Raw genomic sequence first — 57,671 nt, forward strand, 5'->3', positions numbered from 1 at the left:
GTGTTCCTCCAGATGGGTTGAATGGGCTGTCGCACAGTCGATGTTTCTATAACCTGTCTGACAGAAGCGGTTAAGGTCCGGCTTGCGCGAAAAATGTCATCAACATGCCTATTTTTTAGGCATTCAAGGGACAGGCAAAAGCGCGCCAAACTGACGCAATGGCCACTAAACGCAATTAAAATCCAGTAAAATCACAGCTTTTGATATTTTATTACGGAAGCTGCTGAGAAAAATTGCGTTTCCATCTTGTGAGGCAATTTGAATTCTGTCATACGTAATTAGGACAGCAATACTGTCCAATTAAACGCTGATGCAGACGGAAGCGACACAACGCTCTCCGAAAAGTTTCAGAAAGAGGCGCCGTACTGGCAGGCACATAGCCTGGCGGTAACAGGCGCCCCGACCGCGACAGGAGGAATTCTAGTACGCCATTTTCTGGTGGGCTGAGTGTCGTCTGTCCAAGCCTGATGAGAATAAGGCGCTAAACATCGTTCCTCGCACCGGCTTTGCCGCTCGCCCGGGACCTCGTCCAACGCCTTGTCGATAAGGCTTCCTTTATACGTAAAGCAACGGCGGGATGGTTGTCACACCATCTCGGTATATACTGATCGCGCACCTCATGATGAGGGCCAAACGGAGGGAATGACGATGACGCATTTGACGCCATCTGTATCGAATGTGGTTTCTCACAACGTACAGAACGGAACGGTCAAAGCTGCGACGACCGCTCCCAACCGAACGACGCGAAAAACAACAGCGGCGGGTTTGCCCGCAGCGCAAGGACTTTACGATCCGCGCAACGAACATGATGCGTGCGGCGTTGGCTTTATTGCGCATATGAAGGGCAAGAAGTCGCATCAGGTCGTTGAAAACGGCCTCAAGATGCTGGAAAACCTCACCCATCGTGGTGCGGTTGGTGCCGACCCGCTGATGGGCGATGGCGCCGGCATTCTCGTGCAGATTCCGGATCGCTTCTTCCGCGAGGAAATGGCGCGCCAGGGCATCGATCTGCCGCAGCCCGGTCATTACGGCGTCGGCTATCTGTTCATGCCGCGCGATCCAGAATTGCGTGCCCATATTGAAGAGATCGTCAAGGAAGTCATCGCTGCCGAAGGCCAGACCTTTATCGGCCTGCGCGAAGTGCCTGTCGACAATTCGTCCCTTTCCAAGGCGCCGGATATTGCCGCAACCGAACCGTTTCACGTTCAGGTCTTCATCGGACGCAATCCGATGCTGGAGACGGATGACGATTTCGAGCGCCGTCTGTTCGTTCTGCGCAAGGTCATTTCCAACCGTATCTATCAGGAAAATGACGGCGACGATAAGGGCTTCTATGTCGTGTCCATGTCGGCGCGTACGGTCGTCTACAAGGGCATGTTCCTCGCTTATCAGGTCGGTGCCTATTATCAGGATCTGAAAGACCCGCGTTTCGAAAGCGCGGTGGCGCTGGTGCATCAGCGCTTCTCCACCAACACCTTCCCGTCCTGGCGTCTGGCGCACCCATACCGCATGGTTGCGCATAACGGCGAAATCAACACGCTGCGCGGTAACGTCAACTGGATGGCTGCACGTCAGGCTTCGGTGGACTCGGAACTGTTCGGCAACGACATTTCCAAGCTCTGGCCGATTTCCTACGAAGGCCAGTCGGACACGGCTTGCTTCGACAATGCGCTCGAATTCCTGCACCAGGGCGGCTACAGCCTTGCCCATGCGATGATGATGCTGATCCCGGAAGCATGGTCAGGCAACAAGCTGATGTCGGATGAACGCCGCGCGTTCTATGAATATCATGCAGCACTGATGGAACCATGGGACGGTCCGGCAGCGGTGGCTTTCACGGACGGTCGCCAGATTGGCGCGACGCTCGACCGCAACGGCCTGCGTCCGGCGCGCTATATCGTGACGGACGATGATTTCGTCATTCTGGCTTCGGAAGCCGGTGTTTTGCCGGTCGAGGAAAAGAAAGTCGTCAAGAAGTGGCGTCTCCAGCCAGGCCGCATGCTGCTGATCGATATGGAAGAGGGCCGCATCGTTTCGGACGAGGAAATCAAGTCCCAGATCGCGCAAAAGCACCCTTACAAGCAGTGGCTCGCCAACACACAGCTCATTCTGGAAGACCTCAATCCGGTCGAACCACGTGCGCTGCGCAAGGATGTGAGCCTTCTCGACCGGCAGCAGAGCTTCGGCTACACGCAGGAAGATACCAAGCTGTTGATGTCGCCCATGGCCACGACCGGTCAGGAAGCCATCGGTTCGATGGGTACGGATACGCCGATTTCGGCCATGTCCGACAAGTCGAAGATGCTGTTCACCTATTTCAAGCAGAACTTCGCGCAGGTCACCAACCCGCCGATCGATCCGATCCGCGAAGAACTGGTGATGAGCCTTGTCTCGTTCATCGGCCCGCGTCCGAATATTTTCGACCTTGTCGGCACGTCACGCCGCAAGCGTCTGGAAGTGCGCCAGCCGATCCTGACCAATGGCGATCTGGAAAAGATTCGTTCCATCGGCCACACGGAAGACCGCTTCGACACCAAGACGCTCGACATCACCTACAATACGGGTGAAGGGGCAGCCGGTATGCACGGCGCCATCGAACGCCTTTGTGACCGTGCCGAGGCGGCTGTTCACGGTGGCTACAACATCGTCATCCTGTCGGATCGTCAGGTTGGTCCGGATCGCATTCCGATCCCGGCTCTTCTGGCGACGGCAGCCGTGCACCATCACCTGATCCGCAAGGGCCTGCGCACTTCGGTAGGTCTGGTGGTGGAATCGGGCGAGCCGCGCGAAATACATCATTTCTGCTGCCTCGCTGGCTACGGTGCCGAGGCGATTAATCCTTATCTCGCCTTCGACACGCTGCTCGACATGCATCGCCGTCGCGAGTTCCCGCCGGAAGTGGACGAGGATGAAGTGGTCAAGCGCTACATCAAGTCCATCGGCAAGGGCATGCTCAAGGTCATGTCCAAGATGGGCATCTCGACCTATCAGTCCTATTGCGGCGCGCAAATTTTCGATGCCGTCGGTTTGCAGACGGGCTTTGTCGACAAGTTCTTCTTCGGCACGGCAACGAGTATTGAAGGCGTTGGTCTCGATGAAATCGCGGAAGAAACCGTACGTCGCCACACCGACGCTTTCGGCAGCGATCCGGTTCTCCTGACCTCGCTGGAAGTTGGCGGTGAATATGCCTACCGTATGCGCGGCGAGGCCCACCTGTGGTCGCCGGATGCAGTCGCCAGACTGCAGCATGCAGTGCGCACCTCCAACCCGGAGACCTTCACTGAATATACACGCATGCTCGACTCCAAGTCGGCGCAGGCAAAGACCATTCGCGGCCTGTTCAATATTCGTTTCGCCGAAGAGCGCGGCCTGAAGCCGGTTTCCATCGATGAGGTCGAACCGGCGACGGAAATCGTCAAGCGTTTCTCGACAGGGGCAATGTCGTTCGGCTCAATCTCCAGAGAAGCCCACACAACGCTGGCCCGCGCCATGAACGCGATTGGCGGCAAATCGAACACCGGCGAGGGTGGTGAGGAGCCGGATCGCTTCTATCCACTGCCGGATGGCAAGCCGAACCCGGAACGCTCTGCCATCAAGCAGGTGGCTTCTGGCCGTTTCGGTGTGACGACGGAATATCTGGTCAACTCCGATCTGATCCAGATCAAGGTTGCGCAGGGTGCAAAGCCGGGTGAAGGCGGTCAGCTGCCGGGACACAAGGTCGATGCGACCATCGCCAAGACCCGTCACTCAACGCCGGGAGTCGGCCTCATTTCGCCGCCGCCGCACCATGACATCTACTCGATCGAAGATCTGGCGCAGCTGATCTACGACCTGAAGAACGTCAATCCTGCTGCCGATATCTCGGTCAAGCTGGTGTCGGAAGTGGGTGTGGGCACGGTTGCTGCCGGTGTTGCCAAGGCGCGTGCCGACCATATCACCGTGTCGGGTTATGATGGCGGTACGGGCGCTTCGCCGCTTACCTCGCTGAAACATGCCGGAAGTCCCTGGGAAATTGGCCTTGCCGAAACCCACCAGACGCTGGTGCTGAACGGGCTTCGCTCCCGCGTGGCATTGCAGGTCGATGGCGGCTTGCGCACCGGTCGCGACGTCATTATTGGCGCGCTGCTCGGTGCGGATGAGTTCGGTTTCTCGACCGCTCCGCTGATTGCTGCCGGTTGCATCATGATGCGCAAGTGTCATCTGAACACCTGCCCGGTGGGCGTGGCAACGCAGGACCCGGTTCTGCGCAAGCGCTTCAAGGGGACGCCGGAACACGTCATCAATTTCTTCTTCTATCTGGCGGAAGAGGTGCGTGCCTTGCTTGCCGAGATGGGCTTCACCAAGCTGGAACAGATTATCGGCGAGACCGAGTTTCTGGAAAAGCAGGCCATGATCGACCATTGGAAAGCCAAGGGTCTCGATTTCAGCCGCATCTTCTACAAGCCTGAAGCCGAGAAGCACGAAATCTACTGGACCGAGCGTCAGCATCACCCGATTGAGGATGTCCTTGATCGCAAGCTGATTGCCGAGGCTATGCCCGCACTGGAAGACCGCCAGCCGGTCAAGATCGACATCGATATCAAGAATGTCGACCGTTCTGCCGGTGCGATGCTTTCCGGCGAAGTTGCCAAGCGCTTCCGCCACAAGGGTCTGCCGGAAGACACCATCGCCGTTACGCTCCGCGGTACGGCTGGCCAGTCTTTCGGTGCGTTCCTGGCGCGCGGCGTCTCGTTCGAGCTGATCGGCGATGGCAACGACTATGTCGGCAAGGGCCTTTCGGGTGGCCGCATCGTCATCCGTCCACCGGAAGACACGCGTATCGTTGCCGAGGACTCCATCATCGTCGGCAATACCGTGCTCTACGGTGCGCTTGAAGGCGAGTGCTACTTCCGCGGCGTTGCAGGCGAACGTTTCGCCGTCCGCAACTCCGGCGCGGTTACGGTTGTCGAAGGCGTGGGCGACCACGGCTGCGAATACATGACCGGCGGTGTCGTCGTGGTTATCGGTCAGACGGGTCGCAACTTTGCGGCCGGTATGTCGGGCGGCGTCGCCTACGTGCTTGACGAGGAAGGCGATTTCGCCCAGCGCTGCAACATGGCGATGGTCGAACTGGAACCGGTTCCGGAAGAAGACGACATCCTCGAAAAGCTGCATCACCATGGCGGCGACCTCATGCACAAGGGCCGTGTGGACGTTTCGGCCAACATGACCCATCATGACGAGGAACGTCTGGTGCAGCTGATCGCCAATCATCTGCATTACACCGGCTCGACGCGGGCGAAAGATATTCTCGACAATTGGGAGAGCTATCGTCCCAAATTCGTGAAAGTCATGCCGGTCGAATACCGCCGTGCTCTGGAAGACATGGAGCGTATGCGGATCGGTGTCGCGGCTGAATAGGACATGATCCTGAAAAGTGGAACCCGGCCTTTGGGTCGGGTGCCCTTAGCCACATGAGAGATAACAACGCCCTTGCATGCCAGCGCATTGGAAGATGATGCGGCAGACAGGGCAACTTCCGGCAAAGCCGACCACGCGCTGGTCGCAGGCCGAGGGGAGTAAGAGAATGGGTAAGGTAACTGGTTTTCTTGAAATTGACCGGCAGGTAGCGAAGTACCAGCCAGCGTCGGATCGTATCCGTCACTTCCGGGAATTCACCATTCCGATGACGGATGGCGAAGTGCAGAAGCAGGCGGCGCGCTGCATGGATTGCGGCATTCCGTTCTGCCATGGCCCGACGGGCTGTCCGGTGCATAACCAGATCCCGGACTGGAACGATCTCGTCTATAACAACAATTGGGATCAGGCGATCCGCAACCTGCATCTGACCAACAATTTCCCGGAATTCACGGGTCGCGTTTGCCCGGCCCCTTGCGAGGAAGCCTGCACGCTGAACCTCGAGGATACGCCGGTTGCGATCAAGACGGTCGAGCAGGCATTGGGCGACAAGGCCTATGAGCTCGGCCATATCGTGCCGCAGCCAGCCGCCAACAAGACGGGCAAGTCGGTTGCCATCATCGGCTCTGGCCCGGCTGGCCTTGCCGCTGCGCAGCAGCTGGCCCGTGCTGGTCACATGGTTGATGTTTATGAGCGCGAAAGCCGCCCCGGCGGTCTGTTGCGTTACGGCATTCCTGATTTCAAGATGGAAAAGCACCTCATCGACCGCCGCGTCGCGCAGATGGAAGGCGAGGGCGTTCGCTTCCTGTGCGGTGTGAACATCGGCGTCGACAAGCCGCTGCGCGGTCTCCTCGATACCTATGATGCCGTGCTTTACAGCGGTGGCTCGGAAACGCCGCGCCCGGCGGGTATTCCGGGTGCAGATTTTGAAGGCGTGCATGATGCCATGCCTTATCTGGTTCAGCAGAACCGCCGCGTCGGGCGCGAAAATATCGAATCCGTTGCCTGGACTTCGGCTCCGATCCTGGCAGGCGGCAAGCATGTCGTTGTGGTCGGCGGTGGCGATACCGCCTCGGACTGCGTGGGCACGGCGTTCCGTCAGGGCGCGGTCAATGTCACTCAGCTTGATATTCGTCCGCAGCCGCCGGAAAAGGAAGACAAGCTCAGCGTCTGGCCTTATTGGGCGACCAAGATGCGTACCTCTTCCAGCCAGGCGGAAGGTGCTTCCCGCGAGTTTCAGGTGGCAACGCTGGAGTTCATCGGCGAAGACGGCCGCCTCACCCATGTGAAGTGCTGTCAGGTTGATGAAAAGCGCAAGCCGATTGCCGGAACGGAATTCTTCATCAAGGCCGATCTGGCCTTCATCGCAATCGGTTTTGCCGGACCGGCTGAAGACAGCGTGGTCAAGGAACTGGGCGAAAAGCTCGACATCGTGACCGACCGTCGCGGCTCCAAGTCGGTCAAGGCCAATGAGCGTGACTACCGCACCAATGTCGACAAGCTCTATGCAGCCGGTGATGTGCGCCGCGGCCAGTCGCTGGTTGTCTGGGCAATCCGCGAAGGCCGTCAGGCAGCGCACGCCATCGATGCTGATTTGATGGGTAGTTCCGTTCTACCGCGCTAAGAGAGACCCAAAGAAATGAAAAGCCCGCCAGATTGGCGGGCTTTTTGTTTTTAGCCTTGGCTGCGTCGCGACTTCATCACCAGATACGCGACGGCGAGAAGCACGAACCAGAGCGGCGTGACTTTCAGCGCGGCTGCAGTGTCCGGCTCTTGCGCCAGCGCCCAGAGAATGAAGGCGAAGAAAGCGAAGACCATCACGACGGCTGCGCGTCCGCCGGGCATCTTGAATGTGGACTTTTCATGCAGGTCCGGGCGCTTGCGGCGATATTGCAGGTAAGACGCCAGAATGATCGACCAGATGAAGATGAAGAGCAGCGCCGAAATCGTCGTGACGATGGTGAAGGCTTCGATGATGCTTTGGCCAGCATAAAGCAGAACCACGCCTGCGAGCAGGAAAACGCACGAGAAGAACAGCGAATTGACCGGTACTTGCCGCTTGTTGAGTTTGGCGAGCGCTTTCGGCGCGAGTTTGGAAGTGGCAAGGCCGTAGATCATGCGCGAGGTCGAGTAGATGCCGGAATTTGCGCTCGACGTTGCTGAAGTCAGCACGACGAAATTCACGACATGGGCTGCGATGCCGAGACTGGCGAGCGAGAACATGGCGACGAACGGGCTCGAATTCGGGTCGACCTGATCCCACGGAATGACGGTGATGATGACGAACAGCGCACCGAGATAGAACAGTACCACGCGGATCGGGATGGAATTGATTGCCTTGGGCAGATTGCGCTCCGGGTCCTTGGTTTCAGCGGCGGCGGTGCCAACGAGCTCGATGCCAACGAAGGCGAAAACCGCGATCTGGAAACCGGCAACGAAGCCGAGGAAGCCATTAGGGAAGAACCCGCCATGGTTCCACAGATGGGCGACCGATGCCTGACTTCCATTCGGAAGCGTAAAGCCGGTCGAGAGCATATACACGCCCGCGATGATCAGCCCGACAATGGCGACGATCTTGATGAGGGCAAACCAGAATTCGATTTCACCGAAATTGCGCACGGTCGGCAGATTGAGCGCCAGAAGCGTGAAGATCAGTCCGAGCGCCGGTATCCAGAGCGCCAGTTCCGGGAACCAGAACGAGACGTAGCCCGAAACGGCAACCACGTCGGCCACACCGGTCACAATCCAGCAAAGCCAATAGGTCCAGCCGGTGAAGAACTGTGCCCACGGCCCTAGGTAATCGCCTGCGAAATCCGCAAAGGAGCGATATTCGAGATTGGACAGCAGGATTTCGCCCAATGCGCGCATGACGAAGAACAGCATGAAGCCGATCACGGCATAAACCAGCAGGATCGAAGGGCCTGCCAGCGAAATGGTCTTGCCCGAACCCATGAAAAGGCCGGTGCCGATGGCGCCGCCAATGGCGATCAGCTGCAGGTGTCGGTTGGACAGATTGCGTGCAAGATGGGGTTCCTCCTCCCGATGTGGATCGACAGAAGGCTTTGATGCGATATTCATTCAAACGCCTCTTGTTTCTGGCGGACGCTGGAAACTACTCCCGCTCGCGCGAGGAAAAGCGCCCTTCCTGTCCAGCCTTTTCAGGCAGACGGCGCCTTCTGATAGACGATGCGAACGCTCCTGTGAACAGCGCAGAATGTAGCAATTAGAATCATATCGGATAGAGAAAGGCGCGGACTATCAATCAGCTGATAGCTCAATCCTATTGAGGAGCGGCAATAATTTAGGGATTTGAGCTCTTTTGTGGCCAGGAAAAGTCGTCCGCTCGTCCGGGTGAAGGTTTGCTCTCAGTCCGGGCTGGCCGTGTGGCTTGCGGACGCGCTGTGATGTTGCCACCAAGCAAAACGCCGCTTTCGTCCTTATCAACGTCCCGAATGCTGACCGGTGCCACGCGATCAACCGGCTTGGACGGGTCATGCGTGCCTGCCGCGGGCAGGGGCTGGTCCTCTTCCTTTGCACCGCCGAGATAGGCGCGAAGCGGCTTTTCCGCATAGAAGGCGAGCTTGCGCTTGCCTGCCGAAGTTATGTTGATGCCGTCATTGCCGCGCAGACGCGCGGTCTGACCGTTAATATCGAAGCCGGTCTGGGTGAAATTACCATCCTCATCGACAAAACCATCCCAGACATCGGCAAATTTTCCGCCCGCCTTCTCGGTGGCGGTGCGATAGATTTCATTGAGCGCCAGCATATCTTGCGACATGCCTTTCGGGCGAAAGGGTGGCTGCCCTATCCACACCAGAGGAAAATGCTTGTCGTTGATCACCTTGATGAAGGCGGCGACGCGCTTTTGATATTCTTCATTCCATTCCGGGGATCGGGCTGGCAGACTTAAGCCTTTCTCGGTGATTGCCTGTCTGTCGTTGGAACCGATCATCACGACGACAGCAGCCGGTTTCTCCTCGTCCAGTATCTTGCCGATATTGTCGGGCCAGTCGAAATGATCGTTGCGCACAAAGCCGGAGGAGCCATTTATCCGGGTTACAACCTGAAGATCGGGGTCCGACGCGAAAGCAACATCAAGGCCTTCGGCCAGACCGTTGCCGATGAAATCACCGACAACAAGAACCTTTTTGGCATCTGGCTTTTTCTCGACGAACTCGACTGCCGGGGTCGCAGCCGGTGGTGGCGTCGGTCGTGAAGCGGGAGAGGTGGTCTTGGGCCGCTTCGCCTTTGGCCGGGCGCGTTGTGGAGCGGGCTGCTGATATTGGCGCTGTGGCTGTGCCTGCCGCGAGCCGAACAAGAGATCGAAAAGCGTGCGCGGACGTTCCTGTGCAGAAGCCGTGACGATGCCTGAGAACAGCAGAGCTGCGACTGCCAGCAGGACGCCAGCAGCGTTCACCATTCGTCTCCCAATCCGATTTTCGCGCATCAGTCTTGCCTTCATGGCCTGTATATTAGCTTGGCTGTTTGGAAAAACAAAATGGGGCGCACTTGATCAGAAGCGCGCCCCATTTGATAATTTAACCCGACAGTCTAGCGACGGCGCAGGACCGACAGAACTTCCTTGCTCGGATGACCGTCCGGCTGAAGTCCGTTGCGCTGCTGGAAGGCTTCGATTGCCGCCCGCGAAGTGGAGCCGATCTTGCCATCGATATTGCCGTCATAATAGCCGAGCGCTTTCAGATGCGTTTGCAATTCCTGCCTCTCGTCCATGGTGATCGGCGTGAATGGGCGATTCCAGTCCTGACGAAGTCCCTGATAGCCGCCGATGCGGTCGGCAAGCAGGCCGACAGCAAGTGCGTATTTGTCGGCGTTGTTATAGCGCTTCAAGACGAAGAAATTCTTTGTCATCAGGAAGGCGGGCCCCTTACGGCCATCCGGCACTTTCAGCGTTGCTTTTTCGCTCGGATCGGGGAAGGCGCGTCCGTTGGCACGAACGAGACCGATCTTCTGCCATTCGGCAATCGAGAGTGAGCCGGAAGGGAACTTGCGTCCTTGTGGCAAGGCTACTTCGTAACCCCAGCTACGGCCTGGCTGCCAGCCATTGCGATGCAGGAGGTTGGCCGCTGTGCCCAGCGCATCTGGGATCGAATTCCAGATGTCACGCTTGCCATTGCCATCCATATCGACGGCATAAGCCTGATAGCTCGTCGGGATGAACTGTGTGTGGCCGAGCGCACCGGCCCAGGAACCGGAAAGATGGCCGCGGTCAATATCGCCGGTCTGGAGAATCTTCATTGCAGCAATCAGCTGTGTGCGGCCATATTTGGCGCGACGCTGGTCTGCATAGGCAAGCGTTGCCAGCGAACGGACGGCATCGCGCATGACGTCATCACGCTTGAGAATTTCGCCGTAATTGCTCTCCATCGACCAGATGGCGAGCAGGATATTGCGATCGACCGAGAAACGCTGTTCGATGCGCTGGAGCCACGGACCCCATTTGCGCGCCATGTTCTGGCCGACCGAAACGGAATGTTCGTTCACGCGGTTATCGACGTAGTTCCAGACCGGTTCGGTGAATTCGGGCTGATAGCGGGCCTTCTGCAGCACGACCGGGTCCGGCGCATCCACGCCGCGAAATGCGCGGTCGAACGTGGAAGGCGAAACACCTGCATTTATGGCGACAGGGCGAAAACTGGCGACCCATTGGCGAAATTTCGCATCAGCCAGTGCGGAACCGGTCGTCAGCGTTGAGGCGAGCACAGCTATCGCAACCGTTGCAGCTGCTTTCAGCTTCATCGTCTGGCCCACCGTGAATGGAAATCGCAGCATTCTGTGTTTCCCTTCTGCAATCAAATTTAGCCGATACCGGCGCGTTTCCCTTCGACCTGGATTCTGCCCGCTCCGGATTGCATTATTCAATTAATACCATCCTGTGTTGAATTTGAGCCAGCAGAAAATTCCGGATCGAACCGTTGAACGTTCAATTTAGAACCTGTCGGTTAGCAATTGGTTTACCATCGCGGCCTTGCTTTAAAATTCGCTAAAGTTTCGAAAAATTTTTGAATCAAGCAACATTAAGGTCGGGTCATTGAATGTGATGGGATGGGTCACGCAATTTCGTCGTTCTTTAATGAAAAGGCCTTATTTGAAATTCAGTCGTTTCAATGCTTTGATAGTAAATCTGAAATAGTGAAATCGAGGAGAGGAATGAGTTCGATCCGAAAAATTCGCAAGGCCGTGTTCCCTGTTGCAGGTCTTGGCACCCGCTTCCTGCCCGCCACCAAATCCATCCCCAAAGAAATGCTGACGGTCGTCGACAAGCCCGTCATTCAGTATGTGGTCGATGAGGCGCGCGAAGCTGGTATCGAACATCTGATTTTCGTCACCGGGCGCAACAAGGCGGTCATCGAAGACTATTTCGATGCGCAGGTTGAGCTTTATTCCACGCTCGCAGAGCGCGGCAAGAAGGCGGAACTGGAGCATCTTCAGGATATCCAGCCGCAGCCGGGAACGACAAGCTTCACCCGCCAGCAGGTGCCGCTCGGTCTTGGCCATGCAGTCTGGTGCGCTCGTGAGCTCGTCGGTGATGAACCCTTCGCTCTCCTGCTGCCAGATATGGTCATGCAGTCGAAGAAGGGCTGCCTGAAGGAGATGGTCGAGCTTTACGAAAAGACCGGCGGCAACGTCATCGCCGTGCAGGAATGCGACCCGGAAGAAGCGCATAAATACGGTATCGTCGGCAAGGGCGAAGCCATCGGCAGCGGTTTCGAAATCACGCAGATGGTTGAAAAACCTGCCAAGGGCACGGCGCCTTCCAATCTTTACATCAATGGTCGCTATATCCTGCAGCCGGAAATCTTCGAACTTCTGAGCAAGCAGGAAAAGGGCGCTGGCAACGAAATCCAGTTGACGGATGCCATGCTGAAGCTTGCCGACGCACAGAAATTCTTCGGCTTCGATTATCAGGGCCTGACATTCGACTGCGGCTCCAAGGCTGGTTTCATTGAAGCCAACGTTGCCTTTGCGTTGTGGCGCAACGACATTCGGCCTTCCGTCGAAAGCTCGATCGGCAATCTGCTGAACACCATCAAACCAGCCTGATATAACCAGTCAAATCTCTGGTCACGCCCCCTGCAAAAGGGGGCGTTTTTTTATGGTCGCGGGTATTATTTCCGTGAAACTTGCTTTTTTTGACAATGACAATAGGCTTTTGGCCTAGTACGTACCCAAAAAAGTGTGAAACATCTTTTGGGTGCAATCGGTCAAACAGGTTCCTCCCCCTCATAAGGAATAAAGCATGCAGGAATTCCAGCAGACGATGGGTGCAGGCGCGCTCATCTCGATCGCGGTGGGCGCTGTTCTATTATTGCTTTTGCTCATCATCCGGTTTCGTGTCCATGCCTTCGTAGCGCTTATAATCGTCAGCCTCTTGACGGCGCTCGCGACCGGCATCCCGGCAGGCAATATTCTGACGACAATCACTTCCGCCTTCGGGTCAACCCTTGGCGGGGTGGCACTTCTGGTCGGTCTTGGCGCAATGCTGGGCCGGTTGCTTGAAATATCCGGTGGCGCACAGGCACTGGCCGACGATCTCATCCGACGGTTCGGCGAAAAGCGCGCGCCTATGGCGCTTGGCATCGCGTCGCTCATCTTCGGCTTCCCTATCTTTTTCGATGCGGGATTGGTCGTGATGCTTCCCGTGGTCTTCACCGTCGCACGGCGCCTTAAAGGAAGCTTGCTTCTCTACGGTATTCCGGTCGCAGCGGCCTTTTCGGTGATGCACGTTTTCGTGCCGCCGCATCCGGGCCCGGTGGCCGCATCCGAGCTTCTGGGTGCAGATGTGGGGCTTCTCATCCTCGTCGGGATCGTGGTCGTCATACCTGTCTGGTTCATCGCCGGGCACCTTTTTGGTGCATGGATCGGCAAGAAGATCGTACTTCCGATCCCCGATAGTTTTGATGCCGGGAAAAACGGAGAAGAAGCTGTCAATCCTCCGAGTTCCGGCTTGGTCATGTTGCTGCTTCTGCTGCCGCTGGTTCTGATCTTCATCAATACGGGGCTCGATTTTGCCCGCGCGCAAGGCTGGGTCAGTGCCGATGCAAACTGGTATCAGCTGGCGCGAATGATCGGATCGACGCCGGTTGCTCTCCTGATTTCAGTGCTGGTGGCATCCTATGTGCTCGGGCCACGGCGCGGCAGAGATGCAGCCAGCGTCGAACGCATTCTCGATTCGGCGCTCGGTCCGGTGTGTTCCATCATCCTGATTACGGGCGCAGGCGGCATGTTTGGCGGTGTTCTGCGTGCTTCCGGCATTGGCGACGCCTTGTCAAATGCGTTCGCCGATACAGGACTGCCTGTCATCGTGGCAGGCTTCCTGATCGCAACGATTTTGCGCGTAGCACAGGGGTCGGCAACGGTAGCACTGATAACGGCTGCCGGGCTTATCCAGCCTGCCGTTCAGGCTGCCGGATATCACGGGCTTGAGACCGCCGCAGTGGTGATTGCCCTTGCTGCAGGGTCGGTCATGCTCTCCCACGTCAACGATTCCGGTTTCTGGCTCGTCGGTCGTTTCTTCAATATGGACGTCAAGACAACGCTGAAAACCTGGACGGTTCTGGAAACCCTTATCGGGCTTCTGGGCTTCGGCATGGCGTGTATTCTGTTCTGGCTCGCTTAAACTCACGATAATACGGCATCCCGAAAGGGGTGCCGTCCTATCTCCACACTAGAGCATTTCCTGCTTTGATTGAATTATTGGAAATGCTCTATCTATTTGTTTTTAATCATGTCTTTATCCCGAAACCGGTTTCCCCTTTCGGGAGACATGCTCTAACGCTGCACCTTCACGCCGAGATAGACACTGTCGGCGGTATATTCGCGATCGGAAATCTTGCTTGTCAGGAATTCGTGACGCAGGCGCGCATCCAGCCCGACAAACCGGTTGATCCAGTAGGTTGCCCCGATCTGCGCACCGATCGTGTAGTCGGTTCCGGTGCCATCCTTGTTCTGCCGGATATTCGCGTCGAGCCTGCCATTGAGGCTCAGGTCTGAACGTATGCGGTGCGTCACATCGAGGCTGGCAAAATGCAGGAGCGACCCTGCAATGCCGGGTGTGGTCGAAGTATCGACCATTGTCTGCGCATAGAGGCTCACATCGGTTCCGCGTAGCGGTGACCAGTTGAGCGCTGCATTGATCGACGGTCCGCTGATGTCGCCAAGACGAGAATCATCGCTGTTGGCGCGCATGTAACCGGCGGCGAATTCACCGTTCAGCTTTTCGCCCATATCCAGCATCATACCGCCACGCAGGGCAAATTGTGATCCGCTGCGTTCATAGCCGTTGCTGTCTACCTTCTCGTCGAAGATGCGCTTGCCCAGCTCAACTTCAGTGAAGGGCTTGATTGCCGGGGACAGGCTGAAACCGCCGCGCAGCGTAATGCTGGCATAGGTGTTGTCGCGATCCTTCTGGCTGACTGTGCCGCCGGAGGACAATTCCGCATCGCCATAAATATTGTGCTCGACCCGTCCGGTTGCGCTGCCGAAGATCAGGCCCATGTCTCGTTCGACGCCGAGGCTTCCATTGAGTGTGTGAACCAGAGGCCGTTGCAATGCGCTGACGACCCCGTTCGGGCTTGACGCGCTTTCGCGGCGCAGCCGATAGCCTGCGCCAGTGTTGACGGTCGTCTGGTCACCGAGATCGAAACGCAGTTTGCCCTGAATATCGACCTGCGGTTCGGAAACGTCTTCGCCCGAAATGGACTTGGCCCATGTGCCCGAAGCATCGAGTGTTGCCTGATGGCGCGCCCAGTCCGACTGTGCATTGAGCCGCAACGTGGTTTCGTTGAGAACGGCGCTGGAACCGCTTGCGCTGTTGTCGCCGTTGGTCGTGACACGGATACCCTGTTCCAGCGACGGTCGCAGGATAAACGAACCGGTGCGAATGCCGACCGGCGCGAACGGGTCGGTTTCCTGCGTGGAGCTTCGGCCCTGCTCGGGCGATTGCCGGAGATTTTCGCGCTGTGCCCGGCCCGTTTCGTCGCTTGCGTCGGTATCGACCGAGCCAACACGAATATTGTCGGGTCGAAGCGGCTGACGGTCCTGCGGCACGGGAACGGTCGGAGCGGTTTGTGTTGTGGCGGCCGGGTCTGCCGCTGTCGTGTTTTCAGGTGGGGTATAACTGTCGTCGGTCGTCTCGCTGGCGCCGTCATCATATCCGGGGGCGGCAAGCCCACGATTTGCGAGCGTTTCCGGCGAGGAGGCTGAAAGCACGTCCTCGGCAACGCTTCCGCGCAGATAGGCTTCCTGAGCAAATGCAGAACCATGACAGATTGCTATCGCCACGCCCGACAAAAACAGGCATTGCAGCCTGCGGGCAATGGGCGTCGAACCGCCAGAAGGGGTCTTGGCAAATAGCATGTCGTGTTTTCAAACCGTCGCAACGTGGTAGATGAACGGTAAAGGCACATGGTTAATTCTTGGTTGCTGCGGCTGAATTCATGGCGATGCTCGCTGCACAAATGTTTGGACAACTGACTGTGAAAAAGTTAACCCTTGCCGCCATGGAAAAGCTCGATCAGATCATCCCTCCGGCAGATGCGGAAGCGACTATTGCTTCGGCGCTGCGCACCATAAAGACCGAAAATGCGGGCCTCGCAGCGCTTGAAGAAGCGCTGAACGACGGCCTTTCCGGCCCCTTTGTCGAAGCGGTGAAGCGTATCGTCACCTCGCGCGGACGTCTGGTCGTTACGGGCGTCGGCAAGAGCGGCCATATCGGCTCCAAGCTCGCTGCTACTTTTGCCTCGACCGGTACTTCGGCATTCTTCGTTCATTCGGCGGAAGCCAATCACGGCGATCTCGGCATGATCGACCGCGACGATGTTATTTTGGCCATCTCATGGTCGGGTGAAACGGCAGAATTGAAGGGGATCGTCAATTATTCGCAGCGCTTCCGCATTCCATTGATCGCGATTACCTCACGTGAGGATTCTGCGCTTGGTCGTGCTGCGGATGTCGTGCTGCTCTTGCCGAAAACTGCCGAGGCCTGCCCGCATGGTCTGGCACCCACGACCTCAACCATGATGCAGCTTGCCATCGGTGATGCGCTGGCAATAGCACTTCTGGAAGCGCGCGGCTTCACCCCGAGTGACTTCAAGACATTTCATCCCGGTGGTTCGTTGGGGGCAAGTCTTATCCATATCCGCGATATCATGCATCGCGGCGAACGCCTCCCGCTGGTGGAAGTGGGCACCTCTCTGCCGGACGCGATGAAGGTTCTGGCGCAGAAGAGTTTTGGTTGTGTTGTGGTTGTCGACGGTGGTGGTGATCTGGCAGGCATCGTCACAGACGGCGATATATCGCGCAATCTGAGCCGAAACCTTGCGGCTTTGGCGGTTGACGACGTCATGACACGCAAGCCCAAGACGGTTGACCAGAACATGCTGGCGACGGCAGCACTCAACACCATCAATGAAAATCACATCGGCGCACTGATCGTCACCGAGGCCGGACGCCCGATCGGGCTTGTGCATTTCCACGACCTGCTGCGGATCGGCGCTGCTTGATAGAGTATTGAGGCATTATATTTTGTAGGGCAGACATATTGCCCTACTGCCTTATTCTGCCACTTCAATCTCCAGCGAGACCGGATCAAAAGCCACAACGCGGACTTCTGTTCCGGTTGGCAGATCAGGGCCCTTCACGCGCCACATCGTATCGTTGATACGGATACGCCCGCGACCATTGATGATCGGTTCGGTCAATGTCGCGCGCTGGCCGACCAGCTGTTCACCGCGGCGATTGAGTAAGGGCTCGTCTGCATCGGTGCTGCGTGAGCCAAAAAAGCGACGCCCCACCAGCACGAAAATGACGGCCAGAACCAGAAACACAACCGTCTGAAACTGCCAGCCAAACCCTGTCGTCGAAGACAAGAGAAAGGCGAGCGCACCGGTTACAAGTGCTGCAAGCCCGAACCAGATGAAGAAGAAGCCGGGCGCCGAGATTTCCAGAATGAGCAGGATCAGCCCGAAAACGAGCCAGTTCCATATGCCAAGGCCGGACAGAAATTCGATAATCATGGCGCCCTCTCTTCTTTTTTGAGCAGCTTTAGCGCCCTGCGGAGGGAACGCTGCGCGGGCGGGAAGGGGTCGGCGGCTGCGGTGCCGGGTCTACCGGCCTGCTGCCATCACCAAAGACTTCCTTGGCAATTGCACCAATGCCGCCGAGCGAGCCGATAAGGGCACTCGCCTCAAGCGGCATCAGCACGACCTTTTGGTTCTTGGCGCTGGCAATATTGCTGAGAGCTTCCGTATATTTCTGTGCAACGAAGTAGTTAAGCGCCTGTACATTGCCGTTGGCAACGGCATCGGAAACCATGGTGGTGGCTTTCGCTTCGGCTTCCGCGAGGCGCTCGCGTGCCTCTGCCTCGCGCTTGGCCGCTTCCAGCTTGCCTTCAGCTTCGAGAATCTGTGACTGCTTCTGACCCTCGGCGCGCAAAATCTGCGCGTTGCGGTCGCCTTCGGCTTCAAGAACCTGCGCGCGCTTGTCGCGCTCTGCCTTCATCTGGCGCGCCATCGAGGTGACGATATCTTCCGGCGGATTGATATCCTTGATTTCCACGCGGGTCATTTTGAGGCCCCACGGATGGGCAGCTTCGTCGACGACCCGTAACAGACGATCATTGATGGCATCGCGGTTCGACAGCAGCTCGTCGAGATCCATCGAACCCATGACGGTACGGATGTTGGTCATCGTAAGATTGAGGATCGCATATTGCAGGTTCGCGACCTGATAGGCTGCCTGTGCTGCGTTCAGCACCTGATAGAAAGCCACGCCGTCAACGCCGACAATGGCGTTGTCACGGGTGATGACCTCCTGCGTCGGCACATCAAGCACCTGTTCCATCATGTTGAGGCGCGCGCCGATGCGGTCAAAAAATGGCACGATCAGATTGAGGCCGGGATTGAGGGTGCGCGTATAGCGTCCGAACCGCTCGACTGTGTAGTTGAACCCCTGCGGCACGGTCTTGATACCGGCAAACAGCGTTGCCAGAACCAGTGCGGCCAGAATGAGCAGCGTGATATCGAAACCGGTCATTGATTGTTTCCCTTTTAAGGCATTAAGGCAGTAGGGTAATATGACAATAGATGCTTTAGCGCGGCAAACATACTGCCCTAATCGCCTATTGCCTTACACCCATCCCTGCAATTCGCGGCGCACCAGTGTCTCGATGACCTTCATGCCGTCTTCGCTGTCGTTGAGACAAGGAATATGGCTGAAATTCTCGCCGCCGTTTTCCATAAATTCTTCAGCAGCCTCATTGCCGATCTCGTCCACTGTTTCCAGACAGTCGGCCACGAAACCCGGATTGAGAACGGCCATCGACTTGACCCCGTGCTTGGCCAGTTCTTCCACCGTTTCGTCGGTATAAGGCTGGAGCCATTCTTCCGGACCGAAACGCGACTGGAATGTGGAGCGAAACTGGCTGTCATCAAGGCCCAGCCGGGCCTGCAGCAGGCGCGATGTTTCAAGACATTGCTGGCGGTAGGGGTCGCCCTTGTCCGAATAGCTTTTCGGAATGCCATGATAGGATGCGAGGACCACTTCCGGCTTGAAGGAAAGTGTTTCCAGATGTTTCTCGATGGAGCGGGCCAGTGCTTCGATGTAAACGGGTTCCGTCTCGTAAGACGGGACGATGCGCACCGCTGGCTGGAAGCGCTTTTTCATGAGCGCTTCGAAGAACTTGTCGTTCACCGTCGCGGTCGTCGTTGCCGAATATTGCGGATAGAGGGGGAACATGACGATCCGCTCGCAACCTTGCTGCAGCAGACGGTCGGTCACGCTTTCAATGGAGGGCTGGCCATAGCGCATTGCCCAGTCCACGACCACATTCGGATAGTCGGCAAGCGCCTTGGCAAGCTTCTCGCCCTGCGCGCGCGTATAGGTCCGCAGCGGAGATTCGTTTTTCTCGCGGTTCCAGATGCGGTCGTAAAGCTTGCCGGAACGCTTCGGGCGAGTGTTGAGAACGATGCCGTAAAGGATCGGATACCAGATAAGACGCGGCCATTCGATGACGCGGCGATCCGAGAGAAACTCGGCCAGATAGCGGCGCATCGGGCCGTAACTCGTGCCATCCGGTGTGCCGAGATTGACCAGCAGAACACCGACCTTGGGCAGTTTTGCCTGCACCTCAGTTTTGGTTGTCTGGCTGGGCTTCTCCTGCACTTTATCCATCTCACTCATCTTCCGACTCCTGTTCAGCCGGAAAACTAGAGAAAAAAAGACAAATTACAATCCTGACAATTGCCGCTGGCGCAATTCTATCGGCGCGAATGTTTTTCGCGCCGTAAATATCTGAAACTTACGCAAGATATCGGGTGCTTATGCTGCCGCGCGACGCGTCAGGGAGAAGCGCGAACCCGACGACGACGTGCAGTTGAGCTGCGTCGGAGAAACAAGTGCGCAGTTCACTTTTGAAGACGTGCCGCGCACGATGGAACGCATGTCGATCTCGACAAGCTGCGGCGACTGGTAACGGTAGTTGCCTTCGGCAAGCTTTTCGTTTGTGTCGGTGGAGCGGGTCTCGAAAATGCCGCCGTTGAACGACGAGACGATGCCGTTTGGATCGACCCAGCTGCCTTCGATGCCGGCAGGGGCGCGGGATACAGTCGGGACATTGCCGCCGACCGGGCCAGTCGTTTCACACGCGGCCAACGCCAGCGACATGACTGCAAGAGGGGCAATGATGCGGAAGCGTTTCATATCCATGCTCTCCATTAAAGCATTTTCGGGCCAGAACTGCGAAATGGCTGGCGTCTGAAATGCGTAAAACCAAGTATTTAGAGCGGCTTCAACGATTCCGTGCTGATTGGAACCGCTCGGGGATGGTTAGTTTGATGTATTGAAACTTGCACGAAAACAAGCCCTCATTGTGAGGAATGGGCCTCCGCCTGTCGATTTGTTGACAATGATGCAAGATCGCCGCGCAGAGTGGAAGGCTGTGCCCGATCTTTCCGTTTCGCTGTCACGACCCGAAAATCAGCATTGCCGATATAAACATCATGACGGCGACGATCACCGACGACGCTGAAAGTGCGCGACGAAGATAGTGCTTGAGCGCAGTACTGTTCTTGAACGAGACCATGGAGGCAATGGATTTCGTTAACTGGTAGAGAGCGAGATAGAGGACAATCGAGATTAGCCCGATCGTCCATCCAAACTGCACCGTCTGGCTGGGATGCCCCGGCACACCTAGAATCCAGGGCAAGACCAGAAGTCCGCAGATCAGAGCCATCAGATCAGGAAACCGGCTTACAGCCAGCCTTATCGTATTGCGGGCAAATATCGATAAACGCACATATTCCTCATGGAATGGCCCGGTCGAAGCCGGGCCAGCTTGACTAGCGAACCAGAATATTCCGGAATTGCCACGGATCCTTGGTATCGAGGTCTTCCTTGAACAGATGGCCGCGACCTTCCAGCGGTGTCCAGTCAGTGTAATAGCCGTTCAACGGACCCAGATATTGCATCTGGACTTCAAGGCAACGGCGGTAATCCATCTCGTCGGTCTCGACGATGCCGCTGCGCGGATTTTCCAGCGCCCAGACCATGCCCGCCAGAACGGCTGAGGAAACCTGCAGGCCAGTCGCGTTCTGATAAGGCGCAAGTTTGCGCGCTTCCTCTACGGTCAACTGCGAGCCGTACCAATAGGCATTCTTGTCGTGGCCATAAAGCAGCACGCCAAGTTCATCACTGCCGTCCAGAATTTCATGCTCTTCCAGAACATGCTGCACGGGTTGCGCCTTGCCGCTTGCGCCGAACATTTCGTCAAGAGCCAGAATGGCGTCATTGCTCGGGTGATAGGCGTAGTGACAGGTCAGGCGGAAATCAAGCTTGCCCTTCTTGTCGCGCAGCGTGAAAAAATCGGCGATGGAGATCGCTTCATTGTGGGTGACGAGCAAGCCATATTGCGCGCCGAGCGTCGGACACCAGGTACGAATACGGGTATTGCCGCCCGGCTGTTCAAGGAAAATTGCGGCCTTGTTGCCCTTCTTCTGCTTGCGGGCATTCTTGGGCATCCATTTTTCATGGCTGCCCCAGCCAAGCTCTGCCGGTTGTAAGCCTTCGGCGATGAACCCTTCGACGGACCATGTATTCCAGAATGTGTTGAAAGGTTTCGGCTCTTTTGCGCGTTGGGTATCGCGTTCGGCGATGTGGATACCCCTGACGCCGGCTTTTTTCATCAGTTTCGCCCAGCCGTGGCGATCATCCGCTGCCGGTTCGGTGAAATCGAGCTTCAGTTCAGTCGCAAGATCGACGAGCGCTTTCTTGACGAACCACGAGACCATGCCCGGATTGGCACCGCAGCAGGAAACCGCGGTCGTGCCGCCGGGATTCTTGCGCTTTTCAGCGCGAACCGTTTCGCGCAGCGCATAGTTGGTTCGCGAGGCATTGTCTGCGTCTTCATCGAAATAGAAGCCGAGCCAAGGCTCCACCACGGTGTCGATATAAAGCGCGCCATGCTCTCGGGCGTAACGCATCAGATCGAGTGATCCGGTATCGACCGAAAGATTGACGATGAAAGGCTGGCCTTCCGTTTCTTTCAAGAGAGGTCCAAGAACCTTCTTGTAATTGTCCTTGGTGATTGCTTCCTTGATGAAGCGGATGCCCTTGTCATCGAGGATTTTGCGATTGGCGTCGCTCGGATCGATCACGACCATGCGCGACTTGTCGAATTTGAAATGACGTTCAATCAGCGGCAGGGTACCGCGCCCGATCGACCCAAAGCCGATCATGATGACGGGGCCGGTTATCTCGCCATAGACTTGCCATTTCGCTTTCGCCATTTTCTTCCTCTGAGGTGCCGCAGAATTGCGGTGTTGGGTTATCCTTAGCCCGGTTTAGCTTATGCGCGGGAACGATAACACAACTTCATAGAAAGAAAGAAACGTCACAAGCCTATGACATCAATACATGTTTAATGCGGATTGGCTTTTTAAGCCTCGATCAGCTGTGCGCGGATCATGCCGCGCAGCGAATTGCCGACGAGAATGTTGCGCGCATTTTTGAGCGTTTCGACGGTAACGATACCCTCTTCGACAACATTGTTGTTCAGCAATTCACGGCGCAGAACCCCGTCGAGGAGGCCGCATGACAGGGCGGGCGTCGTGCAGGTCGTGCCGCCTACATCGAGAAATATCGACGTAATGGTTCCCTCACAGACTTCGCCGCGATCATTGAGCAGAATGACTTCGTCGATCTCTGCCGTTGAATACTCTTCGCGTGCTGCGATATAGGCCTGCCGTCGCGTCGTCTTGTGGCGCAACAGAGTATCATTGTGATCAAGGTGCGTGCGGGCAATCGCGATTCGCCAGATCGTCTGGCAGGAGAGTGGCTCAAAAGGTATGGTCGAGACAGTGGTCACGCCATCGGGCGCAAGTGTCAGCCGCACCTTCAGGGCCTGCTCACCGGTTCCGCTTTCTGAAACCTTCTGCCGGACAGCTTCCATATTGCAGGAAAAACCGAGTTCACGGGCGGAATTTTCGAGACGCGCCATATGCAAATCGAAGCGTAAAACGCCCGAGAGCGGTTCCCAGCGCATGGTTTCGATCAGCTGATAATCCGGCTCCATGATCACGGCCTGCGCCCCGTGTGGCTCGACAGTGCCGCGAACCGTGCTTTCAGAAGACATTCCTCGTACTCCGCTTGCGCCGTGGAATCGAAGACCACGCCACCCCCGACGTTGAAGATCGCACGATTTTCATCGAGAAGCGAGATCGTGCGAATGGCAACGTTGAAACGCATCCGCCCGCTTGGCTCGATCCAGCCGAGCGAGCCGCAATAAATGTCGCGCGGCCCGGCCTCCAGTTTACGCAGGATTTCCATGGCGCTGATCTTTGGTGCGCCGGTGATCGAGCCGCACGGGAAAAGGGCTGCAAAGAGCGTGCGCAATGGCAGGTTTTCTTTCAGTCTGGCCCGCACGCGGCTGATCATCTGGTGGACGGTGGGATAGGTTTCGATGCGGAAGAGTTCCGGCACATCGAGCGATCCTACTTCGCTGACAAGCGAAATGTCGTTGCGAAGCAGATCAACGATCATGCGGTTTTCGGCCTGATTCTTCGGATCGTTCAGCAGAAACTGGCGGTTCTGCTCGTCTTCTTCAGGCGTCGCACCGCGGGGCATGGTGCCTTTCATCGGATGGGTTTCAATCCACCCGTCGCCGTCGACTTCAAAGAAAAGTTCCGGCGAGCGCGACAGGACAACCGGTCCACCAAGATCGCAATAGGTCGCGTAGCGAACCGGCTGACGTTTTGCGAGCATGTTGAACAGGATCCGCGGATCGCCGCCCCATTCCGCATGGATCGGAAAGGTGAGGTTGCCCTGATAGCAATCGCCTTCGCGCAAGTGCTGGTGCAAGCGTTCGAAGCGGGGCGCATAGTCGTCAAACGACCATTGCGCGACCGGATTGCGCAGAAAGGTGGCATTGTCTTCGCCGCGGCCGTGCATAGACTGGTCGGAAGGGCCATCGAACACGCCGAAGCAGAGAAGCGGGGCATTGCGTCCCTCTGGCAGCAACGGCTTCAGCTTGGGCTCGAGAAGATAGCCGGCTTCATAGGATAGATAACCCGCAAGCCATTTTCCGGCATTATGGGCCGCCTGCATCGCATCCCATGCGGGTTCAAATTCATCAGGTGTGTCGGCGCGAATGATCGATGAGGGGGCCGTGAAAAGCACATCGCGGCCCGCCTTGTCATCCCGGAACAGGATAAGCGGCTTATTGCTTTGGTGAGTCACGCAAGTGCTCAGTCTTCCATGGCTTCAAGCTCGTCGATGATGCCTTCGATCACCGACAGGCCCTTACTCCAGAAATCCGGATCGCTTGCATCCAGACCGAACGGCGCAAGCAATTCCTTGTGGTGCTTGGTGCCGCCAGCCTTCAGCATGTCGAAATATTTCTGCTGGAAGCCCTTTTCCGAGTTCTGGTAGACCGCATAAAGCGAGTTCACCAGACAATCGCCGAAAGCATAGGCATAGACATAGAACGGCGAATGGATGAAGTGCGGGATATAGGTCCAGAAGGTCTCGTAACCTGGATTGAGATTGACGGCATCGCCAAGGCTTTCGCGCTGCACATCCATCCAGATTTCGCCGATGCGTTCTGCGGTCAGTTCGCCTTCGCGGCGCTCGGTATGGACGCGACGTTCGAACTGGTAGAAGGCTATCTGGCGCACGACCGTGTTGATCATATCCTCGGCCTTCTGCGCCAGCATGGCCTTGCGCTCGCGCTTGTCTTTCGTGCGCTCCAGAAGCGAACGGAAGGTCAGCATTTCGCCGAACACGGATGCGGTTTCAGCAAGCGTCAGTGGCGTTGAGGCCATCAGAGCGCCCTGACCACCCGCCAGAACCTGATGCACGCCATGGCCCAGCTCATGTGCCAGCGTCATCACATCGCGCGGTTTGCCCATATAATTGAGAAGCACGTAAGGATGCGCAGACGGAACGGTCGGATGTGCAAAGGCGCCCGGTGCCTTACCGGGGCGGACCGGCGCGTCGATCCAGTTCCTGTCGAAGAATTTCTTCGCAATCTCGGCCATTTCCGGTGCGAAATTGCCATAGGCGGAAAGTACGGTTTCACGCGCTTCATCCCAAGGAATGAGCGCCTGCGGCGTTTCCGGCAGCGGCGCGTTGCGATCCCAGTTTTCAAGCTTTTCGAGGCCAAGCCATTTGGCTTTCAGGGCATAATAACGGTGCGAAAGGCGTGGATAGGCGTCTTCCACCGCCTTGGCGAGTGCGTCCACCACTTCCCGCTCGACGCGGTTGGCAAGGTGGCGGCTGTCGGCAATATCCTGAAAACCGCGCCAGCGATCGGAAATTTCCTTGTCTTTGGCGAGCGTGTTGGTGATCAGTGTGAATGTGCGCAGATTGGCGGCAAAAATCTTTGCCAGTGCATCGGAGGCTTTTTTACGCACGGCCCCATCGGCGTCCTGAAGCATGTTCAGTGTCGGCTCGATGCTGAGTTCCTTGCCATCGATTTCAAATCGAAGCCCTGACATCGTTTCATCGAACAGCCGGTTCCAGGCGCTGTAGCCGGTAATCGACTTTTCATGGAAGAGCTGCTCCAGCTTGTCATCGAGCTGATATGGCTTGTCCATGCGCAGATCGGTCAGCCATGGGCGATAATGGCCAATGGCTTCGTTATCGCTCATCGCCTTTTCGAGAACTGCATCCTCGATGCGGTTCAGTTCAAGGCCGAAGAAAATGAGATGGGTGCTGGCGTCGGTCAGCTTTTGCTGCACATCACCGAAAAGCTTCATGCGCTTCGGGTCGGACGTGTCGCCATAATAGTAGAGGCCCGCGAAGGAGCCGATACGGCCCATCAGTTCGTCCAGAGCCTCGAATTCCTTGATTGCATCGACAAAATTGCCGCCATTGGTCTTGGCTGCTTCGTCGCCGAGCTTGCCTTTCCAGCGTTTCTCGAAGGCTGCAGCGTCCTTCATAGCCTTTTCGATATCGTTTTTCAGTTCTGCGCTGTCCGCAGACGGATAAAGATCGCCCAGATTCCATTCCGGCAGGTTGCCGAGGTCAGTCGTTTCGGCAGCAACCGCATCACTGGCCGGTGCGTACAAAACCTTGTTGAAGGAAACGGATTCTGAAAAGCGGGTCATGAACATTCTCCAAGAGCATTTCCAGAAAAAGTGCGAAACGGTTTTTCGTCGGATAATGCGTACAAACAAAGAGATAGAGCGGTTCCACGATTCCGCGTTAACCGGAACCGCTCTACTAGGCCTCTTCTCGCATGTCTTGCCAGGATCGCCAAGAGGTGGGAAAAGCGCCTCGAAATTTTGTGATGGCCTGTCCCGCAGTGGATTGCAGAAAAGCAAATACCTGAATCGGGGAGTGGATTCAGGATACAATTTTTGTGAATGGGACGTTCAGGTACATTTAGTACCTTGCATTCGACGAAGGCTTGCCTCCAAATAACGCGCCTGGAATATGAGACATTTAAACTGTTTAAGTATTTTGGGCGTGGGAACTCCATAGGTTGATGATAGCTGTTAATGGCCACGCGCATACTCATAGCGGATGACGATCCGATTCATCGGCGCAATCTTGAAGCGATAGTCATGCGCATGGGCTATCGGACCATTCTTGCTGACGGTGGAGCAAGCGCACTCGGTTTCGTAAGCCAGCGTAAGGACATCGTCCTGATGCTGCTTGATCTATCGATGCCGGACATGGATGGCCTGACCGTTTTGCGCCGGATGCGCGAAGCTGGAAATAATGTTCCCGTTATTGTTCTCGTTCAGAATGATGATCTCCAGCCGGTTCTGCAGGCAATGAAAATGGGCGCGGTCGATTTTGTGACCAAGCCGGTCGCCTTCGAGCGTGTGCAGGTTTCGGTTTCCAATGTTCTGAAGATCGATGCGCTGACGCAGGAAATCCGCCGCGCCCGCTCATCCCTGAAAGCTCATCTGACACTTTCCGACATGGCGATCAAAAGCCCGGAAATGGAGCGGGTCAGCATTCTGGCACGTCGTGCCTCGGCGCTGGATGCACCGCTTCTGATCGAAGGAGAGCCCGGCAGCGGCAAGGAAACACTGGCGCGCGCTATTTGCAGCGGCGGTGCTCGCTGGCGTGGCCCTTTCGTGACCGTTGATTGCCGCACCTTGACCGTCGACAATGCCGACGAAGTTTTCTTCGGCGTTTCGACCGCGCGGCGCGATCGCCGCGAGGATGATGTCATCCGCAGCCTCGGAAAACTCGTGGAAGCCGATGGTGGGACGCTCTTTCTGGATGAGGTGGGTGCGCTGCCACGCCACACGCAAATCAAGCTTTTTGCGGCCATGCAGTCCGGCCAGTTTGAGGCCGGCGGCGGAGGCGAGCGCACGTTGTCCAACGCCCGCATCATGGCATCGAACAGCCGCCCTCTGGCCGATCTTGTCCATATGGGGCGCTTCCATGCAGGGCTTTACCATCTGCTCGGCTCCTTTGCCATTGCTATGCCGTCGTTGCGCAACCGTCTGGAAGATATTCCGATCCTGCTGCATCAGTTCATGATGCGCTATGTCAGCGAAGAACGGATGGGGCATATCACCGGCATCACGACCCATGCGTTGGAAAAGCTGAAGACCTATCATTGGCCCGGCAATGTGCGGGAGCTGAAAAATGCCGTTTATCGTGCCGTCCTTCTCTGCGAGACTGGCGAACTGACGGCAGCTGATTTCGCACAGATCGGTGCGGGGGCAGAGGCTGCAAGGGCAGTGCAGCAATCGGTTCGGTTCAACCTTGTCGATCACGATCCGACGGTGAGTGGTCAGTCGGGCTTGTTCAGCGGGATCGATGGGGCAGGCGAGGTGCGCACGCTTGCCGCAGCCGAAGAAGAAATGATCCGGTTCGCGATTGCTCATTATGACGGGCAAATCAGTGAAGTTGCTCGTCGTTTGGGCATTGGAAGAACCACACTTTACCGGAAGCTGAAGGAATATGGCATCGATGTGACGTCGATTTCCGGCAAGGGGCCGGGTGCCGATGAGGAGGGGGAAACGACCCCTTTCAACCGTGCTGCCAGTTGATGAAACTCTGCGTAACCAATTGAATTTTAGTCATTTATAATAGATTGACTGTCACGCCTGGCAGGTACTGTTGCCGATTAAAGACTGTTAATAATTTTTTAACCATGACAAAAATAGATGCGCGTGTGTGGCTTTTTTGCCATGGTGTTTCCTCATTTGTTGTTCACTAAGCGTCCATTAACCATTAAATCCGACAATCGGAGCTCGAGCGGAACTGGGACGCAGGCTTTTTGTGGCACCACAAAGAAAGTCCCGAGGGATGCCTGGAGAATGCTTCTGGGGCGGAAAAACGGTAAGGCGATACGATTCGATGAACAGCATATCGACCATTAAAGCGCGCTTTGCGAAGGTTTGGACCGGGATGAAGGCATCTATGTCCGTTCCGTCTGCCCTTGCCGCTGCTGCGGTTCTCATGGCGCTGTCTCCTTCGCAGGCTTCGGCTGAAACCCGCTCTCTCAAGCTTTATTACGTTCACACCGGTGAAAAAGCGGAAATCGTCTTCAAGAGAAACGGTCGCTTTGACGCCCAAGGTTTGAAGAAGCTGAACGTTTTCCTGCGAGACTGGCGCCGCAACGAGCCGACCAAGATGGACCCGCGCCTGTTCGATCTGGTCTGGCAGGTCTATCGCTCCACTGGATCGAGCCAGTATATCACCGTCGTTTCCGCTTATCGTTCACCGGCCACCAATGCCATGCTGCGCTCGCGTTCCGCGAAGACCGGTGTTGCCAAGAAGAGCCAGCATATGCTCGGCCGAGCGATGGACTTCTATATTCCCGGCGTACCTCTGGCAAAATTGCGCGGCATCGGCATGCGCTATCAGATCGGTGGCGTCGGTTATTATCCGCGTTCCGGCTCGCCATTCGTCCACATGGATGTTGGCAATGTTCGCTCCTGGCCGCGCATGAGCCGCCGCGAACTGCTCGCACTCTTCCCGGATGGCAAGACCGCTCACCTTCCCGCAGACGGCAAGCCGTTGCCGGGCTATGAGCAGGCATTGGCCATGATCGAGAAGCGCAAGGCCGGTGGCGGCGAGATCTTGATGGCCAGCAATTCCGCGCCGCGTCGCAGCAAGAGCCTGTTCGGTGCGCTGTTTGGCGGCGGTGCCGACGAAGAAGAAGACACTGGTGATGTGAGCGCCCCGCCGGCGACGGCACGGCCGGCTCGCGCCGCGCCTGCGCGTCAGGCTCCGGCAGCGGTTCCGGAAGAGCCGGTCCAGCAGCCGCGTGAAACCATGGTTGCTGCTCTGCCTGCCCGCGATGCTCCGCTTCCGGTACAGGCACCGCGTCCGGAAACGGGCCTTGATGCACAGGCCCAGGCCGCAGCCGAAGTCCCGGTCGCCGCACTAAACGTTCCTATCCCGGCTCGCAAACCCGCAATGGCGCCACAGGATGCCGTTGCACTCGCCGCAGCCGAACCTGCCGCCGATGCGGCAGCTGCCGCCCGTGCCGCCGTGGATGCGAATACGGTTCAGGTTGCCGATGCTGGCACGCCTTCGCAGCTGATGAACGGTTTTGTGCCAATCCCGTCGGCTCGCCCGCAGCTTGAAACGGATAATATGCAGCTTGCAGCTGCGGTGGTGCCGTCAGCGCGTCCGACGCGTCCGGGTGAAAACCCTGCCACAAACGGTCAGGATGCGATTGCCGCACTGGTCAATAGCCAGCAGGCCGAACCGACGCAACTTGCCGATGCAGGCAATGCGGCTGTGCCGCAGCCGGGCGAAACGGCAGCGTTCCCGCTGCCGAAGGAAGCGCCGCGTGCCAACACGCAGCTTGCCCTGCTTTCCAAGAGGGATGAGATCGGCGAACTGATCGCACCGCCTTCTGACGATTATTACGACAGCAAGCCGGTTGCAGACGCTGCGCCAAAACAGGCTCCAGCAGCTGTGCAGACAGCGTCGGTTGCCCGCACGGCACCGGCAAAGCCGACAGCCACTGCTTCTGCGGCAGTCCATAAACAGGTCGCAGCGATTGGCAAGGCAGCAGAAACTGGTGTTCGTACCACCGCGAAGGGCGGGCGTTATGTAGCCAAGGCCCAGTCCAAACCGCGTGCAGTTGTCCAGCCTGCGGTGATGCCAACTTCGGAAGTCGCCATGTCGACGGAATCGGTGTCGAGCGCCATACCGGTGACCAATCCGGTTCTCCGCAACGATGCGATGCGCTCCGCACCGGCCATGGTCTACACGGCAGGTTTCCAGCGTGGCAATTTGCCGACCGAACGCGCCAACCAGTTCAGCGGCAATGCCGTTACCTTCCTGACAGTGGCCAAGTTCACGGAAACCAACTGATCGCCATCCAAACGATGACAAACCAAAAGAAAAGGGGCCTTCGAGGCCCCTTTTTACATCCCATATGAGCTTACTCAGCTTTTCAGATCAGCTGCTTCACTTGCAAGGTCGGTGATTGCATCCCAGTCGCCAGCCTCGACGAGTTCTTTCGGTGCAACCCACGAGCCGCCGACACAGACGACGTTCGGCAGCGACAGGTAATTCCTGGCGTTTGCAAGGCTGATGCCGCCTGTCGGGCAGAAGAGGGTTCCGGCCAGCGGAGAGGACAGCGCCTTCAGGAACGATGCGCCGCCAGCCTGTTCAGCGGGGAAGAATTTCAGATGGGTATAGCCTTCCTCGCGGAGCGCCAGCATTTCGCTCGGTGTGATGGCGGCGGGCAGAAGTGGCACGTCGCTGTCATTGGCGGCAGCGACGATGTATTTCGTTGCGCCGGGGCTGACGATGAAGCGCGAACCAGCCTTCGCTGCATCCTCATATTGTTTGGCATTGAGGATCGTCCCGGCACCGACGATTGCTTCCGGCACTTCCGACGCGACCGCGCGGATGGCATCAAGTGCCGCAGCCGTCCGCAGGGTGATTTCGATTGCGGGCAATCCGCCTTTGGCAAGCGCGCGTGCCAGCGGAACAGCATGTTCCACCTTGTCGATCAACAGAACCGGAATGACCGGCTGGCCTGTCATGATGGGGGCGAGAAGATCGGTTTTCTGGGACATCGGCTTGCTCGGCTGTTTGAGTGGATAAATCGATTTAAAGCATTTCCAGCAAAAGTGTGAAACGGTTTTGCGTCGGATAATGCGTTAAAATGAACGATTAGAGCGGTTCCAACGGTTTCCGTTAAAACAGGAACTGCTCTAAGTCCCCTTCGGCAATTTGTCCACTACTGAAGGAGCCGCATTCATGCGGCTCTTTTAAAGTTCTCAAGCTGCTTTTGCCAGCGCTGATAGGCTTCGGCCATGCGTTTGTCATATTCGTTGCGGGCGAAAGCCGGACCGTTATAGCGTCGGGCGAACTCGCGCCAGTTACGGATTTTCAGCACTTCGAGAAGCTCTGCCTTTTCGATGAAGCGCAGCATCAGCCGCGCCTGCCCTGCAATCGATCCGCGTGCTTCCGCCACAAGTTCATCAACGGTGGCATAACCAAGCCATTCCCAATGCGCACCCATAACCTGCCCCAGCCCCCAGGAGGTGGATTCAAGCGCTGCCTTTTTGCTCAAGCCCATCGCACGTTCAAGCAGAAGCCAGCGCGCGGTTTGCGATTTCGGATTGCGTATCTGGCCTGCGACTGGGGCGGACAGACCGTTGCTTCTCGCGTAGTCACGCAGACGACCGGACAGCCTGCGGTCAAAGTAATGCCCTTCGAACCGGATGGCCGGTTCTTTGCCTCCGCTGATATCGAATAGCGCCTTCCCGCCGCTTTCCACTTCCGCAATTGCCAGCAAAGCCGCCGGGTTAATCTCCGTCTCATCTGCCATAGTCGTCAGGGCTGCAATTGTCTGGCTGTCGAACATATCTCTCTCCTCGAAAAGTGGTCTTCGAGGCGGATTTTGGGGCGTCTTGGTCGCATGAGGATAAAGTTGACTTGAATTCGCCGTTTGTGGGGATTAGTTGCGGGATAGTTTTCAAAGAAGATAGAACCGATGAGCAATTTGCCTTTCACCGTTGCCGCCCTTTATTGCTTTGCGCCGCTCCCGCAATATGAAAGCCTGCGCGAGCCGCTTGCCAAGCTTTGCTGTTCGAATGGCATCAAGGGAACGCTGCTTCTGGCGGCGGAAGGCATCAACGGGACGGTTGCAGGCACACCCCAGGCAATTGAAAGGCTGGTGCAGCACATCACGGCTATCCCCGGTCTGGCTGACCCGGAGCTCAAATATTCCCATGCGACCGAAATGCCGTTCCATCGCATGAAGGTGCGGCTGAAGCGTGAGATCGTCACCATGGGTGTCGATGGTATCGATCCGCTGAAAAGCGTCGGCACCTATATCGCGCCGCAGGATTGGAACGCACTCATCGCCGATGAGAACACCGTCGTGGTCGATACGCGCAACGATTATGAATATGCCATCGGCACATTCGAAGGGGCGCTCGATCCGCAGACCAAGACTTTTCGCGAGTTCCCCGAATGGGTCGAGCAGAACCGCGACAAGCTGGAAGGCAAGAAGATCGCCATGTTCTGCACAGGCGGTATTCGCTGCGAAAAGGCAACGGCCTTCGTCAAGGGGCTGGGCTTCGACGATGTCTTTCATCTCAAGGGCGGTATCCTGAAATATCTTGAGGAAGTTCCGCGTGAAGACAGCATGTGGAACGGCGAGTGCTTCGTGTTCGACGAGCGCGTGGCCGTGGGCCATGGCCTTGCTGAAAGTGATGTCGAGTTGTGCCGTGCCTGCCGTCGTCCGATTTCGCCGGAGGACAAGCTTTCACAGTTTTTCGAGGAAGGCGTTTCCTGTGCCGGTTGTTATGACGAGCGCACGCCGGAAGATCGCGCCCGCTACGCAGAACGCCAGAAGCAGGTGAAGCTCGCTGAAATGCGCGGGGCGCACAAACATATCGGCAGCTGACGCAATTTGCGGCAATGCTCTATTGCCGCATGCTCCCCACAGGGCTGGTCAAACAGATTTCATCCCATTATGGTGGCTCTGGTTCTGGAACGATCTGAATTCGTTATGGAATTTGGGCGGCTTTTGCATGGACGCCCGTGCATCAAGGGTTTGACGGCATCCGGGTCGCGTTTGCCTCCATCACACCCATCATCGCAAGTCGGGGCATAGGAAATCTCCAATGCTCATACAGAAACAGCGCCGGTTTTCCGGCGGATGATGGTTTGCCTGTCGTCGCAGGCAATATGGAGGATATTCATGAAGAAACTGATCGCCGCATTTCTCATCACCGTTGCTGCGGGTACCGCCTCGGTTGCCCATGCTGCCGAGAAGGTGACTGTTTTCGCTGCCGCCAGCATGAAAGACGTTATCGAAGAAGCTGCCAAACAGATGAAGGCCAAGGACGGTACCGAAGTGGTCGCGTCGTTTGCATCTTCGTCGGTTCTGGCCAAGCAGATCGAGCAGGGCGCTCCGGCGCAGATTTTCATTTCCGCCGATCTCGACTGGATGGATTATGTCGAAAAGGCCGATGCCATCGACAAGGCTTCACGCAAGGTGATCGCTGGCAATGCGCTGGTGATTGCAACGCAGAAAGACACGCCGAAGGGTGACGCCAAGGAGCTTTTGAGCGCCGGTCGTTTCGCTATGGGGGACCCGTCGAATGTCCCGGCGGGCAAATACGGCAAGGCAGCGCTTGAAAAGCTCAACATTTGGAAAGACGTCGAGAAGAATGGCGTCTTTGCCGAGAATGTTCGCGTTGCGCTGCAATATGTCAGCCGCGCGGAAGTGAAGGCGGCCATCGTCTACGCGTCGGATCGTGCCGCAGCACCGGAACTGGTCGAAGCCTATCGCTTCCCGGCAAGCAGCCACGCGCCGATCCTTTACCCGGCGGCACTTGTTGCGAAGAACGAAACTGATGCCGCCAAGGCTTTCTTGGCTTTCCTTGAAAGCGATGCCGGTCAGGCGATCATCAAGGACAAGGGCTTTGTGGGAGCTGCGGAAGCTGCTGAATAGTGATGGCCAAAGATGATTGAGAGTAATGTCTGGCAGATTGTGTCTCTGTCGCTCCGGGTTGCCGGAATAGCCATCATTGTTGCGCTGCCAGTTGCCTTTATCGTCGCCTGGATTCTTGCCCGGTTCAATTTTCCGGGCAAGTCTCTGGCGCAGGCTATCGTCACCATGCCGCTGGTCCTGCCGCCGGTGGTGACGGGCTATCTGCTTTTAATCCTGTTTGGCGCGCGGGGTGTTCTGGGAGCGCCTCTGCAGGAATTGTTCGGTCTTTCCTTTGCCTTTCGCTGGACGGGCGCCGCACTTGCCGCCGGTGTCATGGCGTTTCCGTTGCTCGTCCGTCCGATCCGGCTTTCGATAGAGGGGCTTGATCGCGGGCTAGAGGAAGCGGCGCGCACGCTTGGCGCGAACCGGGTCACGGCCTTCTTCACGGTCATTCTGCCGCCTTTGCTGCCCGGTGTGCTTGCAGGCGCAGTGCTTGGTTTTGCCAAGGCTCTGGGTGAGTTTGGCGCTACGATCACATTCGTATCCAACATTCCCGGCGAAACGCAGACCCTTTCGCTTGCCATTTATGCCCTGATGCAAACGCCAACGGGTGATGCCGAAGCATTCCGTCTGATTGCCATATCTGCAGCTATCTCAATTGCCGCCGTGGTCCTTTCCGAGTGGTTGCAGCGCAGGCTTGCGGGAGCGACAAAATGAGCGGGCTTGCTGTCTCGATCAAAGGGCGCAATGGCAGGTTTCCTGTCGAGGCCGATTTCGCCGCCGACTGGGGCGTGACTGCATTGTTTGGCCATTCGGGCGCCGGCAAGACGACGCTTCTGAAAATGATTGCCGGAACACTCCGTCCGGAGAGCGGACGCATTGCCGTGGGTGACTTCACACTGTTCGATGCCGAAAAGGGTGTCAATCTTCCGCCGGAAAAGCGCCGCATCGGCTATGTGTTTCAGGAAGCGCGGTTGTTTCCGCATATGAGCGTGAAGCGGAACCTGACTTATGCGCGTTGGGCCGGGCACAGGCAGGCGACGCGGAGCTTTGACGAGGTGGTGGCGCTGCTCGGCATTGATGATCTTCTCGACAGGCGACCGTCCACACTTTCAGGTGGCGAGCGCCAGCGTGTCGCCATTGGTCGCGCGCTGTTGTCTGATCCCGCACTTCTTTTGCTGGACGAGCCGCTTTCTTCACTCGACCATGCGCGCCGGCAGGAAATTCTGCCCTTTATCGAGCGTCTTCGCGATGAAAGCCATGTGCCGATTGTCTATGTGAGCCATGAAATCGATGAGATTGCGCGGCTTGCCGACGAAATCGTGCTTCTGTCTGGCGGTAAGGTGACCGCAAGCGGTACGGCGACGGATGTCTTTCCACTGATCAATGCAGAAGGCGAGAGTGGCGGTGTGCTGCTGGAAGGGCTGGTTTCGTCTTACGACGAGCGCTACAAATTGGCGGAAATCGATCTCGGCGGCGCGTCGTTCCAGCTCAGCGATGCGGGGCTGAAACAGAATATGCATGTGCGGCTGCGCGTGCGTGCGCGCGACGTCTCCATCGCACGCAAGGTGCCGGAAGCGATCAGCATCCGCAATGTGCTGCCGGTGACCGTCACTGCCATTACGGCGGATGATGGCCCGAATGCCTATGTCTCGCTGGACTTCCAAGGCCGTCGTCTCGGTGCACGGCTGACGCGGCGCTCGGTTGACGAACTGGCGCTGCAATCGGGTGATCATGTGGTCGCGCTGGTGAAGGCGGTTTCGGTGGATCGGGCGGCTATTCGGGAAAAATGACGCGGGGACAATAATCCGGTTTTCGGCCCGCTTCTTTTATGCTCCTGTCTTTGTCGAATGGGAGAATAGGCATGACTGATTTGCAGAACTGGACGCCACGCTCCAAGCCGGAACGCAAAGTGCTTGAAGGTCGTTATGTGCGGCTGGAGCCGCTGGACCCGAAGAAGCATGGGGACGAACTTTTCGCCGCTTCGTCGGTCACCGACGCGGATCAGCGCTTTACGTGGCTGTTCGAGTTTCCGCCCGCAACCCGCGAAGAATTCGAGCCCTGGCTGGAAAAGGTGGCGAAAAGCGAAGACCCGCAGTTTTTCGCCGTCATCGATAAGGCCAGCGGCAAGGTCGCCGGACGCCAGACCCTGATGCGCATCGATTCCGCTCACGGCGCGATTGAAATCGGCAACATCTATTGGGGACCATTGATTTCGCGCAAGCCCGCCGCCACCGAAGCACAATTCCTGTTCATGCAGTATATTTTCGACGAGCTTGGCTATCGTCGCTACGAATGGAAGTGCAACAACGACAATCTGCCGTCCAAGCGGGCCGCGGAGCGCTTCGGCTTTTCGTTCGAGGGGATTTTCCGTCAGCATATGGTGGCGAAAGGCAAGAACCGCGATACGGCATGGTTTTCCATTCTCGACAGCGAGTGGCCTGCCTTGAAGAAAGCCTATCAGGCATGGCTTGCGCCGGAAAACTTTGATAGTGACGGTCAGCAGAAGAAGAAGCTGGAGGAGTTTCGTGATCTTGGCTGAGCGTAAGAAGAGCAATCCGGCAATTGCTGCCGCCATCATCCTGATCGGCTTCGGGGTGCTTGCCTATTTCGTGCCCAGCATCATGCTGGCACTGGGCGAGCGCTCGCAAATCGCGGCGATCATTTTCCCGATAGTTTTCGTTCTGGGCTTCTTCGCCATTTTTTGGCTGCGCTCGCGCCGCCAGAACAAGGATTAACCAACCAGCGAAGCGCTGAGCAAAAGCGCACCTGTCAGCGCGATGAACAGGGCGGCGGCAACTTCGATTGCCGCCTTCAGCCGTCCTGACATGGCATTGCTGCCTGCAAATCGCAGGGCCGTGTTTTTTGCCGTGACAGCCAGCGTGGCAAGAACAGCCACGGTGATGAATGTGCCGAACGCGATGGCGAAGACTGAGAGCAGTCCGCCGACCATCAGGCCATTCAAAAGCGCAAACGTCAGCACGATCAGCGCACCCGAACAGGGACGCAGGCCCACCGAGAAAATCGCCGACCACGCCGTTTTCCAGTTGAAGTCGTCGCCGAGCGTCGACGGATCGGCAATATGGGCGTTACCGCACGCGGCGCACACATCGCCTTCGCCAATGAAGATATGATCCGATGCAGTAGCGGTTGCGGGTTTGTAATTGAGCTTTACTGTGCTTGTGGCAGCCGCCGCGCGCGTGGTCTGCGAAATACTGCCCTGCCATGCCGGACCGGAAGCCATTGCCGGTTCGGGTGCTGCGGCAAAAAGCGACGAGGCCGGGCTGGGGCTTGCATCGTCTTGCTTCTTGAAAAGTAGCGGTAGTTTGCGCGCCAGAAGCCAAAGGCCGAAAAACAGGACAAGCGCAAAACTTGCAATTTCCATGTAGCGCGCGGTCTGATTCATGGAAATGCCGGTGCCACGCAGCAGGAACCATGCGAGGCCGACCACGGCGATGGCCATGATGGCCTGCAAAAGCGACGAAATGAACGACAGGAAGATGCCGCGCCGCAGCGCCGTTTCGTTGGCGATCATGTAGGACGAGATGACCGCCTTGCCATGGCCGGGCCCTGCCGCATGAAAAATGCCATAGACGAAGGAAAGTCCGACCAGAACCGAAGCCTGCCAAGGATCTTCACGCATGGCTTTCAACGCATTGGTCATGGCGAGATAAAACGAGCGCTGCTGTTCGTTCATCCAGAGAATGATGTGCGCGAAAGGCCCGGTTGGCTTCATCGCCACCTCATTCGCACCAATGCCGAGCGATGACTGCGCATAGGCCTGCGCAACGATCATCGTAAGGCAGAGGGTTAGAATAAAGGTAGCCGGTTTTCTCATCAGCCTGTTTTCCCTTTCGGTTCGCAGTCTATCTCAAGACGGGTCGCGAATATTTTCGACATGTCCGTGCCTGCCGGATCGTTGAAGAAGGCATCGGTCAGTGTCGCCTGATTCTGGGCGAGCGCTTCATCCGGATTGGGGCGCACGACCTTGGAGGTGCAGCCTGCGGGCAGGCCTTTCACAACCAGATCGCTGTCGTTCATGTAATCGATGGCAGTATAGAAAGTCGGGTCGTAGACGCCGAAGCTGACCTTGTGGCCGGGGGCGAGTTTCAACGGCTTTTCAGGCTTGCTCGTAAAGATGATGAGCAGGCGATTGTCCGTGAAATCTGCTGCGAGGTCGGTCGGCCTCGCCATTTTCACGTCCTTGCCATCGTCCAGAACGGTCTGGAAATACTTGAACTCGGCAATCGAGCCGTTGATGACATGGCCGAGGTCGATCAATTCATTCTTGTCGAGCTGCAGATCGCCATTCTTGTCGAATTCCATCAGGACGGTGGAGGAGAAAACGTCGTCGAAACGCCAGACATGCGCAAGCTGTTGCACTGTGCCATCGGGGGCTATGGTCAGTTCCAGTCGTGCGTCGGCAAAGACATGCGGGTGAGCGAGTGCAGCCGTCGGCACGAGACCGGCCAGCAGCGCAGCTGCGGCAGACCGAACGAACCTGCTTTTGAGCCAAGACGACGAAACCAGCATAAAACTTTCCGTTAGAGTTTTCCCACGCTTATGCCCGAAGGCGGCGAAAGTGCGACGTTCTATTTGCTTTATCGTATATCTTAGTCCCGAAGACCGTTTCACACTTTTCAGGATGCATTCTATTCCCGCTCCTTGAACCATTGGGTCAGAAAATCGACCAATGCCCGGATTTTTGCCGGCAGATAGCGCCGATGTGGATAGACGGCATAGATGCCGCCATCCTTCACGATGAATTCATCCAGACAGGCAACCAGCCTGCCGCGCTCGATTTCTTCTTCGGCGATGAAGGCGGGCAGCATGCAGAAGCCAAGCCCGGCGAGTGCTGCATTCTTGGTGGCGACGGGACTGTTCACCTCGATGGGACCGTTGACGGGAACTGTCATCATCGAGCCATCCGTATTGCGGAAATGCCAATTGTTGCGCGAGCGTGCATTGGTGTCGATGATGCAAGGCCGATCAGCCAGATCTTCCGGACGTTCGGGCTTGCCGACGCGGGAGATGAGTTCGGGCGCGCCGCACAGGATGGAATGGAATGGCGACAGGCGCTTGGCAATGAGGGAAGAGTCCTGCAAACGCGTGATGCGGATCGCAAGATCGAAGCCTTCCTCCACCAGATCGACAAAACGGTCATCCAGCCGCACATCGAGCACAATGTCCGGATGGGCGAGGCAAAAGTCGATCAGCGACTGCCCGATGACGGCATCGGCAAAAGTGCGCGGGGCCGACAGTTTGATACGCCCGCGCGCGTCAGAACTGGTTTCGCTGACAGCATCCTGCAGCGCGTCGATCTCGCGAATGATCTCCACCGCTCGGTGATAATAGGTGTGACCGGCTTCGGTCAGCGAAAATTGCCGCGTGGTACGGTTGAGAAGGCGTGCGCCGAGTTCGTCCTCCAATTCCCGCACATATTTGGAAAGAAGCGCCTTGGAGCGCCCGATTTTTCGCGCAGCGGCGGAAAAGCCTTCCGCCTCGACCACGTCGATGAAGGCGCGCATACGTGTGAGGGTGTCCATGGTCTAGCCCCGCTTCCCGATGATGTTTTTGGCCAGCCCGATCAGCGCCCGGTCGCTGCCGCGTGGTCCGATGAAGGAAATCCCGAAAGGTGCGCCCTGCACCTGTCCCAAAGGTAATGTGATCTGCGGCAGGCCGGAAAGTACCGAAAGGCAAAGCAGGCGCAAAGCCTGTTCGCGATAGGCCTGCAAGGTCTCGAAAGGCTCTTTTGCCAGCGGAGCTGCACCCGGTACGGTCGGTAGCGCCAGCACGGCATCATTGCCGACGATCTGTTCGAGTTCCTGCGTGAATTGTGCCCGGCGCATACGCTGGCTGGCAACGAGATCAGCGGCGATTTCCGCACCGAAGGCAAAACGGTCCGCGACGCCGGGACCGAGCTTGCGATCGCCGGAGGAAATCCAGCTGCCGTGTGTCGCCCAGGCTTCCGCGCCTTGTATGTGGCGGAAGACCAGATAGAGTTCGTCTATCGAGAGCGTCGGCTGGCTCGCCGCCTTGAGACCCGAGAAGTGCGGGCGCACTTGGGCGAACATGGTGCGATAGGCGTCTGTTTCCTGCTGACCGAGCAGAAGCTGTTCCAGAACCGGCATATAGAGAAGTTGCGTCAGCCTGAATTCTCGGGCGTCGTTGCCAAGCAGGATAGAGCCAACGCGGTCGTAAAGGTCGATATCGCGTGCAAACCATCCAATCGTATCGAGCGAGGGCGCAAGCGGCATGATGTCTTCGAGCGGAATGCGGCCATGGGTGGTGCGCAGGCCGACGAGACCGCAAAAGCTTGCAGGTGCCCGAATGGAGCCGCCCGTGTCGGAGCCGAGCGCAATATCGGCGAGTTTGCCCGCCACTGCTGCTGCCGAACCGGATGATGAGCCGCCGGTAACGCGGTCCGGTGCTGCCGGATTGATCGGATAGGGGAAATGCGAATTCTGGCCCATCAGGGAGAAGGCAAGCTCGTCGGTCTGCGCCTTGCCGACAAATTCGGCACCGGCGGCGAGGAGCTTCTTCACCACCGGAGCTGATCTTTCGGCGCGAGGTGATTCGGCCTCGATCTGCGGATTCCCGCATCCGGTCGCCATTCCGGCGACGTCATAAATGTCTTTTACGGCCAGCCGTTCACCTTTAAGCGGTCCGTCCGTTGTGTGAACGGGTAACTTCTCGGGTTTTGCAATGATGGCGTTGAAGGGATCGAAACTGGCCATTGTTCACAACATGCAGCAATTAACGGTCTATTTACGCTCTTTCGAGGCAGGTCTGAGCTGCGAATGTTTCACTTATATTGAACAATGGCAAGCGCGCCGTTCAACGCGATCCTGCCAAAATAAATTCGTCCGGAGGAATTTTTGTCATTGAATGGACACGACTTTGCGCTTATATCGCGCTTGCCCAAAGTCGCACGTGCCTGTGGGTGTCCGCCGATCCTCGAATGGTGAGGAATTCGGTACGGTACCTGGACCTAACCGCTCCAGTCGATCTGTTGGCCAACCGCCAGATCGAGGACATCTTGAAGCAACGACGGTGCGGGCCTTTCTAGTGTCTTTCGGCTGTCCAAAAGCCGAAATTACTGAAGAGGCACACCTTCATTGCCAGAAGTGCGGATGCGGTTCTCCAATTCCAATCCAAGGCAGACAAAGCGGAGTAACGCGGGTTTAGCGTTGTTCCATCGCCGCATGAGTTTTCGCGTGACATCAGCACCTCCAAAGGCTGGCCTCACGGCGGATGCGTTCATGCACACTTTGTCCTTAGAGTTTCTCTTGGTCCAAAGAGGGCCTGCGAAATTCTCTAAGTCCTTTTCTGCGTAATCCTTTCCGAAAGTCTGAAACTTTTCGGGGTTACGCACCAGAATACGGCAAGATCAAGCCGTGCGGGAGAACGACCATGGCAACGCAGCGTATCATCGACTTCCTCAACACCCGCCGTCCGGACGGTCCTTGCCTCGTCGTCGACACCGACGTCGTGCGCGACAACTATCAGAGCTTCGAGAAGGCTTTGCCCTATTCGCGCATCTTCTATGCGGTGAAGGCAAATCCTGCGCCGGAAATCCTGCGCCTGCTCGCTTCGCTCGGCTCGTGCTTCGATACTGCGTCGGTTGCTGAAATCGAAATGGCTCTGGAAGCCGGCGCAACGCCAACCCGCATCTCCTATGGCAACACCATCAAGAAGGAGCGCGATATTGCGCGCGCCTTCGAGCTGGGCATTCGCCTTTATGCGGTCGACTGCGTTGAAGAAGTCGAGAAGGTTGCTCGCGCCGCTCCCGGCAGCCGCGTGTTCTGCCGCGTGCTGACGGATGGTGAAGGCGCCGAATGGCCGCTGTCGCGCAAGTTCGGTTGCGTGCCTGCGATGGCCATCGACGTTCTGCGCCATGCAAAGTCGCTCGGTCTCGATTCCTACGGTGTATCGTTCCACGTCGGCTCGCAGCAGACGGACCTCTCCGCATGGGATCGCGCGCTTGGCGATGCAGCATCGGTGTTCCGCACTCTGGCTGACGAAGGCATTGTCCTGCGCATGGTCAATATGGGCGGCGGGTTCCCGACCCGTTACCTCAAGGACGTGCCGACTGCTCAGGCCTACGGCATGGCGATCTTCGATGCGCTGTCCAAGCATTTCGGCAACCGTATCCCGGAAACCATCATCGAACCGGGTCGCGGCATGGTCGGCAATGCAGGCGTGATCAAGACCGAAGTGGTTCTGGTCTCGCGCAAGGCAGACAACGACAATGTGCGCTGGGTCTATCTCGACATCGGCAAGTTCGGCGGTCTCGCCGAAACCATGGACGAGGCGATCCGCTATCAGATCGTGACCCCGCATGACGGCAGCGAAACCGAACCATGCGTGCTGGCTGGGCCGACATGCGACAGTGCGGACGTACTTTATGAAAAGACGCCGTACCCGCTGCCGGTCTCGCTGACCATCGGTGATGAAATCCTCATCGAAGGCACGGGCGCATACACCACCACCTATTCGGCGGTGGCGTTCAACGGCTTCGAACCGCTCCGATCCTACGTCATCTGATCATTCAGACTTGGTATGATCCCGAAAAGTGGGAACCGATTTTCGGATTAGATCATATCTTCAAAAGTCCCGAATGATCCTCTCAATCCGCCCAGTGCTGCAAGGCGCTGGGTGGGGTGTGCTGCTGCCGCTTTGCGGGGATAGATGTCATGAACGTAACTCTGGAAATTCAGGAACATACTGCAACCATCGTCGCTCCGGCTTTCACAATAGCGGGCGAAACGCTGGAGCACGTGCTTGCGCGTGAATCGCTGCTGGATCGGGCGATGGGTGAAGGCCGTCGCCGGAAGTCATCGGAAAAGCTGCGTCGCGGTCGCCTGCCTGCGGACGGTCTGGCTTTTGCGGCGCTTGGCGAAGACGGATTGCTTGCAGGCACTGTGCGGCTGTGGGATGTCCATGCCGGTCTCGATGCTTTCGGCTTTCCGGCGCCTGCCTTGCTGCTCGGCCCGCTGGCGGTCGATCCGTCCGCTGCCGGTTGCGGTATCGGTTCGGCGTTGATGCGTCGTGCGATCGATGAAGCAAAAGACCGCGGCCATGGCGCGATCATCCTTGTCGGTGATCCGGAATACTACGAGCGGTTCGGCTTCACTGCTGAAAAGACCGGCGAGCTTGCCATGCCCGGCCCTTATGAAAAGCGTCGCTTTCTGGCGCTTGAGCTGAAACCGGGCCATCTTGACGGAGCACACGGCATTCTGCGTGCCAGCGGACGCAAGGTGCCGCGCGTTGAGACCTCTTTGCGGCAGTCCGCGTGAATTAGAGCGCATCCCGAAAAGTGTGAAACGGTTTTCGGAAAAGATGCGCGTCAAAACAAAGAGATAGAGCGCCGATCTGATCCAATCAGATCGGCGCTCTAAGATAGACGCAGCAGCCGTCCAAAGTTGCGGACAGCTGTGATTGCAAGGCCTGCAAGGAAGCCTGCAATCAGCCCGGCAATGACGATCAGCTTGCGCGATGTGCCTGCCGGATCGAGCGGCGGGCGAGCTTCCGACAAAACCCTGACATTGGCCGTATTCAGACCTTCCTGTTCGTTCGTCTCGCGCGAGCGCAGGAGGAAGGCTTCGTAGACCGAGCGCCGCGCCGTGGCTTCGCGCTCAAGCTCACGCAACTTCACCAGATCGCCGCTATTGTTCGCCTGTTGCGATTTTAGCTGCGCCAGGCGGGCAGTGAGGTCCTTTTCCTGCAGCGCGGACCGGGCGACCTCGACCTGCAACGAGGAGCGGATGCGTCGCAATTCGGCATCGATGTCGCTCAGGACCGTGCCTGCCTGCGACTGTGCCTGAATGAGTGCCGGATGGCGTGGCCCAAGCTGGGTGGACAGGCCGCTTGCCGTCTGGCGCGCCTGCGCATATTGCGCGCGCAGCGCGGTCAGCGTGTTGGAACGCAAATCTTCCGGCAAGGTACCGGATACCACGCTGTCGGAAGTGGCGCTGTTGAGCACCTGCACACGGGCCTGAAGCCGCATTGTTTCAGCGCGCTGGTTGGTCAACTGATCGTTGAGGCGGGTCAAGTCGTTATCGCTGATCAGCTTGCCGTCGACATTGACGAGATCGCGTGAGGCGCGGAAGTCCGCTGCTGCGCGCTCCGCCTGTTCGACATTGGCGCGCATATCGGCAAGACGGTTCGACAGTTCGGCCGAGGTGCGTCGTGCAGCATCGGATTGCACGGATGCAAGCTCGCTCTGGAACACGGAGCTGATCGTGTTCGCAAGCGATGCCGATTTCTGCGGATCACGCGTTTTCACCGAGATTGAATAGATGAAGGTCTTGGCGTCGCGACCGATGGCGATGCTCTTGTGCAGATTGTACAGGACGCGGGTTTGCAGTGTCTGGCTGTCGCTTGCCTTTTTGGGCGACAGCATATCCCTGATCTGTGCAAACAGCCCGGCAATGCCGGTCGGAACCAGAGTGCCGTTGAATTCGGGGTCTTTTGTCAGTTCGGTCCTGTCGATCACTTTCAGCAACACACTGCTGGAATCGATGATGCGTGCCTGGCTTTCCGCAACGGCAAGTGACGCATCGGTCGGGAGCTGACCTGGCGTCAGTTCGTCTCCAACGGTCTTGATATTGCGCGGATCGACCAGAATATCGGTCGAAGCGACATACATCTGCGGCAAGGACAATGCATAGAGCGCGGCGACCACACCACCCAGTAGTGTGCTGACAAGCAGTAGCTTGTGCGATCCCCGCAGCACGTCGATAGCGATGCGCGGATCGATCAGCGGTTTCCATTCCGCATCAGGTGCCGGTCTGTCAATGACAGGGCGCTGGCGCTCGATCGGCTCCGGGGCCGGCGCGCGGGTCGGCTCTGGCGTTGGAACGGGAGTTTCGACTGTGACTTTGCGGCGCTCGCGTTCCTGAACCTTGCGTTCCAGTTCCGCCTCGATCAGCGCGACGCGCTTTTGCAGCTCGGCGACATCGGCCTCATCCGGTTCCTCTTCGAGAACGGATTCCGCCGGTTCTGGTGTTTCCTGCGCAGCATGATCGTGCTGGCGAAAGAACGCGGCGCGTTCATCCGGCGTCGCCGGTGGTGTCCAGGGTGGTGCGGTTTCGCTGTCAAAACGACCAGCGGGGCGAGCGTCGGAGAATGCGAGAAGAGGTTTCTCAACTCCCGCCTTTCTGCGCTCCTCGTGATCGCTCATTGCCGAAATCGTCCGTGTCTGTAAGCCGTCTCAACCGTTTCCGGCGCCAACGGCTGCTTTGAAATCCATAAGCCAAGGCTTCCGCATGCCAAACGGGAATCCGATTGGCTCGCACCTCAAGGCCGAATGTAATTTTTTATAGAAAACAAAACGTTAAAATAATGTCGAGGTGAAGTGTCAATTCCCTGAATCTGCAACTTTAGCTTTTGCTTGATTACTCTTTGAGCTTGCAAAGAAGAGTTTAAGTCTTTTTAGCTAAACCCCGATTATGCCTCCGTTCCAACGAACAGGCACATGCACCAGACTATGATAGGCGAGGCTCCCTGTTGATAGCGAAAGCGCTCCGGAAACTGTCAGGCAATAACGCCGGAATGGTGCGTGATTACCTGTCCCTGTTTTCCGGATCCGCTGGCAGACTGGTCGTCTCGCTTGTCTATTTCATTGCGCTTGCAAACACACTGCCGACCGGTGATTTCGGCATATTTGCCACTGCGTCGGGCACAGGCGTGGTTCTGTCACGCATCGTTTCTCTGGGCTTCAGTTCGCCGCTTTACCGCATATCGACAGTGAAGCCGCGCCTGCTCGGCATCTATACGGCGGGTTTTCTTGTCGCTCTTCTGGTTTCCCTGCCGCTGTTCGCACTGGCGTCCTGGCTGGTCTATTTCGTCTTTTTCAGCCGCGACATTTCTTTTCTGCCTTTTGCCGTGGTGGTATTTGCGGAAGCCTTGCTCTGGCGTTCGACGGAAATCATCATCATCGTCAACAATGGCCTGCGCCGGTTCGGCATATCGGCGGGGCTGGTGATTTTCGGGACAGCCACGCGCGCTGTGGCGGCTGTCCTGTTCATGTGGCTGGCGAGTGTTCATGACATTGCTCATTGGGCGTGGTGGTATGCGGCGGCCAATGGCGTTGCGCTGCTGACGGCGCTGAAATTCTATCCGTCTATCCGGCTCCGCTTCAAACCGGTTCTCTATATGCGGCGGCTTTCGGATGCGATTGCAGTCATGGGGGCCGAACTGCTGTTCTATATTCAGGCTGAGCTCGACAAGCTTCTTGTGCTGACCGTTGGCGGGCCTGCGACTGCGGGTCTTTATGCGATCATCATGCGGCTTGTCGATCTGACAGCTTTGCCAGTGCGGTCCTTCAACATGATGCTGGTGCAAAAGCTTATGCGCACGCCGGACATGTTGTCCTCTTTGCGCATCCGCGCCGGGCTGGAACTTGCAGTCTTTGCCGTCTCGGTGACAGGTCTTGGCGCTATGGTCGTGTTCCTGCAAATCTTCCCGAACGCACTCGGTTCAAGCGTTGCCCCGATTGTCGGGCTGCTGCCGCTGGTGTTGCTCGTACCGGGCTTTCGCAACCTCATCGAGTATCAGACCGAAATTCTCTATGCGCGCGGCCAGTCCGGTCTGAGGACATTGAGCATGGTGCTGATGACCGTTGCCAAGGCATTCTTCGTCTGGCTTCTGCTCGTGAATTATGTCGATAACCACGACTGGATTCTCGGGCTCAATGTCGTATTCGCCGGGCTCTATCTGCTGTCGCTGGTTTTCACCTATACGAGCATTCGTTTGCCGGCAAAGCGGGTTTAAAGCATCTTCAGCAAAAGTGGGAACCGGGTTTGCGTTCGGAAATGCGTAAAAACAGATAGCGGTTTCAATAATCCGAAGAGAACCCGCTCTAAATTTTCTTTCCAAAGCATAATCTCAACGATCCTCGTTTCACTCCGGTCGGATTATGCTCTAGGCTCCGATGATCCGTCGAATGTCGTCGACCGAAAGGCCGAGGAAGGACTGCATGCCTATGGCGACCTGATGCGGTTCCATTTCCGCGATGAAGGTACGGAATTCCTCTTCGCTCGGCGGTGGTGCGAACCATTGCATCCGACACAGATCATGGGTGTCACTGTAATGACCGGAGCCGTGCAGGACGTCATCGACATAGCGACCATAGATGAAGCACTCGGAGAAACGACGTATGTTGCCAAGGGCTGCCACCCAATGTTGTCCGGTATGAGCTTCGATCCTTTCGCACATGGAAATCACGCTATCGCGCCGCCATGAGACCAGCTGGCCGATATAGTCGTTCAGCCCGCTTTTCCCTTTCCTGATGCCGAGCAGCTTTGCCGCATTAGCCGCCCAGACCGGATGCTCCGGCCATTCCGGATTTGCAAGCGCATTGGGGCGCACGAAAAGCCGGAGCTTTTCGTGGTGCCAGAGTGTGCCGCAATCGAAGGGACGCAGAAAAGCCGTGTCGGAATCCGTATAGAGAAATCCATCTTCCTCCACGGCACCGGCAAGTGCGATGCGGCGCAGCTGTTGCACATGCCAGCCGCGCAGCGGCTTGGTTCTGAGTGAGAGCCAAACGCGCCTGCGCCACAGATAGGTCGGGTCCCAGAAGGCGTGGAGCCATGAGGGCAGCAGATCGCGTTCATCGATGATGACGCGTTGTGTGCTTTCGAGTTTGCGGAACAGGGCAACGTCCTTGCTGTCGACAAGGATATAGTGCTTCGTGAAACCGCTGACATATTTGTCTATGGTTTCACAAAGCAGCTTGCAGCGCTCGAAATCCTGATCCCAACTGGCTGTGACGATTGCGGTTTTCACCGGGGCTCTCCCTTCATCCAGCCTTTGGCAACGCGCCACAGAAATACGGGATTGCCGATGAGATAACGTTTTGCGAGCCGTCGCGGTTCCTGTAGCAGCCGGTGCACCCATTCCATCTGGATCTTGCGCACCCAATGCGGGGCGCGTTGCACACGACCTGTATGCAGATCGAACAAGGCGCCGACCGCACTCGCCACCGTGCAATGCTCCGCCGTGATATGCTTGTCGATGAAGAGTTCCTGGCGCGGAACGCCCATGGCGACGAGCAGGATATCGGGATGAAATTCCTTGAGCTGACCGAGAATGCCGTCGAGATCGGCGGGCTTGAAGAAGCCGTCGGAAATGACGCGATATTCATGGTGCGGTATCTGCTGCATGAAGAGCTGCGCGGTATCGGCGGCAACGCCCGGACCGCCACCGAGAAGTGCAACCTTCAGCGGGCGTTTCATATGCTGCAAAAGCCCCGGAATGAAGTCCGTTCCGTTGAGATTGGCGGGGAACTTGCTGCCATAGGCGACCTTGCTTGCAATATCGACGCCCACACCGTCGGGCAGGATCAGGAAATCCTGCAATGCAGTGCGGTAAGCTGGGTCGGTATCTGTAATGTTGGAATTGTTGGCATTGAGCCACCCCTGTTTCATGAACCGGCCTTCATTGATGCGGTTCTCGAAAAAGGCAAAGGCGCCGGCCCAGTCGAAACAGGCGACCTTCACGCCAAGGATATTCCGGTAAGTGACATTTTCGGTATGCATCATGCCTGGTCCGTATTTTTCTCTTCGCCATGAAGTGCTTGCAGACCTCTGGCAACTGCGCGGTCCATGCCTTCGATTTGTGACCCTGTAAAGGCTTTGCCGTCCAGTCTCTGGCGATCCCCCAACCTTATCTTTTCAATGCGCTCGACGATTGCCGCAGCGAATGCCTTCGGGTTGTCGGCAATGGTGCAATTGGCCGGAATATTGCCGATACCGCGCACGGAATGTGATGTCGCGACACTTGGCATGCCCAGTTCGAATGTCTCGATGGTCTTGAGCTGCACGCCGGTTCCCGCACGGCTGATGAGCGGTACAAGCGCGCCGCTTTCGACAAATTCAGTCGCGTCCGGCACCTTGCCCAAGAAGTCGACGCCGGACCTCACACCCGACCATGTAGCAATCAGATCGGCGGGCGTGTTGCCTGCAATCGCGATGGAAATATCGTCTGGAAGATGCGGCTTTACCTCGCGCAGGAACCATTCGAGCCCGATGCGGTTCGGGTGCCAAGTCCATGTGCCGATCAGGGCAAGGTCGTATTTCATCGGGCGTTGCTGCGCGGCCTGCGTCCCGCCCGGCGTGACGAGCGGCATTGTCGCAAACCGATCAGGGCCGAGGCCGAGCGCCGGGCCGTCATCCTCGGCAAAAGTGAAGACGAAGCGGGCATCCCCGATGAGACGGCTTTCCAATCCCTTCAGAATATGGGCTTCGCGACTGAACAGGAATTTCTGGATGAAACTTCCTGCGTCGGCGGCGTTTTCTTCCGCAGAGCGATACTCCACATTATGCGCCACGAACAGCGAGGGCTTGTCCTTGAAGATGTCTTCAAATGCACCGGGCAAGGTCACGCCGTTCAGCACATAGGCATCGAACGGGCCGATCTTGGCGATGGCCGCGCGCAGTGTCTCAGCTGGTATCACCCGCAGCTTCGCCGAGGAAACCGTGAGGCCGGTCAGGAAGGATTTCAGCACCCAGCCGATCTTGCGCTTGATACCCGCGCCTTCGGTCCGTACTTCGACTTCGCCCAGAACGACAGTATCCGCGGCATCGGCTTTCACGCCCGGCCATGTGAAGCCAAGAACGGTCACCTTTGCTCCCGAACGACGCAAGCCGTCGACCACGGCGGCGTTTGCCACTTCATAGCCGGTGGTCGGTACTCCGTGCGGAACAATCGATGTCACGAAAACAAGGTGAGGGGACGGCAATTCAACTCCTGAACAATCATTTTCGCGCTGGCAGCATTAAAAATAATGGTGCGCGCTCAAGCTTTTCCTAATGCATTATTCATCTTAAAACCCTTAACATTTCGGGTCGGTATGCTCTATGATAGTTTTGGCCAGTGTTTATAGTCCTGCGGTGAACTTTTCTTTAAATGTTTTTCAATAGTGGCGGATAAACAAATATAGAAGTTCGAAATATCCGGTAGCGTTTATGTCTGATTTACCTAGTCATATACAAGTAATTGCTAAAACTCCTGGGCTTCGTTTCGATGAAGTCGAGGTGGTGGTAACGCTGCCGACGTTCCGCCGTCCGGAGCATGTCATCCGGACGCTGGATACGCTGAATGCTCAGGTCACGAGCCGCCGCTTCGCGGTCGTGGTGATCGAGAACGAGGCGGAGGACCAGGAAGGCGCCAAGGTTGCGGCGCCTCAGTTCGAGGCCGGAAAATATACCGGCATGCTGATTGTCGAATCCCATCGCGGCAACTGCAACGCATATAATGCGGGCTGGCTGACGGCGATGACCTACTTTCCGAACTTCAAATATGTCATCGTCATCGATGACGATGAACTGGCTGATCCGGCCTGGATCGAAAACATGGTAGCCACTGCCGAGCGTTATAACGCCAGCCTCGTCGGGGGCCCGCAATATCCGATCTTTGAAAAGCCGGGCGCGGAAAAATGGGCGCGACATCCTGTCTTCCTGCCGCATTACAACAAGACCGGCCCGGTTCCGATCATCTATTCATCCGGTAATCTGCTCATTGCGCGTCCGGTTCTGGAAGCCATTGGCTATCCGTTCATGGACCTGAAGTTCAACTTCACCGGCGGCGGCGATTCAGATTTCATCAATCGTTCACGGGCCAAGGGCTTTAATATCGCCTGGTGCAATGAAGGCATTGTCCGTGAAACCATTCCGGCGCGGCGGCTGGAGAGTGACTGGATCACGGCGCGTGGCTTGCGCAACGGCGTTCTGTCGACACTGATCGAACAGCGCCAGCGCAAGGACGAGCCTTTCGGTCAGGTCCGCGTCTTTTTGAAAAGCGTTGCACTTCTGGGTTATTCTCCGATCAAGGCGCTGCGGCGCGGATTCGCGGCGCGCTTCGTGCCGGTCGGGACCTATTTCATCCATATCGGGTTGGGCCGGGTCATGGCCCATTTTGGATATCTGAATGAGCAGTATCGCAACCCGGACAAGAACTGACACCCGCTCCGACGTTGCAGCGCAAACCGATATGCGGGCGACGATCCGTACGATTGCGCTTGTTATCGCCACGATAACGTTCTGCATCCTGCTGATTTCATTCCGTCCGTTCAATCCGCTGAGTGCCGCAGCCGATGGTGCCGCATCGGGCGGCGGCGACGTCATCAATCAGCTTGGTTTCGGTTGCCTCGGCGCGGTGGCGCTTCTGTCGCTTGCGATGTTTGCCGACCCGAAAAAAGTGGTCAAAATCGTCAGCCCCGGATGGCTGTTGATGTTCGCCTTCCTGTTCGCATCGGTTTTCGCAAGCCCCGATCCGTCAACCGCCATACGCGGCGTGCTTTTGACGATGATCGGCATTCTGACCGTCATCGCTGTTTTGAGCCTGCCGCAGGATGGCGATGCCTATTCGTCGATGTTGGTCGCGGTGGCTTCGGTTGTGATTGTCATTTCCTATGCGGGCGTCCTCCTCCTGCCAAATCTCGGGACACACGGCGCCGACGCTCTGGAGCCGCAAAACGCCTATCTCTGGCGCGGTGTCTTCACGCACAAAAATATTGCCGGACCGGTCATGGCCGCTTTTGCCTTTGCCGGTGTCTATCTGTGGCGGCGCGGCTGGCGCGTAAGCGGTTTTCTGATTGCGGTTTCTGCATTGTTTTTCGTTTCGCAGACCGGATCGAAAACCACTGCGGCACTGGTGCCGCTCGCCATGCTGCTCGTGATCGGCCCCGGCATTTTTGGTCTCCGTTTTCTTGCGCCGGTGGCAGTTTTCACGATCCAGTTTCTGCTTGCGCTGTTCACCTTCGGCACGGTTCTTTTCGAGCCGATGCACCAGCTCGTTCTGCAGCTTGATGTTGATCCGACCTTCACCGGACGCACTTCCATCTGGGCCTTTGCCGTTGAGGCGCTTTCCTATCGCCCTTGGACCGGTTTCGGCTATGAAAGCTTCTGGGGCACGCCAATCGTGAAAGAGGCGGCGAACCCCTACTATCTGGATTGGGATGTGCGCGGCATCGTGCATGGACATAATGGCTATCTTGATATTGCAGTATCGATGGGGATTCCGGCGCTGATCTGCGCCATCTTGGTCATCATCGTCATGCCGCTGATCAATTATCTGCGGTGCCGTCCGGTGCGCGAAAATCTGTTGCTTGCCGATTTCTTCCTGATGATCGTCTTCTTCGGAACGTTGAACGCCATGCTGGAAAGCTTCTTCTTTCGCCGCATGGACCCGGTCTGGCTTACGCTCGTCTTTGCGATATTCGGCCTCAGACTGACCGCGAAAATTATCATTCCCAAACGATAGAGCGGTTCCAGTTAAAACAGGATCGTAGAACCGCTCTATCTCTTTGTTTATACGCATTATCCAACGCAAAGCCGCTTCGCACTTTTGCTGGAAATGCTTTTAGCCGGAGCCAATTCATGAATATCGCAATCGTCGGGACCGGGTTTGTTGCCGACTATTACATGACCACGCTGCGCAATTATCCCGAGCTGAAGCTGCGCGGGGTCTATGATCGGTCGCCTGAACGACTGAAAGCGTTCTGCGCGCACTATTCAGTTAGCGCCTATGAAAGTTTCGAGGCCGTGCTGGCCGATCCAGACGTGCAGATCGTCGTCAATCTGACAACACCTGAAAGCCATTTTGAAATCTCGCATGCAGTGCTTTCCGCCGGAAAACATGTCTATTCCGAAAAGCCGCTGGCCATGAATTTTGAGGATGCGGAAGCGCTGGTCGCTTTTGCACGGCAATCCGGCCTCACGTTGGCGGCAGCCCCGGCAAACGGCCTCAGTGAGGCCTATCGTCTGGTAGCAAGCGTGATCAACGGGATCGGCATGCCGCGGCTGGTTTATGCCGAAATGGAAGACGGCCCGGTGTTTCGTGACAAATGGTCGACCTGGCGTTCGCAGTCTGGTGCGCCATGGCCGGGCCTGCACGAGTTCGAGATCGGTTGTACGCTGGAACACGCAGGCTATGCGCTGTCTTGGCTGGTGTCGCTGTTCGGCCCGGTCGAGAGCGTTTCGGCATTCTCCGCCATAACCTTTCCCAACAAGGGGCCGGGGACTGAACATCTGCATATGGCGCCCGATTTTTCGGTCGGCTGTCTTGTTTTCAGGTCGGGGTTGGTGGCACGCCTCACATCCGGGCTTGCGATGCCGAAGGATCGCAGCCTGACAATCGTTGCCGACAAGGGCTCGATTGTGGTGGATGATCTCTGGGATAATCGCTCGGCTGTCCGTCTTGAGCGCACGGAAGAAAAACGCCGTTTTCTGGCGCGCCTGTTCGGTATTCTGGAAATGCGCACCGGCAAGTTCCTGTCATGGAAACCGACCGTCGGTCAAAAGCTCTCCTATCCGAAGGCCGACAAGCGGTCGCTGCCGATGTATCCTTCGCAGATCGATTTCGTGCGCGGTATTGCCGATCAGGCTCGGGCTATCCAAACCGGCGATAAGGCATTCTTTTCCGGTGATGTGGCGCTGCATATCACTGAAATCGCGCTTGCCTTGAACAATGCTGGCGAAAATGCACAGCCTTACAGGATGAGAAGCAGCTTCTAGCCTTTAGAGCGTGATGTTTTTAAGTTGAATCGTTATCCCGCTCTAAACTTTTGTTTGAGCATGATTTTATCCGAAAACCGGTTCCCACTTTTCGGAATCATGCTCTAGCTAGCACCTTGCGGACGATATCGGCAACGGCTGCACTCTGGTCGAGTGGCATGATCGCATTGGAGATTTGGCCGCTTCGCACCGCATCGCGGACCGCTTCGGCCTGAAACTGCAGCCCGTTGCCGGAAAAGGCATGAGTTTCGATTGTGCGGCCCGGCAGGGGCAGACGGTTCATAACCTTGCCGACAAGGCCTTTGCCGCCATTCGGCCCGAGCGACGACCGCGCAGCAAAGGCTGAAAACAGGGTCAGCCTCTGGGCTTTCAGAAACGGCGCGTGGATCAGGATCGTGCCCTTGGTTCCCTCGATCAGCATGCGATTGTCGCCGTCGCGGTCGAAGCCGCAGGAGAGGCTGGCCGTGGCACCCTGCCAGCCAAGCTGGAACTCGGTGCGCATGTCCACGCCGCTTTTGGCGCGCTGCCAGCGACCATCGACATGATCCGGCAGACCGAGAAAATACAATGCAAGCGAAACCGGATACACACCCAGATCGAATGCTGCGCCGCCGCCAAGGTCCGGGCTGAAGAAGCGGCTTTGCGGGTCGTAGGCACGGATATAGGAAAGATCGGCTTCGATGCGCGTCACAGTGCCGATGCGACCATTATCGATATGCTGTTTGGTAGCGCGGATAGCTGGCAGAAAACGGCTCCACATGGCTTCCATGGCGAAGACGTTTTTTGCTTTTGCCGCAGCTTCGATCTGCCGCGCGCCAGCAGCATCCAGCGAGAGCGGCTTTTCGATCAGGCAGGGCTTGCCCGTTGCGATTGCCTGCATGGCCTGCAGCACATGCATGGCACTCGGGGTAGCAATATAGACGGCATCGATATCGGCGTCGGAAAGAAATTCACCTGAATCGCCAAACGCCTTGTCGGCGCCGATACGTCGCCGGAATGTTTCGGCGGTCTCTGATGCTCGCGAGCAGACTGCGGTAACGCGCATTCCGGTACTTGCCTGAATATCGGCAGCAAAGGCGGTGGCTATCGTGCCTGTGCCCCAAATGCCCCAGCGGAAATCCGTTTTTACCTGCTTGTCGCGATTCACGTGCTTGCCCCACAGCTTCATACAGGTGCTATATAACCCATGTAATGCGGCTAACGAAGTTTGTTTATCCTGTCAGGGGAGGTGGACGTGATGCGTGGATTTGTCGTGGCTGTGGCGCGGGATGGCGAGCATCGTTTTTCAAAGCAGGTTGTGCCGGAAATCCGCATCGTCACAGGACTCGGCGTCGAAGGCGACGCGCATCAAGGCGTGACGGTGAAGCATCGTTCACGCGTGCGGGCCGACCCGACGCAACCCAATCTGCGGCAGGTGCATCTCATTCATGCCGAGCTTTTCGACGAGCTTGCGGAAAAGGGTTTTGATGTCGCGCCCGCAGATCTTGGCGAGAATGTCACCACGCGCGGCGTTGATCTTCTGGGGCTGCCGCAGGGCGCTTTGATCCGAATTGGCGACGAGGTCGTTCTGGAAACAACGGGCCTGCGCAACCCTTGCTCCCAGATAGAGAATTTCCAGGCCGGGCTTCTCGATGCTGTGCTGGATCGCACGCCCGATGGCGAACTTGTTCGCAAGTCCGGCATCATGACCGTCGTTCTTGCAGGCGGCACGGTGAAGGCGGATGACGCGATAATTGTCGAATTGCCGCCGCTGCCGCATCGCAAGCTGGAACGGGTGTGAAGTGCGCGAAATACAGGTTTTTGGGGTGAGCTAACCGATTTAACCAGACGCTTCCACGGGCAAAACCGGTGATTTTCGTCATGGGAGGTCTATCAACTTTGCGTCATATGCCCTAGATCATCCCACAATAGGATACAGATTGACATGCGCTGCTGCCGAAATCCGGCTGCAGCCTATTCTTATCGGTTCGGCTTGTCGGCGTTCGATGTTCTGCATGTGTCTAGACGACGGCCGGTCGGTTGCATTTCTGAAGGGCACAAAATGGAAAAAGCAGATATCGGAATGGTCGGCCTTGGCGTCATGGGCTCCAACCTGGCGCTGAACATAGCCGAGAAAGGCTACACGGTAGCCGTCTATGACCGTGATGAGCCTGTGCTCAAAGCCTTCATGGAAAAGGCTGGCCCGCTGCGCGACAAGATCATCCCTTGCCCCACTTTCGAGGATCTGGCTGCCAATATCCGCAAGCCGCGTCCCATCATCTTCCTCATCAAGGCAGGCGCTCCCGTGGATGCCGAAACCACCCGCCTCAAGGCTTATCTTGAGAAGGGCGATATCATGATCGACGCCGGTAATTCCGATTACCGCGATACGGTGCGCCGTCTGAAGGCACTTGGCCCCAACGACCCGACCTTTGTCGGCATGGGCGTTTCCGGCGGTGCGGAAGGCGCACGCCATGGCCCGTCGATGATGGTCGGCGGCACCGAGGAAGCCTATGAGCGCATCGCACCGATCCTGCTTGCTGCCGCCGCCAAATATAAGGGCGAGCCCTGCTGCGCGTTGGTCGGCCCGGATGGCGCTGGTCATTTCGTCAAGACAATCCACAATGGTATCGAATATGCCGACATGCAGATGATCGCCGAAATCTACGGCATCCTGCGGGACGGCCTCGGGCTTTCGGCTCCGGCCATCGGTGATGTGTTCGAGAAGTGGAATGAAGGCCCGCTCAACTCCTATCTGATCGAAATCACCGCCAAGGTGCTGAAGGCGACCGATCCGGAAACCGGCAAGGCGATGGTCGACATGATCCTCGATGAAGCCGGTCAGAAGGGCACGGGCCGCTGGGCGGCCATCGAAGCGCAGATGCTTGGCGTTCCGGCAACGGCAATCGAAGCCGCTGTTGCCGCGCGCTCGCTGTCCTCGTTGAAGGCCACGCGTGAGCTTGCCGCGAAAGCCTATAAGCCGGGTTCGCGCAGCCTCGACATTTCCGATCAGGCAAAATTCCTAGCCGATCTGGAGCAGGGCCTGCTTGCTGGCAAGATTGCTGCCTATGCTCAAGGGTTTGCGGTGATGGAAGCCGCCTCGCAAGAGCATGGCTGGAACATTCCGCTTGCCGAAACGGCGCGCATCTGGCGCGCAGGCTGCATCATTCGTTCGCAGCTTCTGGACGATATCGCCCATGCCTTCGAAGACAGCGAAAGCCGCAACCTGCTGCTGGCACCTGCTTTTGTGGAGCGCATGAGCAAGGCTTCCAAGGGCCTGCGCCAGATCGTCGCCAAGGCGGCACTCGCTGGCCTGCCCCTGCCAGCACTCGGCTCAGCGCTCAGCTATTTCGACAGCTTCACGCAGGCGCTCGGCACGGCCAATCTCATTCAGGGCCAGCGCGACTTCTTCGGTTCGCACGGCTTCAAGCGTATCGATAAGGATGGTGATTTCCACGGTCCCTGGGGCTGATATCTTTCGGTCCCTCACCCGCCTGCAAATGGCGTCTTTCTGCGATCCGGTTCACGCACTTATGTACGCTGCGCTCCGGTTCTCGAAAGCCACCATTTTCGGCACGTCATGAACCGAAATTTCATCAGCCCGTCGCGCACGTGACAAACAAAAAAGCCGCCCATCGGGCGGCTTTTTTATTTTAGAGCGCGTTTCGATCTGATTGGATCAGATCGGCGCTCTAATCATTTGTTTTTACGCGCATCTTTTCCGAAAACCGTTTCACACTTTTCGGGATGCGCTCTAATCTGCCAGCACGAGCAGATCATGCGAGGCGAAATGCACTGTCACCTTGTCGCCGCGCTGCGGCGGAGGCTGGGTCGGGTCGTTGAACGTGTCGAACGACAGGCGATTCTTGCCAAGCGCCACACGCGTGCGGATGACAGAGCCGAGGAAGTGCACGTCCTCGATGGTCGCGTCCAGCGAGGTATCGTGGCTCTTGCGTGCTTCGAGGCTGACAGCTTCCGGGCGCAGGGCCAGTGTGACAGGCTTGCCCTTCGGATGATGGTCGAGCTTTTCCTGCACGGTGATGGTGCGGCCGTCGAGTTCGATGCTGTTCTTGCCGGGTTCGCTAACCGAGGCTTCCAGCATGTTGAGTGTGCCGACGAAAGATGCCACGAAGCGTGAGGCAGGGCGGTTATAGATGTCGAAAGGCGAGCCGATCTGGTCGGCGCGGCCTTCGTGCATGACCACGATGCGGTCGGAAATCGACAGCGCTTCTTCCTGATCGTGGGTGACGAAGACGGTGGTAATGCCAAGCTTCTGCTGGATGGCACGGATTTCTTCGCGCAAGGATATACGGATTTTCGCATCCAGTGCCGATAGCGGCTCGTCGAGCAGAAGAACCTGCGGCTTGGTGGCAAGC

At 57.2% G+C, this 57,671-nt stretch carries 46 protein-coding genes (1 of these 46 cut by a window edge); 21 read left to right on the plus strand and 25 right to left on the minus strand.

The window, feature by feature from the left end; genetic code table 11:
* The first annotated feature begins 648 nt into the window (after positions 1-648).
* A complete protein-coding gene (gene gltB / locus FG152_RS16300; RefSeq protein WP_010660662.1) occupies positions 649-5,400 on the plus strand; it encodes a glutamate synthase large subunit in 4,752 nt (1,583 codons plus the stop codon).
* 166 nt (positions 5,401-5,566) lie between these two features.
* The gene (locus FG152_RS16305) at positions 5,567-7,021 is read left to right on the plus strand and encodes a glutamate synthase subunit beta (RefSeq protein WP_010660663.1); all 1,455 of its coding nucleotides are present in this window, start codon (positions 5,567-5,569) and stop codon (positions 7,019-7,021) included.
* A gap of 50 nt (positions 7,022-7,071) precedes the next feature.
* On the opposite strand, the gene cycA is transcribed toward FG152_RS16305, so the two are convergent.
* The 3 genes from cycA to FG152_RS16320 form a co-directional block, all read right to left on the minus strand.
* The gene (cycA, locus tag FG152_RS16310; protein ID WP_498987162.1) at positions 7,072-8,475 is read right to left on the minus strand and encodes a D-serine/D-alanine/glycine transporter; all 1,404 of its coding nucleotides are present in this window, start codon (positions 8,473-8,475) and stop codon (positions 7,072-7,074) included.
* Positions 8,476-8,698: 223 nt separating this feature from the next.
* A complete protein-coding gene (locus FG152_RS16315; protein ID WP_029929777.1) occupies positions 8,699-9,844 on the minus strand; it encodes an SGNH/GDSL hydrolase family protein in 1,146 nt (381 codons plus the stop codon).
* A gap of 104 nt (positions 9,845-9,948) precedes the next feature.
* Complete coding sequence (locus FG152_RS16320) at positions 9,949-11,187, minus strand: lytic murein transglycosylase (RefSeq protein ID WP_010660666.1); 1,239 nt, start codon at positions 11,185-11,187, stop codon at positions 9,949-9,951.
* 378 nt (positions 11,188-11,565) lie between these two features.
* Between FG152_RS16320 and galU the strand changes: the two genes are divergently transcribed.
* Positions 11,566-12,459, plus strand: a complete 894-nt coding sequence (galU, locus tag FG152_RS16325; RefSeq protein WP_012093562.1) for a UTP--glucose-1-phosphate uridylyltransferase GalU — start codon at positions 11,566-11,568, stop codon at positions 12,457-12,459.
* A gap of 196 nt (positions 12,460-12,655) precedes the next feature.
* Complete coding sequence (locus FG152_RS16330; RefSeq protein WP_010660668.1) at positions 12,656-14,035, plus strand: GntP family permease; 1,380 nt, start codon at positions 12,656-12,658, stop codon at positions 14,033-14,035.
* Positions 14,036-14,187: 152 nt separating this feature from the next.
* On the opposite strand, the gene FG152_RS16335 is transcribed toward FG152_RS16330, so the two are convergent.
* On the minus strand, positions 14,188-15,774 hold the full coding sequence (locus FG152_RS16335; protein ID WP_010660669.1) for an outer membrane beta-barrel protein: 1,587 nt from the start codon (positions 15,772-15,774) through the stop codon (positions 14,188-14,190).
* Between the two features lie 143 nt (positions 15,775-15,917).
* Between FG152_RS16335 and FG152_RS16340 the strand changes: the two genes are divergently transcribed.
* Entirely contained in the window at positions 15,918-16,919 is a 1,002-nt protein-coding gene (locus FG152_RS16340) for a KpsF/GutQ family sugar-phosphate isomerase (RefSeq protein WP_010660670.1), read from the plus strand.
* 51 nt (positions 16,920-16,970) lie between these two features.
* On the opposite strand, the gene FG152_RS16345 is transcribed toward FG152_RS16340, so the two are convergent.
* The 9 genes from FG152_RS16345 to FG152_RS16385 all read right to left on the minus strand — a co-directional run bounded on the left by FG152_RS16345 (position 16,971) and on the right by FG152_RS16385 (position 26,018).
* On the minus strand, positions 16,971-17,432 hold the full coding sequence (locus FG152_RS16345) for an NfeD family protein (RefSeq protein ID WP_010660671.1): 462 nt from the start codon (positions 17,430-17,432) through the stop codon (positions 16,971-16,973).
* A 28-nt stretch (positions 17,433-17,460) separates the two neighbouring features.
* On the minus strand, positions 17,461-18,450 hold the full coding sequence (locus FG152_RS16350) for an SPFH domain-containing protein (RefSeq protein WP_010660672.1): 990 nt from the start codon (positions 18,448-18,450) through the stop codon (positions 17,461-17,463).
* A gap of 93 nt (positions 18,451-18,543) precedes the next feature.
* Positions 18,544-19,596: a ferrochelatase gene (gene hemH / locus FG152_RS16355; RefSeq protein WP_029376175.1), complete on the minus strand. Its 1,053-nt coding sequence runs from the start codon at positions 19,594-19,596 to the stop codon at positions 18,544-18,546.
* Between the two features lie 138 nt (positions 19,597-19,734).
* Positions 19,735-20,115: an outer membrane lipoprotein Omp10 gene (gene omp10, locus FG152_RS16360; protein WP_010660674.1), complete on the minus strand. Its 381-nt coding sequence runs from the start codon at positions 20,113-20,115 to the stop codon at positions 19,735-19,737.
* Positions 20,116-20,377: 262 nt separating this feature from the next.
* Positions 20,378-20,710 carry a hypothetical protein gene (locus FG152_RS16365; protein ID WP_010660675.1) on the minus strand — a complete coding sequence of 111 codons (333 nt, stop codon included), beginning with the start codon at positions 20,708-20,710 and terminating at the stop codon, positions 20,378-20,380.
* A gap of 43 nt (positions 20,711-20,753) precedes the next feature.
* The gene (locus tag FG152_RS16370; RefSeq protein WP_010660676.1) at positions 20,754-22,199 is read right to left on the minus strand and encodes a homospermidine synthase; all 1,446 of its coding nucleotides are present in this window, start codon (positions 22,197-22,199) and stop codon (positions 20,754-20,756) included.
* 149 nt (positions 22,200-22,348) lie between these two features.
* Complete coding sequence (locus tag FG152_RS16375) at positions 22,349-23,044, minus strand: aminotransferase class IV family protein (RefSeq protein ID WP_010660677.1); 696 nt, start codon at positions 23,042-23,044, stop codon at positions 22,349-22,351.
* Positions 22,987-24,147: an aminodeoxychorismate synthase component I gene (locus FG152_RS16380; protein ID WP_010660678.1), complete on the minus strand. Its 1,161-nt coding sequence runs from the start codon at positions 24,145-24,147 to the stop codon at positions 22,987-22,989. The genes FG152_RS16375 and FG152_RS16380 overlap by 58 nt, the downstream gene beginning before the upstream one ends.
* 8 nt (positions 24,148-24,155) lie before the next feature.
* Positions 24,156-26,018 (minus strand): M3 family oligoendopeptidase, encoded by a 1,863-nt coding sequence (locus FG152_RS16385; protein ID WP_010660679.1) that lies wholly within the window; start codon positions 26,016-26,018, stop codon positions 24,156-24,158.
* Positions 26,019-26,411: 393 nt separating this feature from the next.
* On the opposite strand from FG152_RS16385, the gene FG152_RS16390 reads away from it, so the two are divergent.
* Complete coding sequence (locus FG152_RS16390) at positions 26,412-27,926, plus strand: sigma-54-dependent transcriptional regulator (protein WP_010660680.1); 1,515 nt, start codon at positions 26,412-26,414, stop codon at positions 27,924-27,926.
* A 361-nt stretch (positions 27,927-28,287) separates the two neighbouring features.
* Entirely contained in the window at positions 28,288-30,210 is a 1,923-nt protein-coding gene (locus FG152_RS16395; protein WP_010660681.1) for a peptidoglycan L,D-endopeptidase MepK, read from the plus strand.
* A gap of 74 nt (positions 30,211-30,284) precedes the next feature.
* Here the strand turns inward: FG152_RS16395 and FG152_RS16400 are convergent, their stop codons facing one another.
* A complete protein-coding gene (locus FG152_RS16400) occupies positions 30,285-30,923 on the minus strand; it encodes a 2-dehydro-3-deoxy-phosphogluconate aldolase (protein ID WP_010660682.1) in 639 nt (212 codons plus the stop codon).
* Between the two features lie 182 nt (positions 30,924-31,105).
* Positions 31,106-31,717 (minus strand): N-acetylmuramidase family protein, encoded by a 612-nt coding sequence (locus FG152_RS16405; protein WP_010660683.1) that lies wholly within the window; start codon positions 31,715-31,717, stop codon positions 31,106-31,108.
* Positions 31,718-31,846: 129 nt separating this feature from the next.
* Between FG152_RS16405 and trhO the strand changes: the two genes are divergently transcribed.
* The 6 genes from trhO (at position 31,847) to FG152_RS16435 (ending at position 36,534) form a co-directional block, all read left to right on the plus strand.
* Positions 31,847-32,764 carry an oxygen-dependent tRNA uridine(34) hydroxylase TrhO gene (trhO, locus tag FG152_RS16410; protein WP_010660684.1) on the plus strand — a complete coding sequence of 306 codons (918 nt, stop codon included), beginning with the start codon at positions 31,847-31,849 and terminating at the stop codon, positions 32,762-32,764.
* A 297-nt stretch (positions 32,765-33,061) separates the two neighbouring features.
* Complete coding sequence (gene modA, locus FG152_RS16415; protein WP_010660685.1) at positions 33,062-33,817, plus strand: molybdate ABC transporter substrate-binding protein; 756 nt, start codon at positions 33,062-33,064, stop codon at positions 33,815-33,817.
* A gap of 12 nt (positions 33,818-33,829) precedes the next feature.
* A complete protein-coding gene (modB, locus tag FG152_RS16420; protein WP_010660686.1) occupies positions 33,830-34,513 on the plus strand; it encodes a molybdate ABC transporter permease subunit in 684 nt (227 codons plus the stop codon).
* Positions 34,510-35,589: a molybdenum ABC transporter ATP-binding protein gene (gene modC, locus FG152_RS16425; RefSeq protein WP_105529163.1), complete on the plus strand. Its 1,080-nt coding sequence runs from the start codon at positions 34,510-34,512 to the stop codon at positions 35,587-35,589. The genes modB and modC overlap by 4 nt, the downstream gene beginning before the upstream one ends.
* A gap of 71 nt (positions 35,590-35,660) precedes the next feature.
* Positions 35,661-36,338 (plus strand): GNAT family N-acetyltransferase, encoded by a 678-nt coding sequence (locus FG152_RS16430; RefSeq protein WP_010660688.1) that lies wholly within the window; start codon positions 35,661-35,663, stop codon positions 36,336-36,338.
* Positions 36,325-36,534 (plus strand): hypothetical protein, encoded by a 210-nt coding sequence (locus FG152_RS16435; protein ID WP_010660689.1) that lies wholly within the window; start codon positions 36,325-36,327, stop codon positions 36,532-36,534. The genes FG152_RS16430 and FG152_RS16435 overlap by 14 nt, the downstream gene beginning before the upstream one ends.
* Here the strand turns inward: FG152_RS16435 and FG152_RS16440 are convergent.
* The 4 genes from FG152_RS16440 to FG152_RS16455 form a co-directional block, all read right to left on the minus strand.
* Positions 36,531-37,634 carry a nickel/cobalt transporter gene (locus tag FG152_RS16440; RefSeq protein ID WP_105529164.1) on the minus strand — a complete coding sequence of 368 codons (1,104 nt, stop codon included), beginning with the start codon at positions 37,632-37,634 and terminating at the stop codon, positions 36,531-36,533. The two genes, FG152_RS16435 and FG152_RS16440, sit on opposite strands and share 4 nt — an antisense overlap.
* A complete protein-coding gene (locus FG152_RS16445) occupies positions 37,634-38,329 on the minus strand; it encodes a DUF1007 family protein (RefSeq protein ID WP_010660691.1) in 696 nt (231 codons plus the stop codon). The genes FG152_RS16440 and FG152_RS16445 overlap by 1 nt, the downstream gene beginning before the upstream one ends.
* A gap of 119 nt (positions 38,330-38,448) precedes the next feature.
* Positions 38,449-39,342, minus strand: a complete 894-nt coding sequence (locus tag FG152_RS16450; RefSeq protein WP_010660692.1) for a LysR family transcriptional regulator — start codon at positions 39,340-39,342, stop codon at positions 38,449-38,451.
* A gap of 3 nt (positions 39,343-39,345) precedes the next feature.
* Complete coding sequence (locus FG152_RS16455) at positions 39,346-40,533, minus strand: amidase (protein WP_010660693.1); 1,188 nt, start codon at positions 40,531-40,533, stop codon at positions 39,346-39,348.
* Positions 40,534-41,209: 676 nt separating this feature from the next.
* On the opposite strand from FG152_RS16455, the gene odc2 reads away from it, so the two are divergent.
* Together odc2 and FG152_RS16465 are read left to right on the plus strand one after the other, a co-directional pair.
* Entirely contained in the window at positions 41,210-42,343 is a 1,134-nt protein-coding gene (odc2, locus tag FG152_RS16460; protein ID WP_010660694.1) for an ornithine/lysine decarboxylase, read from the plus strand.
* A gap of 149 nt (positions 42,344-42,492) precedes the next feature.
* Positions 42,493-43,095, plus strand: a complete 603-nt coding sequence (locus tag FG152_RS16465) for a GNAT family N-acetyltransferase (protein ID WP_010660695.1) — start codon at positions 42,493-42,495, stop codon at positions 43,093-43,095.
* A 98-nt stretch (positions 43,096-43,193) separates the two neighbouring features.
* Here FG152_RS16465 and FG152_RS16470 read toward each other — a convergent pair whose 3' ends face one another.
* Entirely contained in the window at positions 43,194-44,981 is a 1,788-nt protein-coding gene (locus tag FG152_RS16470) for a GumC family protein (RefSeq protein WP_105529165.1), read from the minus strand.
* 326 nt (positions 44,982-45,307) lie between these two features.
* Between FG152_RS16470 and FG152_RS16475 the strand changes: the two genes are divergently transcribed.
* Positions 45,308-46,573 (plus strand): lipopolysaccharide biosynthesis protein, encoded by a 1,266-nt coding sequence (locus FG152_RS16475; protein ID WP_010660697.1) that lies wholly within the window; start codon positions 45,308-45,310, stop codon positions 46,571-46,573.
* A gap of 150 nt (positions 46,574-46,723) precedes the next feature.
* Here the strand turns inward: FG152_RS16475 and FG152_RS16480 are convergent, their stop codons facing one another.
* The 3 genes from FG152_RS16480 to FG152_RS16490 are packed head-to-tail and all read right to left on the minus strand — an operon-like array spanning position 46,724 to position 49,541.
* Positions 46,724-47,587: a DUF6492 family protein gene (locus FG152_RS16480; RefSeq protein ID WP_012093535.1), complete on the minus strand. Its 864-nt coding sequence runs from the start codon at positions 47,585-47,587 to the stop codon at positions 46,724-46,726.
* Positions 47,584-48,342, minus strand: a complete 759-nt coding sequence (locus tag FG152_RS16485) for a WecB/TagA/CpsF family glycosyltransferase (protein ID WP_010660699.1) — start codon at positions 48,340-48,342, stop codon at positions 47,584-47,586. The genes FG152_RS16480 and FG152_RS16485 overlap by 4 nt, the downstream gene beginning before the upstream one ends.
* On the minus strand, positions 48,339-49,541 hold the full coding sequence (locus tag FG152_RS16490) for a glycosyltransferase family 4 protein (protein ID WP_010660700.1): 1,203 nt from the start codon (positions 49,539-49,541) through the stop codon (positions 48,339-48,341). Before FG152_RS16490 ends, FG152_RS16485 begins: the two co-directional genes overlap by 4 nt.
* Positions 49,542-49,767: 226 nt before the next feature.
* Between FG152_RS16490 and FG152_RS16495 the strand changes: the two genes are divergently transcribed.
* The 3 genes from FG152_RS16495 to FG152_RS16505 all read left to right on the plus strand — a co-directional run bounded on the left by FG152_RS16495 (position 49,768) and on the right by FG152_RS16505 (position 53,316).
* Positions 49,768-50,760 (plus strand): glycosyltransferase family 2 protein, encoded by a 993-nt coding sequence (locus FG152_RS16495; RefSeq protein WP_010660701.1) that lies wholly within the window; start codon positions 49,768-49,770, stop codon positions 50,758-50,760.
* A complete protein-coding gene (locus FG152_RS16500) occupies positions 50,729-52,063 on the plus strand; it encodes an O-antigen ligase family protein (RefSeq protein WP_029376179.1) in 1,335 nt (444 codons plus the stop codon). Before FG152_RS16495 ends, FG152_RS16500 begins: the two co-directional genes overlap by 32 nt.
* A 116-nt stretch (positions 52,064-52,179) precedes the next feature.
* Positions 52,180-53,316: a Gfo/Idh/MocA family protein gene (locus FG152_RS16505; protein WP_010660703.1), complete on the plus strand. Its 1,137-nt coding sequence runs from the start codon at positions 52,180-52,182 to the stop codon at positions 53,314-53,316.
* 97 nt (positions 53,317-53,413) lie between these two features.
* On the opposite strand, the gene FG152_RS16510 is transcribed toward FG152_RS16505, so the two are convergent.
* Positions 53,414-54,463, minus strand: a complete 1,050-nt coding sequence (locus FG152_RS16510; RefSeq protein ID WP_010660704.1) for a Gfo/Idh/MocA family protein — start codon at positions 54,461-54,463, stop codon at positions 53,414-53,416.
* 90 nt (positions 54,464-54,553) lie between these two features.
* Here FG152_RS16510 and FG152_RS16515 point away from each other — a divergent pair, with 90 nt between their 5' ends.
* Together FG152_RS16515 and gnd are read left to right on the plus strand one after the other, a co-directional pair.
* Complete coding sequence (locus tag FG152_RS16515) at positions 54,554-55,096, plus strand: MOSC domain-containing protein (RefSeq protein WP_010660705.1); 543 nt, start codon at positions 54,554-54,556, stop codon at positions 55,094-55,096.
* A 261-nt stretch (positions 55,097-55,357) separates the two neighbouring features.
* A complete protein-coding gene (gene gnd, locus FG152_RS16520) occupies positions 55,358-56,767 on the plus strand; it encodes an NADP-dependent phosphogluconate dehydrogenase (RefSeq protein WP_010660706.1) in 1,410 nt (469 codons plus the stop codon).
* Positions 56,768-57,049: 282 nt separating this feature from the next.
* Here the strand turns inward: gnd and FG152_RS16525 are convergent, their stop codons facing one another.
* Positions 57,050-57,671 carry the 3' portion of an ABC transporter ATP-binding protein gene (locus tag FG152_RS16525; protein WP_010660707.1) on the minus strand. Its footprint extends 440 nt past the window's final position, so only the last 622 of its 1,062 coding nucleotides appear in the window; the start codon falls outside the window, past its right edge — the gene reads right to left on this strand; the stop codon is at positions 57,050-57,052.

Origin of the sequence: Ochrobactrum sp. XJ1 (genome assembly GCF_024701725.1) — a bacterium.
GTDB classification, from domain to species: domain Bacteria; phylum Pseudomonadota; class Alphaproteobacteria; order Rhizobiales; family Rhizobiaceae; genus Brucella; species Brucella anthropi.

What these genes read in the sequence shown, in the direction of transcription:
- gltB (WP_010660662.1), top strand. Translation starts at nt 649, where the DNA reads ATGACGCATTTGACGCCATCTGTATCGAATGTGGTTTCTCACAACGTA.
- FG152_RS16305 (WP_010660663.1), top strand. Translation starts at nt 5,567, where the DNA reads ATGGGTAAGGTAACTGGTTTTCTTGAAATTGACCGGCAGGTAGCGAAG.
- cycA (WP_498987162.1), bottom strand. Translation starts at nt 8,475, where the DNA reads ATGAATATCGCATCAAAGCCTTCTGTCGATCCACATCGGGAGGAGGAA.
- FG152_RS16315 (WP_029929777.1), bottom strand. Translation starts at nt 9,844, where the DNA reads ATGCGCGAAAATCGGATTGGGAGACGAATGGTGAACGCTGCTGGCGTC.
- FG152_RS16320 (WP_010660666.1), bottom strand. Translation starts at nt 11,187, where the DNA reads ATGCTGCGATTTCCATTCACGGTGGGCCAGACGATGAAGCTGAAAGCA.
- galU (WP_012093562.1), top strand. Translation starts at nt 11,566, where the DNA reads ATGAGTTCGATCCGAAAAATTCGCAAGGCCGTGTTCCCTGTTGCAGGT.
- FG152_RS16330 (WP_010660668.1), top strand. Translation starts at nt 12,656, where the DNA reads ATGCAGGAATTCCAGCAGACGATGGGTGCAGGCGCGCTCATCTCGATC.
- FG152_RS16335 (WP_010660669.1), bottom strand. Translation starts at nt 15,774, where the DNA reads ATGCTATTTGCCAAGACCCCTTCTGGCGGTTCGACGCCCATTGCCCGC.
- FG152_RS16340 (WP_010660670.1), top strand. Translation starts at nt 15,918, where the DNA reads ATGGAAAAGCTCGATCAGATCATCCCTCCGGCAGATGCGGAAGCGACT.
- FG152_RS16345 (WP_010660671.1), bottom strand. Translation starts at nt 17,432, where the DNA reads ATGATTATCGAATTTCTGTCCGGCCTTGGCATATGGAACTGGCTCGTT.
- FG152_RS16350 (WP_010660672.1), bottom strand. Translation starts at nt 18,450, where the DNA reads ATGACCGGTTTCGATATCACGCTGCTCATTCTGGCCGCACTGGTTCTG.
- hemH (WP_029376175.1), bottom strand. Translation starts at nt 19,596, where the DNA reads ATGAGTGAGATGGATAAAGTGCAGGAGAAGCCCAGCCAGACAACCAAA.
- omp10 (WP_010660674.1), bottom strand. Translation starts at nt 20,115, where the DNA reads ATGAAACGCTTCCGCATCATTGCCCCTCTTGCAGTCATGTCGCTGGCG.
- FG152_RS16370 (WP_010660676.1), bottom strand. Translation starts at nt 22,199, where the DNA reads ATGGCGAAAGCGAAATGGCAAGTCTATGGCGAGATAACCGGCCCCGTC.
- FG152_RS16375 (WP_010660677.1), bottom strand. Translation starts at nt 23,044, where the DNA reads ATGTCTTCTGAAAGCACGGTTCGCGGCACTGTCGAGCCACACGGGGCG.
- FG152_RS16385 (WP_010660679.1), bottom strand. Translation starts at nt 26,018, where the DNA reads ATGACCCGCTTTTCAGAATCCGTTTCCTTCAACAAGGTTTTGTACGCA.
- FG152_RS16390 (WP_010660680.1), top strand. Translation starts at nt 26,412, where the DNA reads ATGGCCACGCGCATACTCATAGCGGATGACGATCCGATTCATCGGCGC.
- FG152_RS16395 (WP_010660681.1), top strand. Translation starts at nt 28,288, where the DNA reads ATGAAGGCATCTATGTCCGTTCCGTCTGCCCTTGCCGCTGCTGCGGTT.
- FG152_RS16400 (WP_010660682.1), bottom strand. Translation starts at nt 30,923, where the DNA reads ATGTCCCAGAAAACCGATCTTCTCGCCCCCATCATGACAGGCCAGCCG.
- FG152_RS16405 (WP_010660683.1), bottom strand. Translation starts at nt 31,717, where the DNA reads ATGTTCGACAGCCAGACAATTGCAGCCCTGACGACTATGGCAGATGAG.
- trhO (WP_010660684.1), top strand. Translation starts at nt 31,847, where the DNA reads ATGAGCAATTTGCCTTTCACCGTTGCCGCCCTTTATTGCTTTGCGCCG.
- modA (WP_010660685.1), top strand. Translation starts at nt 33,062, where the DNA reads ATGAAGAAACTGATCGCCGCATTTCTCATCACCGTTGCTGCGGGTACC.
- modB (WP_010660686.1), top strand. Translation starts at nt 33,830, where the DNA reads ATGATTGAGAGTAATGTCTGGCAGATTGTGTCTCTGTCGCTCCGGGTT.
- modC (WP_105529163.1), top strand. Translation starts at nt 34,510, where the DNA reads ATGAGCGGGCTTGCTGTCTCGATCAAAGGGCGCAATGGCAGGTTTCCT.
- FG152_RS16430 (WP_010660688.1), top strand. Translation starts at nt 35,661, where the DNA reads ATGACTGATTTGCAGAACTGGACGCCACGCTCCAAGCCGGAACGCAAA.
- FG152_RS16440 (WP_105529164.1), bottom strand. Translation starts at nt 37,634, where the DNA reads ATGAGAAAACCGGCTACCTTTATTCTAACCCTCTGCCTTACGATGATC.
- FG152_RS16445 (WP_010660691.1), bottom strand. Translation starts at nt 38,329, where the DNA reads ATGCTGGTTTCGTCGTCTTGGCTCAAAAGCAGGTTCGTTCGGTCTGCC.
- FG152_RS16450 (WP_010660692.1), bottom strand. Translation starts at nt 39,342, where the DNA reads ATGGACACCCTCACACGTATGCGCGCCTTCATCGACGTGGTCGAGGCG.
- FG152_RS16455 (WP_010660693.1), bottom strand. Translation starts at nt 40,533, where the DNA reads ATGGCCAGTTTCGATCCCTTCAACGCCATCATTGCAAAACCCGAGAAG.
- odc2 (WP_010660694.1), top strand. Translation starts at nt 41,210, where the DNA reads ATGGCAACGCAGCGTATCATCGACTTCCTCAACACCCGCCGTCCGGAC.
- FG152_RS16465 (WP_010660695.1), top strand. Translation starts at nt 42,493, where the DNA reads ATGAACGTAACTCTGGAAATTCAGGAACATACTGCAACCATCGTCGCT.
- FG152_RS16470 (WP_105529165.1), bottom strand. Translation starts at nt 44,981, where the DNA reads ATGAGCGATCACGAGGAGCGCAGAAAGGCGGGAGTTGAGAAACCTCTT.
- FG152_RS16485 (WP_010660699.1), bottom strand. Translation starts at nt 48,342, where the DNA reads ATGATGCATACCGAAAATGTCACTTACCGGAATATCCTTGGCGTGAAG.
- FG152_RS16495 (WP_010660701.1), top strand. Translation starts at nt 49,768, where the DNA reads ATGTCTGATTTACCTAGTCATATACAAGTAATTGCTAAAACTCCTGGG.
- FG152_RS16500 (WP_029376179.1), top strand. Translation starts at nt 50,729, where the DNA reads ATGAGCAGTATCGCAACCCGGACAAGAACTGACACCCGCTCCGACGTT.
- FG152_RS16505 (WP_010660703.1), top strand. Translation starts at nt 52,180, where the DNA reads ATGAATATCGCAATCGTCGGGACCGGGTTTGTTGCCGACTATTACATG.
- FG152_RS16515 (WP_010660705.1), top strand. Translation starts at nt 54,554, where the DNA reads ATGCGTGGATTTGTCGTGGCTGTGGCGCGGGATGGCGAGCATCGTTTT.
- gnd (WP_010660706.1), top strand. Translation starts at nt 55,358, where the DNA reads ATGGAAAAAGCAGATATCGGAATGGTCGGCCTTGGCGTCATGGGCTCC.